Annotated in this window: 55 protein-coding genes (2 of these 55 cut by a window edge); 21 read left to right on the top strand and 34 right to left on the bottom strand. The window is 69.6% G+C overall.

Annotated elements, in window-relative coordinates; translation table 11 throughout:
• Nucleotides 1–227, bottom strand: partial view of a glutaredoxin family protein gene (locus ACFVBH_RS18015; protein ID WP_354991693.1) — the 5' portion only. Its footprint begins 34 nt before the window's first position; only the first 227 of its 261 coding nucleotides appear in the window; its start codon is at nt 225–227; its stop codon lies beyond the left edge, outside the window.
• A 146-nt stretch (nt 228–373) separates the two neighbouring features.
• Between ACFVBH_RS18015 and ACFVBH_RS18020 the strand changes: the two genes are divergently transcribed.
• Nucleotides 374–1,411 carry an HAD family hydrolase gene (locus ACFVBH_RS18020; RefSeq protein ID WP_379002583.1) on the top strand — a complete coding sequence of 346 codons (1,038 nt, stop codon included), beginning with the start codon at nt 374–376 and terminating at the stop codon, nt 1,409–1,411.
• A 71-nt stretch (nt 1,412–1,482) separates the two neighbouring features.
• Here the strand turns inward: ACFVBH_RS18020 and ACFVBH_RS18025 are convergent, their stop codons facing one another.
• The 9 genes from ACFVBH_RS18025 to ACFVBH_RS18065 all read right to left on the bottom strand — a co-directional run bounded on the left by ACFVBH_RS18025 (nt 1,483) and on the right by ACFVBH_RS18065 (nt 10,617).
• Nucleotides 1,483–2,496: a lysophospholipid acyltransferase family protein gene (locus ACFVBH_RS18025; protein WP_354989846.1), complete on the bottom strand. Its 1,014-nt coding sequence runs from the start codon at nt 2,494–2,496 to the stop codon at nt 1,483–1,485.
• Nucleotides 2,493–3,578, bottom strand: a complete 1,086-nt coding sequence (locus tag ACFVBH_RS18030; RefSeq protein ID WP_379002586.1) for an NAD-dependent epimerase/dehydratase family protein — start codon at nt 3,576–3,578, stop codon at nt 2,493–2,495. The genes ACFVBH_RS18025 and ACFVBH_RS18030 overlap by 4 nt, the downstream gene beginning before the upstream one ends.
• Nucleotides 3,579–3,737: 159 nt before the next feature.
• Nucleotides 3,738–3,839, bottom strand: coding sequence for a 30S ribosomal protein bS22 (locus ACFVBH_RS18035; protein ID WP_003402602.1), 102 nt, complete (start codon nt 3,837–3,839; stop codon nt 3,738–3,740).
• A 328-nt stretch (nt 3,840–4,167) separates the two neighbouring features.
• On the bottom strand, nt 4,168–4,410 hold the full coding sequence (locus tag ACFVBH_RS18040; protein ID WP_354989848.1) for a helix-turn-helix domain-containing protein: 243 nt from the start codon (nt 4,408–4,410) through the stop codon (nt 4,168–4,170).
• A 178-nt stretch (nt 4,411–4,588) separates the two neighbouring features.
• Nucleotides 4,589–5,410, bottom strand: coding sequence for a pyrroline-5-carboxylate reductase (gene proC, locus ACFVBH_RS18045; protein WP_354989844.1), 822 nt, complete (start codon nt 5,408–5,410; stop codon nt 4,589–4,591).
• Nucleotides 5,411–5,686: 276 nt separating this feature from the next.
• A complete protein-coding gene (locus ACFVBH_RS18050; protein ID WP_354989843.1) occupies nt 5,687–6,586 on the bottom strand; it encodes a thioesterase family protein in 900 nt (299 codons plus the stop codon).
• Nucleotides 6,587–6,720: 134 nt separating this feature from the next.
• The gene (locus ACFVBH_RS18055) at nt 6,721–7,590 is read right to left on the bottom strand and encodes a sugar phosphate isomerase/epimerase family protein (protein WP_379002829.1); all 870 of its coding nucleotides are present in this window, start codon (nt 7,588–7,590) and stop codon (nt 6,721–6,723) included.
• A 73-nt stretch (nt 7,591–7,663) separates the two neighbouring features.
• Nucleotides 7,664–9,220, bottom strand: coding sequence for a hypothetical protein (locus tag ACFVBH_RS18060; protein WP_379002589.1), 1,557 nt, complete (start codon nt 9,218–9,220; stop codon nt 7,664–7,666).
• Nucleotides 9,221–9,624: 404 nt separating this feature from the next.
• Nucleotides 9,625–10,617, bottom strand: coding sequence for a hypothetical protein (locus ACFVBH_RS18065; protein ID WP_379002591.1), 993 nt, complete (start codon nt 10,615–10,617; stop codon nt 9,625–9,627).
• Nucleotides 10,618–10,682: 65 nt separating this feature from the next.
• Here ACFVBH_RS18065 and ACFVBH_RS18070 point away from each other — a divergent pair, with 65 nt between their 5' ends.
• The 5 genes from ACFVBH_RS18070 (at nt 10,683) to ACFVBH_RS18090 (ending at nt 14,364) form a co-directional block, all read left to right on the top strand.
• A complete protein-coding gene (locus ACFVBH_RS18070; protein WP_354989841.1) occupies nt 10,683–11,642 on the top strand; it encodes a hypothetical protein in 960 nt (319 codons plus the stop codon).
• Nucleotides 11,643–11,745: 103 nt separating this feature from the next.
• Nucleotides 11,746–12,432, top strand: coding sequence for a hypothetical protein (locus tag ACFVBH_RS18075; RefSeq protein WP_379002593.1), 687 nt, complete (start codon nt 11,746–11,748; stop codon nt 12,430–12,432).
• A 296-nt stretch (nt 12,433–12,728) separates the two neighbouring features.
• Entirely contained in the window at nt 12,729–13,184 is a 456-nt protein-coding gene (locus ACFVBH_RS18080) for a hypothetical protein (RefSeq protein ID WP_354989839.1), read from the top strand.
• A 34-nt stretch (nt 13,185–13,218) separates the two neighbouring features.
• On the top strand, nt 13,219–13,683 hold the full coding sequence (locus tag ACFVBH_RS18085; protein ID WP_379002596.1) for a hypothetical protein: 465 nt from the start codon (nt 13,219–13,221) through the stop codon (nt 13,681–13,683).
• A 330-nt stretch (nt 13,684–14,013) separates the two neighbouring features.
• Complete coding sequence (locus ACFVBH_RS18090; RefSeq protein ID WP_354989837.1) at nt 14,014–14,364, top strand: hypothetical protein; 351 nt, start codon at nt 14,014–14,016, stop codon at nt 14,362–14,364.
• A 198-nt stretch (nt 14,365–14,562) separates the two neighbouring features.
• On the opposite strand, the gene ACFVBH_RS18095 is transcribed toward ACFVBH_RS18090, so the two are convergent.
• From ACFVBH_RS18095 to ACFVBH_RS18105, 3 genes are all read right to left on the bottom strand, one after another.
• Nucleotides 14,563–15,252: a response regulator transcription factor gene (locus ACFVBH_RS18095; protein ID WP_354989836.1), complete on the bottom strand. Its 690-nt coding sequence runs from the start codon at nt 15,250–15,252 to the stop codon at nt 14,563–14,565.
• Nucleotides 15,249–16,496 (bottom strand): ATP-binding protein, encoded by a 1,248-nt coding sequence (locus tag ACFVBH_RS18100; RefSeq protein ID WP_354989835.1) that lies wholly within the window; start codon nt 16,494–16,496, stop codon nt 15,249–15,251. The genes ACFVBH_RS18095 and ACFVBH_RS18100 overlap by 4 nt, the downstream gene beginning before the upstream one ends.
• Nucleotides 16,497–16,676: 180 nt before the next feature.
• On the bottom strand, nt 16,677–17,111 hold the full coding sequence (locus ACFVBH_RS18105; protein WP_379002599.1) for a winged helix-turn-helix transcriptional regulator: 435 nt from the start codon (nt 17,109–17,111) through the stop codon (nt 16,677–16,679).
• Between the two features lie 337 nt (nt 17,112–17,448).
• Between ACFVBH_RS18105 and ACFVBH_RS18110 the strand changes: the two genes are divergently transcribed.
• Nucleotides 17,449–18,093, top strand: a complete 645-nt coding sequence (locus tag ACFVBH_RS18110) for an NADPH-dependent F420 reductase (protein ID WP_379002601.1) — start codon at nt 17,449–17,451, stop codon at nt 18,091–18,093.
• A gap of 307 nt (nt 18,094–18,400) precedes the next feature.
• On the opposite strand, the gene ACFVBH_RS18115 is transcribed toward ACFVBH_RS18110, so the two are convergent.
• The 8 genes from ACFVBH_RS18115 to ACFVBH_RS18150 all read right to left on the bottom strand — a co-directional run bounded on the left by ACFVBH_RS18115 (nt 18,401) and on the right by ACFVBH_RS18150 (nt 28,010).
• On the bottom strand, nt 18,401–20,467 hold the full coding sequence (locus tag ACFVBH_RS18115; protein ID WP_379002603.1) for a CocE/NonD family hydrolase: 2,067 nt from the start codon (nt 20,465–20,467) through the stop codon (nt 18,401–18,403).
• Nucleotides 20,468–20,655: 188 nt separating this feature from the next.
• Complete coding sequence (locus ACFVBH_RS18120) at nt 20,656–22,710, bottom strand: CocE/NonD family hydrolase (protein WP_379002605.1); 2,055 nt, start codon at nt 22,708–22,710, stop codon at nt 20,656–20,658.
• Between the two features lie 295 nt (nt 22,711–23,005).
• On the bottom strand, nt 23,006–23,743 hold the full coding sequence (locus ACFVBH_RS18125) for a phosphoglyceromutase (protein WP_354989830.1): 738 nt from the start codon (nt 23,741–23,743) through the stop codon (nt 23,006–23,008).
• A gap of 55 nt (nt 23,744–23,798) precedes the next feature.
• On the bottom strand, nt 23,799–23,978 hold the full coding sequence (locus ACFVBH_RS18130; RefSeq protein ID WP_379002607.1) for a hypothetical protein: 180 nt from the start codon (nt 23,976–23,978) through the stop codon (nt 23,799–23,801).
• A gap of 102 nt (nt 23,979–24,080) precedes the next feature.
• Entirely contained in the window at nt 24,081–24,965 is an 885-nt protein-coding gene (locus tag ACFVBH_RS18135; protein WP_379002609.1) for an ROK family protein, read from the bottom strand.
• A gap of 146 nt (nt 24,966–25,111) precedes the next feature.
• Nucleotides 25,112–25,648, bottom strand: a complete 537-nt coding sequence (locus ACFVBH_RS18140; RefSeq protein WP_354989827.1) for a YbjN domain-containing protein — start codon at nt 25,646–25,648, stop codon at nt 25,112–25,114.
• Nucleotides 25,645–27,012, bottom strand: coding sequence for a D-inositol-3-phosphate glycosyltransferase (gene mshA / locus ACFVBH_RS18145; RefSeq protein ID WP_379002612.1), 1,368 nt, complete (start codon nt 27,010–27,012; stop codon nt 25,645–25,647). Before mshA ends, ACFVBH_RS18140 begins: the two co-directional genes overlap by 4 nt.
• A gap of 173 nt (nt 27,013–27,185) precedes the next feature.
• The gene (locus tag ACFVBH_RS18150; protein WP_379002614.1) at nt 27,186–28,010 is read right to left on the bottom strand and encodes an alpha/beta fold hydrolase; all 825 of its coding nucleotides are present in this window, start codon (nt 28,008–28,010) and stop codon (nt 27,186–27,188) included.
• Between the two features lie 146 nt (nt 28,011–28,156).
• Here ACFVBH_RS18150 and ACFVBH_RS18155 point away from each other — a divergent pair, with 146 nt between their 5' ends.
• Nucleotides 28,157–28,891 carry an SDR family NAD(P)-dependent oxidoreductase gene (locus tag ACFVBH_RS18155; RefSeq protein ID WP_354989824.1) on the top strand — a complete coding sequence of 245 codons (735 nt, stop codon included), beginning with the start codon at nt 28,157–28,159 and terminating at the stop codon, nt 28,889–28,891.
• On the opposite strand, the gene ACFVBH_RS18160 is transcribed toward ACFVBH_RS18155, so the two are convergent.
• Nucleotides 28,892–30,115, bottom strand: coding sequence for a cytochrome P450 (locus ACFVBH_RS18160; protein ID WP_379002616.1), 1,224 nt, complete (start codon nt 30,113–30,115; stop codon nt 28,892–28,894).
• 192 nt (nt 30,116–30,307) lie between these two features.
• Here ACFVBH_RS18160 and ACFVBH_RS18165 point away from each other — a divergent pair, with 192 nt between their 5' ends.
• The 4 genes from ACFVBH_RS18165 to ACFVBH_RS18180 are packed head-to-tail and all read left to right on the top strand — an operon-like array spanning nt 30,308 to nt 34,790.
• Complete coding sequence (locus tag ACFVBH_RS18165; RefSeq protein ID WP_354989822.1) at nt 30,308–31,366, top strand: 3-oxoacyl-[acyl-carrier-protein] synthase III C-terminal domain-containing protein; 1,059 nt, start codon at nt 30,308–30,310, stop codon at nt 31,364–31,366.
• Nucleotides 31,363–32,244: a hypothetical protein gene (locus ACFVBH_RS18170; protein WP_379002619.1), complete on the top strand. Its 882-nt coding sequence runs from the start codon at nt 31,363–31,365 to the stop codon at nt 32,242–32,244. The genes ACFVBH_RS18165 and ACFVBH_RS18170 overlap by 4 nt, the downstream gene beginning before the upstream one ends.
• Nucleotides 32,245–32,265: 21 nt before the next feature.
• Nucleotides 32,266–33,018 carry a glycosyltransferase family 2 protein gene (locus ACFVBH_RS18175; RefSeq protein WP_354989820.1) on the top strand — a complete coding sequence of 251 codons (753 nt, stop codon included), beginning with the start codon at nt 32,266–32,268 and terminating at the stop codon, nt 33,016–33,018.
• Complete coding sequence (locus ACFVBH_RS18180) at nt 33,015–34,790, top strand: class I adenylate-forming enzyme family protein (protein WP_379002621.1); 1,776 nt, start codon at nt 33,015–33,017, stop codon at nt 34,788–34,790. The genes ACFVBH_RS18175 and ACFVBH_RS18180 overlap by 4 nt, the downstream gene beginning before the upstream one ends.
• A 253-nt stretch (nt 34,791–35,043) precedes the next feature.
• Here ACFVBH_RS18180 and ACFVBH_RS18185 read toward each other — a convergent pair whose 3' ends face one another.
• The 3 genes from ACFVBH_RS18185 to ACFVBH_RS18195 all read right to left on the bottom strand — a co-directional run bounded on the left by ACFVBH_RS18185 (nt 35,044) and on the right by ACFVBH_RS18195 (nt 39,448).
• Complete coding sequence (locus ACFVBH_RS18185) at nt 35,044–36,477, bottom strand: hypothetical protein (RefSeq protein ID WP_379002624.1); 1,434 nt, start codon at nt 36,475–36,477, stop codon at nt 35,044–35,046.
• Between the two features lie 628 nt (nt 36,478–37,105).
• Nucleotides 37,106–38,269 carry an Ig-like domain-containing protein gene (locus ACFVBH_RS18190; RefSeq protein ID WP_379002832.1) on the bottom strand — a complete coding sequence of 388 codons (1,164 nt, stop codon included), beginning with the start codon at nt 38,267–38,269 and terminating at the stop codon, nt 37,106–37,108.
• Between the two features lie 135 nt (nt 38,270–38,404).
• Entirely contained in the window at nt 38,405–39,448 is a 1,044-nt protein-coding gene (locus tag ACFVBH_RS18195) for a UDP-N-acetylmuramate dehydrogenase (protein ID WP_379002834.1), read from the bottom strand.
• A 92-nt stretch (nt 39,449–39,540) separates the two neighbouring features.
• Here ACFVBH_RS18195 and ACFVBH_RS18200 point away from each other — a divergent pair, with 92 nt between their 5' ends.
• The 3 genes from ACFVBH_RS18200 (at nt 39,541) to ACFVBH_RS18210 (ending at nt 41,340) form a co-directional block, all read left to right on the top strand.
• Nucleotides 39,541–40,026: a DUF2505 domain-containing protein gene (locus tag ACFVBH_RS18200; RefSeq protein ID WP_354990018.1), complete on the top strand. Its 486-nt coding sequence runs from the start codon at nt 39,541–39,543 to the stop codon at nt 40,024–40,026.
• 31 nt (nt 40,027–40,057) lie between these two features.
• Nucleotides 40,058–40,573 (top strand): DUF2505 domain-containing protein, encoded by a 516-nt coding sequence (locus ACFVBH_RS18205; RefSeq protein WP_354990019.1) that lies wholly within the window; start codon nt 40,058–40,060, stop codon nt 40,571–40,573.
• Between the two features lie 65 nt (nt 40,574–40,638).
• Complete coding sequence (locus ACFVBH_RS18210) at nt 40,639–41,340, top strand: class I SAM-dependent methyltransferase (protein WP_379002627.1); 702 nt, start codon at nt 40,639–40,641, stop codon at nt 41,338–41,340.
• A 322-nt stretch (nt 41,341–41,662) separates the two neighbouring features.
• Here ACFVBH_RS18210 and ACFVBH_RS18215 read toward each other — a convergent pair whose 3' ends face one another.
• A complete protein-coding gene (locus ACFVBH_RS18215; protein WP_379002629.1) occupies nt 41,663–43,153 on the bottom strand; it encodes a hypothetical protein in 1,491 nt (496 codons plus the stop codon).
• A gap of 64 nt (nt 43,154–43,217) precedes the next feature.
• Nucleotides 43,218–43,820 carry a type IV toxin-antitoxin system AbiEi family antitoxin domain-containing protein gene (locus ACFVBH_RS18220; RefSeq protein WP_354990022.1) on the bottom strand — a complete coding sequence of 201 codons (603 nt, stop codon included), beginning with the start codon at nt 43,818–43,820 and terminating at the stop codon, nt 43,218–43,220.
• A 111-nt stretch (nt 43,821–43,931) separates the two neighbouring features.
• Between ACFVBH_RS18220 and ACFVBH_RS18225 the strand changes: the two genes are divergently transcribed.
• On the top strand, nt 43,932–45,209 hold the full coding sequence (locus ACFVBH_RS18225) for an LmeA family phospholipid-binding protein (RefSeq protein ID WP_379002631.1): 1,278 nt from the start codon (nt 43,932–43,934) through the stop codon (nt 45,207–45,209).
• A 95-nt stretch (nt 45,210–45,304) separates the two neighbouring features.
• Here ACFVBH_RS18225 and deoC read toward each other — a convergent pair whose 3' ends face one another.
• Nucleotides 45,305–45,964 (bottom strand): deoxyribose-phosphate aldolase, encoded by a 660-nt coding sequence (gene deoC, locus ACFVBH_RS18230; RefSeq protein ID WP_354990024.1) that lies wholly within the window; start codon nt 45,962–45,964, stop codon nt 45,305–45,307.
• 89 nt (nt 45,965–46,053) lie between these two features.
• Here deoC and ACFVBH_RS18235 point away from each other — a divergent pair, with 89 nt between their 5' ends.
• The gene (locus ACFVBH_RS18235) at nt 46,054–46,599 is read left to right on the top strand and encodes an N-acetyltransferase (RefSeq protein WP_354990025.1); all 546 of its coding nucleotides are present in this window, start codon (nt 46,054–46,056) and stop codon (nt 46,597–46,599) included.
• 84 nt (nt 46,600–46,683) lie between these two features.
• A complete protein-coding gene (gene purU / locus ACFVBH_RS18240) occupies nt 46,684–47,574 on the top strand; it encodes a formyltetrahydrofolate deformylase (RefSeq protein ID WP_379002635.1) in 891 nt (296 codons plus the stop codon).
• A gap of 514 nt (nt 47,575–48,088) precedes the next feature.
• Here the strand turns inward: purU and ACFVBH_RS18245 are convergent.
• The 6 genes from ACFVBH_RS18245 to ACFVBH_RS18270 form a co-directional block, all read right to left on the bottom strand.
• Complete coding sequence (locus tag ACFVBH_RS18245) at nt 48,089–49,096, bottom strand: alpha/beta fold hydrolase (protein WP_379002637.1); 1,008 nt, start codon at nt 49,094–49,096, stop codon at nt 48,089–48,091.
• Nucleotides 49,097–49,349: 253 nt separating this feature from the next.
• The gene (locus ACFVBH_RS18250; RefSeq protein ID WP_379002639.1) at nt 49,350–50,375 is read right to left on the bottom strand and encodes an alpha/beta fold hydrolase; all 1,026 of its coding nucleotides are present in this window, start codon (nt 50,373–50,375) and stop codon (nt 49,350–49,352) included.
• 142 nt (nt 50,376–50,517) lie between these two features.
• Complete coding sequence (locus tag ACFVBH_RS18255) at nt 50,518–50,805, bottom strand: DUF2516 family protein (protein WP_379002836.1); 288 nt, start codon at nt 50,803–50,805, stop codon at nt 50,518–50,520.
• 182 nt (nt 50,806–50,987) lie between these two features.
• Nucleotides 50,988–51,650 carry a heparin-binding hemagglutinin gene (locus ACFVBH_RS18260; RefSeq protein WP_379002641.1) on the bottom strand — a complete coding sequence of 221 codons (663 nt, stop codon included), beginning with the start codon at nt 51,648–51,650 and terminating at the stop codon, nt 50,988–50,990.
• Nucleotides 51,643–52,200, bottom strand: coding sequence for a helix-turn-helix transcriptional regulator (locus tag ACFVBH_RS18265; protein ID WP_354990031.1), 558 nt, complete (start codon nt 52,198–52,200; stop codon nt 51,643–51,645). Before ACFVBH_RS18265 ends, ACFVBH_RS18260 begins: the two co-directional genes overlap by 8 nt.
• 102 nt (nt 52,201–52,302) lie before the next feature.
• Nucleotides 52,303–53,646: a DUF445 domain-containing protein gene (locus ACFVBH_RS18270; RefSeq protein ID WP_379002644.1), complete on the bottom strand. Its 1,344-nt coding sequence runs from the start codon at nt 53,644–53,646 to the stop codon at nt 52,303–52,305.
• A 127-nt stretch (nt 53,647–53,773) separates the two neighbouring features.
• Here ACFVBH_RS18270 and ACFVBH_RS18275 point away from each other — a divergent pair, with 127 nt between their 5' ends.
• From ACFVBH_RS18275 to ACFVBH_RS18285, 3 genes are all read left to right on the top strand, one after another.
• The gene (locus ACFVBH_RS18275) at nt 53,774–54,526 is read left to right on the top strand and encodes a TetR/AcrR family transcriptional regulator (protein WP_379002838.1); all 753 of its coding nucleotides are present in this window, start codon (nt 53,774–53,776) and stop codon (nt 54,524–54,526) included.
• A 186-nt stretch (nt 54,527–54,712) separates the two neighbouring features.
• Nucleotides 54,713–56,146, top strand: coding sequence for an AarF/ABC1/UbiB kinase family protein (locus ACFVBH_RS18280; protein ID WP_354990032.1), 1,434 nt, complete (start codon nt 54,713–54,715; stop codon nt 56,144–56,146).
• Between the two features lie 21 nt (nt 56,147–56,167).
• Nucleotides 56,168–56,512, top strand: partial view of a saccharopine dehydrogenase family protein gene (locus ACFVBH_RS18285; protein WP_379002646.1) — the beginning only. 897 nt of this gene lie beyond the right edge of the window; only the first 345 of its 1,242 coding nucleotides appear in the window; its start codon is at nt 56,168–56,170; the stop codon falls past the right edge of the window.

Here is a 56,512-nt window from a genome sequence, read left to right on the forward strand (position 1 = left end):
TCGACGTCGAAATAACTGTGCTCACGACCATCGAGCAGCACCACCGGAAGCCGGTCGCCGTACTCCGCGCGCAACCCCGGATCGTGCGCGGCGGCCTCGTCCACATCGACGATCGCGACCTCGATTCCGAACTCGGCGCAGACGGGTCGCAATTGTTCCAGCGCCACCGTGCAGAGGCCGCAACCATTGCGGGTCAGCAGGGTGACCGTACGTGTGGGATCGCTCATAACTCCATTCAACTACCCGTTATGTCGTTCAGCGTCTACGTCCCGGTCACCGGTGAGCGTTACTGTGGACTGTGCCGGTTCATGCGCGACCCGTATTGGTCTCGGGCTCCCTGGTGTACCGGCCAAAAACACAGGCGGAGGTACTGGTGCCGGAACGATCGAAAGAGGCCGGAACGGGTTCGAAGGACTCGCGGCCGGGATTGATCGCGGGGCGATTCGGGGAGTTCCCGGCCCGCTGGGGACAGGGTCTGCAGGACCAGTTCACCCGGATCGCACGCAGTCCGTTCGGTCCGAGCGAGGAAGAGGTCAGAGCGAACCTGGCCGGCGAGGCGAGCGCCGACGCGGCCATCGCGCTGCACGACGCCGAACTCGCGCTGCACGACGAGCCGCTGCGCGCGGTTCCCCGGGACCTGACCGCGGCCGCGTTCTTCGACGTCGACAACACCATGGTGCAGGGCGCGTCCATCGTGCACTTCGCCCGCGGACTGGCCGCCCGCAAATACTTCAAGACCTCGGACCTGGTCGACATGGCCTGGAAGCAGGTCAAATTCCGGGTCACCGGCAAGGAGAACATCGCCGACGTGGCCAGCGGCAAGGAGCGCGCGCTCGAGTTCATCGCCGGTCGCCCCACCGCCGAACTCGCCGCCCTGGGCGAGGAGATCTACGACGAGATCATCGCCGACAAGATCTGGCCCGGCACCCGCGCGCTCGCGCAGATGCACCTCGACGCCGGGCAGCAGGTCTGGCTGGTGACGGCGACCCCGGTCGAATTGGCGCAGGTCATCGCCAAGCGCCTGGGCCTGACCGGCGCGCTGGGCACCGTCGCCGAATCCGAGGACGGGGTGTTCACCGGCCGCCTGGTCGGCGACATCCTGCACGGGCTCGGCAAGGCGCACGCGGTGCGCACCCTGGCGATTCGCGAGGGCCTGAACCTCAAGCGCTGCGCCGCGTACTCCGACAGCCACAACGACGTGCCCATGCTCTCGCTGGTGGGCACCGCCGTGGCCATCAATCCGGACGCGGACCTGCGCGAGGTCGCCAAGAACCGGGGCTGGGAGATCCGCGACTTCCGCACCGGCCGCAAGGCCGCCAAGGTGGGCGTGCCCACGGCGCTCGCGCTCGGCGCGGCGGGCGGCGCGGCCGCGGCGGTGCTGAGCCGCAAGCGCGAAGCCCGCGTCGGCTGAGTCTTCGAACGAGAAACGGTGTGGCCCGGTCCGATTCGGACCGGGCCACACCGATGATCAGCCGCCGCAACCTATCCCGTGAAGGGATTGCGGCGCTTGGTGAGATTCCGGTACAGCGTGCCCTGGATCGTCTCCCGGACCTGGTCGGTGATCTCGAACATGGTCATCGGATCGTCGGCCGCCTCGGGCTCGTAGCCGCTGGTGGAGATCGGCTCGCCGAATTCGATGTGCCACTTGGACGGCAGCGGGATCGCGCCCAGCGGGCCCAGGTGCGGAAAGGTCGGCGTCACCGGGAAATACGGCATGCCGAGCAAGCGGGCCAGCGGCTTGAGATCGGCCAGCTTCGGGTAGATCTCCTCGGAGCCGACGATCGAGCACGGAATGATCGGCACGCCGGTGCGCACCGCCGCCGCCACGAATCCGCCGCGCCCGAACCGCTGCAGCTTGTAGCGATCGCCGAACGGTTTGCCGATCCCTTTGTAGCCCTCGGGGAAGACCCCGGCCACCTCGCCCGCGCGCAGCAGGCGCTCGGCGTCGGCGGGGCAGGCCAGGGTGTGCCCGGCCTTGCGGGCCAGGCCGCCGATGAGCGGGGTCTCGAAGATCAGGTCGGCGGCCAGCAGGCGCAGCGCGCGCTGCTTGGCGTGCCGGTCGTGGATCGCCAGCTGCAGCATCAGGCCGTCGATCGGCACGGTGCCGGCGTGATTGGCGACCACCAGCGCGCCGCCCACCTCGGGAATGTTCTCGATCCCGCTGGTCTCGACCCGGAACCACAGCTCGGAGATCGGCCGCAGGATCGGCAGGATCACCGTCTCCAGCAGATGTTCGTCGAGGCCGAATTCGTCGACCTGATAGTCGCCGGTGAGCCGGCGGCGCGCGAAGTCGGCGGTGCGGCCCACGCCCTCGGCGACCGCGCCGCGCAGCATCTCGCCCAGCGACTTCGGCTGCCGCGATTCGACTTCGGCGAGCCGATCGGTCAGCGAGGTCACCGGCTTCAGGGCCGGTTCGCCCGGCCAGACGCGCGACGGCCGATGTCGCGCCTCGATATCCACGTCGTGAAGACGAATCACCTTCGCTACGTCACTCATTGGTGCGCTCCCGTCCCGGCCCCGATCAGGCCGAGAAGTTTGTTCTCTGCGGCATCGATCCAGCGGGGATCGATCACGGGCCGCAACGCTGCGCCCCCTATGAAGTCGTCGAATGCCTGAACCGTCGTCCAGCGCGGCTGGAATCCGAGCTCGGTGCGCATTCTGGTCGTGTCCAGGCCACAACCGAAATGGAAATAGTCGATCTGTTCGGCGGTGAACTCCCGCATGACCGGTCCCATCAGGGTACGGCCAACGGTACGGAAAACGCTGTACGGAACCGGCATTTCGATACGACCCGCGCGCCGGATGGCCTGCGACAAAGCCATCGCGCCGTCACCGGCCACATTGAAAGTGCCGCCCGGCGCGCCCAAGGCGGCATGGGTGAGCGCGGCGATGGCGTCTTCCTCGTGCAACAGTTGCATTCTCGGATCACGGCCCAGGATCGTGGGTGTTACCGGCGAATGAAAATACTGCACACCGCGATCGGCCAACCGCGGGCCGACAATCGGCGGAAAACGCAGAATGGCCGTACAGATATCGGGACGACGGCGGGCCAGCCCGCGCACGAAACCCTCCACCTCGACCATATCGCGGGCGAACCAGCCCCGCGGCGGCGTGCGCGCGCTCATTTCCTCGGTGAATTTCACCGGGTCCTTGGCACTGCATCCGTATACCGCCGAGGACGAGCGCACCACCACGCGCCGCACGCTGGAGGCCTTGCGGCACACCGCGAACAACTGCATGGCCCCCAGCACGTTCATGTCCTTCATGGCGGGCCGGCCACCACCGGCGGGCGGGCGCGACAACGCCGCGGGATGCACCACCGTGTCGACCGAGTTCCCGTCGATCACCTTGCGTATCAACGGATTACGAATATCGGCCCGGACGAATTCGGCGCGCCCCATGCGCCGCAACAGCTCCCGGCTCGGCTGTTTGGCATCGACCGCGATCACGCGTTCGATACTCGGATCAGCCGCCAGCCTGACCACCACGTTACCGCCGAAGAACCGGCTGGCGCCGGTCACCATCACGATCTTCGGCGCCGAACCGTCCCTGGTGCCGCCCACCGCACCGGATCCCATTGTCGAGCCCCCATTTCTGTTTTCCCGCGTCCCAAGGGTAACCGCCGGACCTGGGCTCTCCGAAGGGTATTAACCAGGATCTAACGATGAGTTCTGTCACCCGTGATAAACGGAAAGCCCGCCACCGAAGGTGACGGGCTTCCAGCTACGACGCAGCGCTTACTTGCCGAGTTTCCTGCGCTGGACGCGCGTACGACGAAGCAGCTTGCGGTGCTTCTTCTTCGACATGCGCTTACGGCGCTTCTTGATCACAGAACCCATAGGGTTGTTCCTCGCGTTCTCTCGGGTCACCCCCACCTTCGCGGGGAGCACACTTTCAACCCTGCACAGTCCTACCCGTAACGGACCGACATGGGCCCGACGGCACCACCGGCACGTACAGGATGCCGGTCCATGTTACCGGGCCACTCTCCGGCGAACGAAACCGGTAGGCACAGTCCCGCCACCGGGGCCGGTGGATCCGGCTCGGCGCCGCCGACCGTGCGATACGCGTGGGAGCGGTGGGGTGCGACGACGATTCCGGCGGTACCGGGCACGTGGCCCGGACCGCCCGGAATCGATCGTCAGCTCTGGAGCTCTCGCGGGGGTGTCACCCCGCGTCGAAGTAGGACGTCTCCAGGTAATCGTGCACCGCTTTCGCGTGCACCCGGAAGGATCGACCCACCCGCACCGCGGGCAGCTCTCCCGAATGCACCAGCCGGTACACCGTCATCTTGGATACCCGCATCAGATTCGCCACCTCGGCGACGGTGAGGAACTGGGTTCCTCCGCCGAGAACATTGGCTGCACTGATCGGTGTGTTCGCGGACCTCGCTTGACTGTTTCCAGACATCATTGCGCCACTGACCTCCGGCACGTCCGCGCCGCCGGCTTCCCCACCGGCGGAACAGACACGCACGTGCTCCTTGAAGCTTAGCGGGACCAGTGGTGTTGCTGCGACGGGTGTGAGAAATCAGCCTTTGCTGTGGCGAGTCGGGGCCCGGCAGCAAACGAGCTACTGGCCAGTCAGGCTAGTCGGAACTGGCGCCCTGTTCGGCGGAACGACGCTTCGCGGCATGCAGCGCCTCATGGAACGCCGATCGCACCGCGCCGCGCTCGAGTTCCCGCAGGGCGGCCGCGGTGGTCCCCGCGGGCGAGGTGACGGCCGCGCGCAACTCCACCGCACTCTGCCCGGATTCCTCCAGCAGCGCGGCCGAGCCGAGCATGGTCTGCACCACGAGCTGGGTGGCCACGTCGCGGGTCAGGCCGAGCCCGACCGCGGCGTCGATCATGGCCTCCACCACCAGGAAGAAGTACGCCGGACCGGAACCGGACACTGCGGTGACCGCGTCCATCTGCGATTCGGCGACGGTCACCACCTTGCCGACCGACTCCAGCATCTCCGAGACCAGCGCCAACTGCTCCTTACGGGCGTACCGCCCCGGCGCGATCGCGCTCATACCCTGCCCGACCAGCATCGGGGTGTTCGGCATGACCCGGACCACCGGGAAACCGGCGGGCAGCTTGTTCTCGAAACGCACGGTCGGCACGCCCGCCGCGAGCGACACCACGACCGCCTCGCGGTCGGACTCGCCCAGCTCGGCCTTGGCCAGCTCGGTCAGCACACCGTCCACGTCCTGCGGCTTCACCGCGATCACGATCAGATCCGCGCCGATCACGGCGTCGCCGACCGAATCGGTAACTCGGATCCCGAACCGCTGCGCCAGCAACTCGGCCCGCGGCTTCACCGGCTCGACGACCACCAGATCCTTGCTCGCCCGCCCGGATTCGAGCAGACCGGCCAGCAATGCCTCACCGATCCGGCCGCCGCCGATCACCGCAATCCTCGTCATGGTTTTCAGGCTAGCTGGCCCGCCTCTCCGGGACTTCAGCGCACGGCCTGGGAGCCGTTCGCCGTTGGGGACGCGTGGTGCGGTTGGGAGCAATCCTGATTTTGGGGGTGCCCCGGGAGTTACCCCGGCCGGAACCAATGCCGTTGTCGCGTTGAGCAACGGGACAGCACACCTGCGCGGCTTGACAAGGGTGGCGGGGGCATTTCTGGGGGTGGGGTTTTTTTCTTGCGAATGTGTTTGCATTCGTGAGAATTGTTGGGGGGAAAGTGATCTCGGTTAGCGGGGTTGGGGGATCAAGGCCAGTTGACGGCTTTGGGCGACTATCGCGCCGGTCGAGTCGATGACCAATTGGTCCTCGTCGAACATGCGGGCGCCCACCTCGCGGGCGTGGGCGATCACGCGGAGCCAGCCGGGGGCGGGGCGGCGGCGGAGGTAGGTCGTCATCTGAACCGTTGGGGCCCAGCCGAAGTGGCCGAGGTTCATCGGGACCGGGGGGCTCATGTCGGCGGCCATCATGGCGAAGAAGGCGGCCACGTCGGGGAGTTGCTCGTCACCCTCGCGGGGGCGAATCCACAGGCGCAGGCGGGGTTCGGCGGTTTCGCCGGACAGGAAGCGGGCCCACTTCGTGTCGATGGCGACCGAAGAGCCCTGTGCCACATGGACGATCTTGCCCATCGGGCTGTCGCCGTCGTAGCCCATCGCGCCGGCGTCGGGCTCGGCGGGCATGTCGCCGGCGTGGTCGGCGGCGAAGGCCGGGGCGGCGCCGTCGTCCAGGTGGCTGAAGGTGAAGGCGGTGTGCACCAGGGTGCGGCCGTTCTGGATCAGACTCGCGTCGAGCAGGCAGATCTGACGGCCGAGTTTGCGGGTGCGGACCTCGTACTCGACCGCGCCCGGATCCGGGGCGCCCAGGAAGTCGGTGCTGGCGGAGATGGGGAACATGGCCGCCTGCTCGGGCGCGGTGCGGCGCAGCCACGCGGTCGCGGCGGCCGCGCTGCCCGCGACCATGGTGCCGCCGTGCAGTTTCTTGCCGATGGTCCAGATGTCCTCGATGACGCCGGCGTAGCGCCCGGCGCCCGGATCGGCCGACGGCAGCTCGGTGACCGCGCAGACGCGGCTGAAGGGCGCGGTCTGCTCCACGAGGGCCTGTTCGAGGTCGACGGTCAACTCCGTTGTCATCCGCTGCGTTCCTTCCGCTGATCGGTTTGTACAGCGTACAAGCGCCGGGTACACCAATCGGTATTCCCGTGGCGGGAATCACTGGCGCGGCAGGACGGCGCGGCCACACTCCCCCGCGGCCGGTTCCGGGCCCCTCAGCGGCGGCTGGCGGCCGTCGGCTCCGGTTCCGGGACCGGAGTGGGGGTGACGCCGTTCAGGTGCTTACGAGCGAAGGTGAGCGCCCGGTTGAGCATGGCCGCCCGATCCATCGTGGTGCGGGCCATCTGGGTGTTGACCTCGATCACGGCCTGGCCGTCGAAGCCGCCGGCGGTGAGCATCGCGCACAGCTCGGCCACCGGCTGGGTGCCCTCGCCCGGAATCAGGTGTTCGTCGGTCGCCGCCCCGCGACCGTCCGCCAGGTGCAGATGCGTCAGGCCCGCGCCCATGCGGCGGGCGAGCTCCAGCGGATCCACCCCGGCGGTCGCGGTGTGCGAGCTGTCCAGGGTGTAGTGCCGGTACCCGGTGTCGGTCGGATCGTAGGAGGGGCTGAACGTCGTGAACGAGGGCCCGGGACCGCCGCGGCGTTCCAGGCGGCGAATCGAGCTGCCGCGGAACAGCGTGTCGGCGCGCATGGGGAACATGTTCTCCACCGCCACCGCGATCGGGCTCTCGTTCTCCAGGTCGGCCACCTGCTGCGCGAACCCCTCCGCGTAGCGGCGCTGCCAGCGGAACGGCGGATGCACCACCACCGTGGCCGCGCCCAGCGCCTCGGCCGTATGCACGCTGCGCCGCAGTTTCGCCACCGGGTCCGACCCCCAGACCCGTTGCGAGATGAGCAGACACGGCGCGTGCACGGCCAGCACCGGCACGTCGTACTTGTGCATGAACGACTGCACGGTGGAGATGCTCTGACTGGCCGGTTCCGCCCACACCATGAGTTCGACTCCGTCGTAACCCAATTCGGCCGCGTAGCGGAACGCGGCCTCGGTGTTCTCCGGATAGACCGACGCCGTGGAAAGCCCGATCCGGACTTCCGCCCGCCCCGCTCGGTCCTCGATGTTCGCCCCCTGCACGATATTCCCCACTGCTGCTCCCTGCTCAGTTCGTACTGAGTAGAAAGGCTAGCGGTCCCAGCGTCACGAAGACGCCCACGACGACCGCAATCACAGTGCTGAAAATATCGTCGGTCCGGCGCAGCACCCGCACGAGCGCGACCAGACCGAGGATGACGATCATCGACAGGGCCAGGGCAACCCACGGGAGCATTTCCCACAGCCGCTCGAAACCCTTGAACAGCAACATGCCCGCGACCGCCGCGCCCGTGCTCTGCCCGGCCAGCACCAGCCACTGCCGGCGATGCTCCTCGTCGTCGGAGAGGTCGGCCCGGGCCCGCGAAGGCGCCGGGCGCGCCCGCCGCGCGGCCCGCGAGGCGACCGCCGACAGCCGCCCGACCACCGAGGTGCCGGGCTCGTCGTCGTAGTCGTCGTCCTCGTCGTCGTCGAGCGGCTCGTAGACGTCCGTCAGATGCTCGTCGAGATCCCGCTCCCGGACCGCGGCGCCGCCGCGGCGCCGGGTACCGGCCCCGCGACGTTTGCCACCGCGTCGCGAATCATGTTCCGCGCGTTGCTCATCGCGTTCGAGTCGATCCCGGAGCATCTCCCCGGCAACCGTCTCGCCCGACATGAGCATCTGATCCTGATCCGCGGCGGACCAGCTCGGGTTCGCGTCGGCCCGGTCCCGCGGCCCGTCGGCCCGGTTGCGCGGCAGCAGTTCGGTCCGGTCGTGCGGGGCGGCCTCGGGCACGGCGCCGGCGGCGGGTCGCCTGCGCGCAGACCAGGACGGCAGCCCGGCCCGCTCCTCGTGCTCGACGCGGGCGTTGTGCTCGGCACGGCCGTCGCGCAGCTGCTCGTCGTGCCGCCGGCCGCCGGGTAGCCGCTGAATCTCCGGCTGCCGCGGCGGTTCGGGATCCCGCTGGGATTCGCCCTGCCACGGCGGCACCTCGGCCTGGCGCTGCTCGCCCTGCCACGACTGTTCGCCCTGCCACGGCTGCTCGGCCGGGCGCTGCTCCCCCGGCCACGGCTGCTCGGAATGCCACTGCTGCGGCTGGCGCGGCGGTTCGGGCGGGCGCTGGGGCTCGGGCCGGCGCGGCGGTTCGGGCTGCCACGGCTGCTCGGCCGGGCGCTCGGCCACGTTCTGCCGCTGCGCTTCCGCGTGCCTGCGCGCGGACCGCGACATGGGCGGGGCGGCGATGGGTGCGGCCGGTGCGGCCGCCTGCGGCGGTTCGAAGCCGCGCGACGGCGGGCTCGATAGCGGGTCGGGCGACCAGGCCGGTGCCGGGTCCCAGCTGCGGGCGGCGTCGTCGTTGCGGCTGAGCGAGCTGTTCAGGGCACCCATCGCGCTGTCCGCGCGGCCGGGATCCTGCCCGCGGAAGGGCTGGACGTCCTCGGTGTTCTCGTCGTCCGGATCGAAGCGCCGCCGGCGGCCGCCCTCGGCCGGCGCGGGCGGGGCGCTGCGGTCCAGTTCGTTCAGCGGCACCTCGGCCGAGAGCGGATCGGGCTTGCGGCGGCGGCCGCTGCGCGGCGCTTCCGCGGCCGGCCCCGGTAGCGGGGGCGCGGCGGGGGCCAGCGGATCGTAGAACGAGATCGGTCCCGACAACGGGGAGTACTCGGGCGTCGGATCGGGTACCGAGTAGGAGGGATAGTCCGCCTGCGGGGCGGACGAATACGACGAGGCGCCCCCGAAGTCACCGGAATCTCCGGAATAGTTCGGGTATTCCGCATAATTTGTGTTCGATTGGTCCGAATAATTCGAAAAGTTTGAATAGTCCGATTCGCCCGAATCAGCCGGGGGCGAGGGATCAGCCGCGCCCTGTTCCAGCGCGTCGTCCGGCGCGGCGTGCGACGAGGATCCGTTCCGGACCGTCGGTATATCGCCGGTCAGATCGGCGACCGATAGGCCGCGCCCGCTCCTTCGCCTGCGCCCGCCACCAGCGGCGGGCGGTGCACCCTGTCCGTTTCGCGCCAAAAGTTCGGCAACGGACAGTTGACTAATATCCTCGGTCATCGAGACACCGTTTCGATCGTGCCCGGCTGGCCGCCGTTGGGACCACCAGTTATCGGCTCATTATCCAGGTCGGTATCAAGTTTTCGCAGGATCAAACCTTCCCGCAGTGCCCAGGGGCAAATTTCTAGCGTATCCAATGACAATGCCCGCATACTCGCCTCCGCGACCAGCGCGCCGGCCACCAATTGCTGTGACCGATCGGAACTTACGCCTTCCAATTCTGCCCGGTCCGCGGCTGTCATTCTCGATATGAACGCAATCAGCTGTCGCAGGCTGGAACTCGTGAGGGTACGCCGCACCCGCGGACCCGCCGAGGAGGGGGCCGAACCGGTCAAACGGGCCAGCGAGCGGAAAGTCTTGGACGTGCCCACCGCCAGATCCGGGCGGCCGGCCTCGAGCAGCTGCTTGGACGGCAGCACCAGCTCGGCGTCGAGCCAATCCCGCAGCACCGCGACCCGGCGCTTGCCGGGCGGATCGTGATGCAGCCAGTCCCGCGTGAGCCTGCCCGCGCCCAGTTGCAGCGACAGCGCCGTGTCGGGCACCTCGTCGGCGCCGTTGCTCATTTCGAGCGACCCGCCGCCGATGTCGAGGTTCAGGACCCGCCCCGCGCTCCAGCCGTACCAGCGCCGCACCGCCAGGAAGGTGTGCCGGGCCTCGTCGGCGCCGCTGAGCACCTTGAGCTTGACCCCGGTCTCGGCGCGCACCCGCGCCAAGACCTCCTCGGAATTCGTCGCCTCGCGCACCGCCGAGGTGGCGAAGGCCATGAGCTCCACGCACCCGGAAGTCTTTGCGATACTGGCGAATTCGGCGACCGTGGCAATGAGCCGCGCCGATCCGCCGGGCGTGATCCGGCCCTGGTCGTCCATGCTCTCCGACAGGCGCAACGTCGCCTTCGTAGAGCTCATTGGCATCGGGTGGCCACCGCGATGCGCGTCCACCACGAGCAGGTGGACGGTATTGCTTCCCACATCCAGTACACCGAGCCGCACATGAACACGGTACTGGGTGCGTCACGGCTTCAGGCCAGGCGACTGAGCTGTTAGCGTTCCACGGCGTGACGGCAGGTGCATCCGCGAGTGGCCCGACCGGGCTGCGACCAGCGGCGAAGATCGACCCGGCTCCCGAAGTAGAGCTCGACTTCCCGCGCGAGTGGATCGAGTTCGTCGACCCAGCAAATGACGAGCATTTGATCGCGGCGGACATGACCTGGCTGTTGTCGCGCTGGACGTGCGTTTTCGGCACTCCGGCATGCCAGGGCATCATCGCCGGGCGCGAGGACGACGGCTGCTGTTCGCACGGCGCTTTCCTGTCCGACGAGGAGGACGGCAAGAAGCTGCACCGGGCTGTGAAAATGCTCACACCCGACGATTGGCAGCTCATGGGCGAGGCGGTCGACGACAAGGGCCGGGTCCGCAAGAAGCTGTATCTGGAAGAGGACGACCTCGACGACGAACCCGCGTTGCGCACCCGGCGTTTCGACGGCGCGTGCATCTTCCTGAACCGCGCCGGCTTCGACAAGGGCCTGGGCTGCGCGTTGCACACCATGGCCCTGCGCGAGGGCCTGGAACCGCTCACCGTCAAGCCCGAGGTGTGCTGGCAGCTGCCGATCCGGCGCACCCAGGACTGGGTGGAGCGGCCGGACGGGGTGGAGATCCTCAAGACCGTCATCGGCGAATACGACCGGCGCGGCTGGGGTTCGGGCGGACTCGACCTGAACTGGTACTGCACCGGCTCCCCGGACGCGCACGTCGGCACCCGCCCGGTGTGGGAGGCGTACGCGCCGGAATTGATCGAACTGCTCGGGCAGGTCGCCTACGACGAGCTGGCAGCACACTGCCGGCGACGCCAGGGTCTCGGCATCGTCGCGGTGCACCCGGCCACGGCGATCGCCCAGCAGAAGGCGGCCGCGGAGCAGGCGGCGGCGAAACAGGAAGCGGCGCACACCAAGAAGTCCGCGGCCGCCGCGGCGAAGATTCCCGGGGTCAAGAAGGCCGCGGCCGCCAAGCGCGGTTGACAACCCACCGGTAACTTTCTGAAAGCACGTATTTTCACTTCGCTGCTCACCTACTGTGCGAGCGACCCCTCCCCCTCACGGGGTCGCAGTACAGGAGAGATACATGAGCAACACTTCAGCCTTCCGGCGACCGCTCGGTCTGGGCCTGGCCGGGCTGGCCGTGGCCACCGGCGTCGCCGTCGTGCTGGCGAACCCCGCAACCCCGGAAGCCACCGCCGCGGTGGACCGGATCACCGTCTCCGGCTCGGACCACAAGGTCAACCAGACCTACAACCTGCACGCCGATCTCAGCGGCGCGTCCTTCGGCCTGCTGGTCTACTGGAAGGACAACGGCCAGGCCATCACCAGCCCGGCCGCCCAGGTGCCGTGGCCCGCGTACAACACCAGCACCGACTGGACCCCGCGCACGGCCGGGGTACACACCATCACCCTCACCCAGGGCAGCAGCACCAAATCGCTCGTGGTGAACGTGAGCGACGGTTCGGTGCCGACCACCACGCCGCCGGTCACCACGACCCCGCCCGTCACCACCGAGCCCCCGGTCACGACGACGCCCCCGGTCACCACCGAGCCCCCGGTCACCACCACCCCGCCGGTCACCACCACGCCGCCGGTCACGACGACCCCGCCGGTGACGACCGAGCCGCCCGTCACCACCACCCCGCCCGTCACGACCGAGCCCCCGGTGACCACCACCCCGCCCGTCACGACCGAGCCGCCGGTGACCACCACCCCGCCGACGACGACCAAGCCGGCCGGCAGCGGCAGCTCCGATCTGCTGCCGTTCTGATACCGGTTCCGGCCGGTCACGCGGTGGCCCGCTAGCTCCTGGTTCATCGACAGCAAGATCGCGGGCAGTGCGGGATTGCCGACGATGAACAACCGCGCGAGCTCGATATCGAGCCCCCGGCAGTAGGAGACGTGGTGGATGTGGCGAAAAACCCCTGGTCAAGCCATATCCATCACAACCAAGCGGACGCTTGTTTGATAGATTTCCCGAAACGCCTGCATTTCACACACCGTCTCCCTTAGGGTGCACAGGCCCGCACACCCCCGCGGGCAGCAACATCCCAGGAGACGACACACATGCGCATCACACCCTCGAGGACCGCGCGCCGGGCGGGTGCCGGAATCACCGGTTTCGCCGCCCTGGCGGCGACAGCCGTGCTCGCGGCCCCGCAGGCCGTCGCGGCGGTCGACAGCGTGACCGTCGACGGCTCGGATCACCGGGTGGGCACCGAGTACACGATCTCGGCCACGCACAGCGGCGCCGCGGCCGGACTGCTCGTGTACTTCAGCGACAACGGCGAATTCATCGGCGGTCCCAAGGTGCCGTGGCCCGTCGGGCAATCCAGCATCGCCTGGACCCCCGCGACGACCGGCAAGCACATCATCACCGTCGAACAGGGCGGGTACACCCGCTCGGTCGTGGTCGAGGTCCGGGACGCGCCCCTGGGATCGGGCAGCTCCACCTCCGGCAGCGGCTTCGGACCGGCCGGGCCGCTCGGCAGCGGATCCAGCGGCACCACCGGCAACAAGTAACCGCGGCCGAGACCACCGAGAACAGGACACCCCCATGAGCATTCTTTCCCGCCGCCTCGGCGCGGGCGTGGCGAGCCTCGCCGCCGCCGCGTCCATCGCGGTCTTCGCCGCGCCCAACGCCGCCGCCACCGTGGACAGCATCACCGTCTCGGGCAGCAACCACGAGATCAACAAGGAGTACACCCTCAGCGCGAAGCTCAGCGGCGCCGGCATCGGCCTGCTCGTCTACTGGAGCGTCGACGGCGAGGACCTGAGCGGGCCCAAGGTGCCCATGCCGATCGGCCAGTCCAGCTACCCGTGGAAGCCGACCAAGGCGGGCAAGCACCTCATCACCTGTTCGCAGGGCGGCAGCACCAAGACCATCGAGGTGACCGTCGTCGACCCGTCGAACCCGGGCCCGGTCGATCCCGGCACCCCCGGCGGCGACAACGGCGGCACCGGCAGCGCGGGCGGACTCGGCGGTCTGCTGGGCGGATTGACCGGCAGCGCGGGCAAATAGCGGCGCGAGGGCACCGGGCGAGTAGCCGGCACACCGAGCCCGCCGCCACCGACGCGGCGGGCTCGACCCGAGCTGTCCGGCGACCGGCGTGCGCGAGGTAGCCGGGCGCACAGCGCTACTCGATCCATAGCGAACAGGTGTGATTCATTCGACACCGGTGAACAGCCGGTGAACAACGCCACCGCACCCCCGCGGCATTCGAATCACTGTGCGCGCAAACCTGTTTCGCGCGACCTTCCGAGCGTTGACCTCGGGTTGTGAGCGCCCGGCAGCGCGCGCGACATCGGCAGGCCATTGCGCATTCACCGGGGCGTGTTAGACATTCGCCTCATGATCAAGAAGTCGTTCGCCGTCGCCGCGCTGGCCGCCGGCGCCGTGCTCGCCCTCGCGCCCATCGCCGGCGCCGACAACGTCGACCCCGCCCGGTTCTCCGACCGCACCGCCGATTTCGTGCCCTACAACGATCTCGACGTGCTCAACGCCAAGGCGAACGGCAAGCTGGTCATCGTCAGCCCCTACGGCACCAGCCAGACCATCGCCTGCCGCGGCAACGGCCAGGACGTGGCATGGTACGACTGCAAGCAGCAGGACGCCCTGGGCTGGATCAACCTCCAGCAGCAGGAGCTCCCGGTCCTGGGCACCGCCTGGGTCTACACCCTGCAGAACGACCCGAACGCCTAGGGTTCGAGCACCGAAAAAGCGCCCACCTTCGAATTCGAAGGCGGGCGCTGTTCTATTTCTGCGCGATAACCGATTTCGTGAGGGAGGGGGCGACTTCCCGGCCACCTCGACATCGGTTCGACGCCTGACCGCGGGCACGCGGCCGAAAGCCCGGACGGCTCACGGCCGCGCGCTGAAGTCGCGGAGCGGCGGTCGAGCTCAGGCTTCCAGCTTGTACCCGAGGCCGCGGACCGTCACCAGGTGCTCGGGCTTGGCCGGATCGGCTTCGATCTTCGAGCGCAGGCGCTTGACGTGCACGTCGAGGGTCTTGGTGTCGCCCACGTAGTCGGCGCCCCAGACGCGGTCGATCAGCTGCCCGCGGGTCAGGACGCGACCGGAATTGCGGAGCAGGTACTCCAGCAGGTCGAACTCCTTGAGCGGCAGGGTGACGGGACGGCCGTTGACCTGCACGGTGTGGCGGTCCACGTCCATGCGGACCGGGCCCGCCTCGAGCACGCTGGTCTCGCTGCCGCCCTCGGGCTCGTCGCCGACGCCGCGGCGCAGCACCGCGCGGATGCGGGCGATGAGTTCGCGTGAGGAGTAGGGCTTGGTGACGTAGTCGTCGGCGCCCAGCTCCAGGCCGACCACCTTGTCGATCTCGCTGTCGCGCGCGGTCACCATGATGACGGGCACGCTGCTGCGCACGCGCAGCTGCTTGCACACGTCGGTGCCGCTCATGCCGGGCAGCATGAGATCGAGCAGGACGATGTCCGCACCGGAACGATCGAACTCCGACAGCGCGGAGGGGCCGTCACCGACCACGGTGACCTCGAACCCCTCCTTGCGCAGGAGGAATGCGAGCGGATCGGCCAGCGACTCCTCGTCCTCGACGATCAGGACACTCGTCATCGGGTTGCCTCCACACCGTTGGTTCTGGCCCGCCCGAGGGGGCGCGGGCCGGTTTCCTTCTTCACCACCGGAATCCCGGCGGCAAGCTTGTTGTCCACACCGTGCTCGTCGCCGGGGTGGGCCGGGACGCGCAGGGTGAACGTCGACCCCGTGCCCAGCTTGCTCCACAGCGTGATCTCACCGTTGTGGTTGGCGGCCACGTGCTTGACGATAGCCAGCCCGAGCCCGGTACCGCCGGTGGCGCGCGAGCGCGCCTTGTCGGCCCGGAAGAATCGTTCGAAGACCCGTTCCTGATCTTCCTTGGCGATGCCGATGCCGCGATCGGTGACCGCGATGTTGACGTAGCCGCCGCGCAGCGCCCGGCTCACCGACACATGCGCGCCGCGCGAGGAGTACGCGATGGCGTTCTCCACGAGATTGGACAGCGCCGTGACCAGCAGGGTCTGATCGCCGAGCACCTCGAGGCCGCTGTTGGCGTCGGTGCTGACGGTGATGCCCGCGACGTCGGCGGTGTTGCGGGAGCGCTCGATGGCCTGGGCGACGACCGAGTCGACGTCGACGGCGTCGAGTTCGGGCAGCTTCTCCGCGCCCTGCAGGCGGGACAGCGCGATCAGCTCGGTGACCATCTTGCCCATGCGCCGGGCCTCGCCGTGCAGGCGCTCGCCGAAGTGCCGGACCGAGTCCGGATCGTCCGCGGACTCCAGCAACGCTTCGGCCAATAGCGACATGGCGCCGACCGGGGTCTTGAGTTCGTGGCTGACGTTGGCGACGAAATCGCGGCGGGTGGCTTCCATGCGGGCCTGCTCGGAATCGTCGTCGGCGAAGAGCACCACGAAGTTGGGGTTCTCCTGCGACAGCGGGCGGGCGACGCCGCGCACGGCCAGCCGGGCCCGGCCGGGCATGGGGATCTTGGCGGTCAGCTCGAACTCGACGTCCGAGCCACCGGCCAGCACCTGCTGCACGGCGGCCCACGCGCGTTCGTCCAGCAACCGGTCGTGCACCACGCCCAGCTCCTCGGCACGCGGGTTGACCAGCACGACATCGCGATACTTGTCGACCACCGCGATGCCGCTCTCGGAGGCGAGCACGATGAGATCGAGGACCTGGGACATGGTCAGCCCCGAATCGGAGGCCACCCGGCGCTGCTCCTGACGCGCGGTGACATAGGGAATGAGCAATCCACCGACAGCCAGTCCAACGACGGCCGCCAGGACTGCCAACAGCACGGCCTGTGGAACGCTCACACTGTGAATCGTACGGTCGCCGACCGGGGGGCAAACCCCGGGTGGGGCAAGTTTCACGCAGGTCACAGGGGCTTACGCGGGTGTTGGCCCGGCGTTCACGCAATGTTCGAATTACGCGGGGTCTGTTTCTGGCGGATTCTCGGCAAACCTCGGGCGAGATGACTTGCGCGACCGGCCAGTTCAGTCCGTTTCGTCCCCGTAGAGCGAATTGCGCACCAGCTCACCGTGCTCGTCCACCCACTCTCCCAGCGCGAAAATCGGTACGAGCAGGTCGATTCCGGCACGCGTGAGCCCGTACTCCACCCGCGGCGGCGCCTCGGCGTACCGCCGCCGCTCGACCAATCCCATCGTTTCCATGCGCCGCAGGGTCTGCGTCAGCATCTTCTGGCTGATGGTCCCGATCTCCCGCCGCAGGTCCACCGGCCGCATGGGCCCGTCCCGCAGCGTGTAGACGATGACCGTCAGCCACGAGTTCCCGAACAGATCCACCGCGAGCCGCGCCGGGCAGTCCGCCTCGCGCCCCCCGTATTCCGCGAACTCGACCCGGGTCGGCTCGCCCTCTCCCGCTGCCGCTTCATCGGCCTCCGCAAGCGTCGGCACGGTACTGCCCGGCATCTCGACCCGCCTTCCGGATGACTCGCCGCTCGATTCCGCCACCGCACCCCCGGTCTCGCCGCTCCCGAGCCTTCTCGCCGGACGCTGCGCGGCAGCCGCACGCCCGGGCGCCCGCATCGCGAGGGGGATCGGCTGCGAGTCGGATTGTTTCGCGTAGTCCACGACGGTGTGCGCCCCCGGCTCGACCGTCATCCTCCGCGGCTCGGGCGCGGGTTCGGGCTGCGGTGACGAGTTCGGTGCGGCGGTCACGGGTTTCAGCGTGCCACCTCGATACGCACCTCGAGGTGCTCATCGCGGTTTCTACCGTCGAATTCGCAAGGACGAGTGAGGAGTTCACATGCGAATCGGAATCATCGGGGCGGGCGCCATGGCCCGCGCACTCGGCGGCGGGTGGGCCGCGGCCGGGCACGAGATCGTGGTCGGGGCACGCGACGCGGAGCGGGCGGCCGGGGCGGCGGCGGAGATCGGGGGCGGCGCGCGGGGCGGGACCATCGCGGACGGGGTGCGGTTCGGGGAGGCGGTGCTGCTGGCGGTGCCGGTCTCGGCGTTGGGTGAGGTGCTCGCCGCGGGTGACTACGCCGGGCGGACGATCGTGGACTGCACCAACGCCTTCGCCCCGGACAGCGGGAAGTTCGTGCTCGCCGAGGACGCGGTGGCCGAGCGGATCGCGGCGACCGCCGCCGGGGCGCACGTGGTGAAGGCGTTCAACCTGTGCGCTGCCGAGGTGTGGGCCGGGACGGCCCGCGAGTTCGACGGGCAGCCGCTTCTGGTCCCGCTGTGCGGGGACGACGCGGCCGCCGTGGCCCGGGTGACGGCGCTCGCCCGGGATCTGAAGCTGGAGCCCTTCCACGCCGGCGGCCTGGCCCAGGCGCGCTACCTCGAAGCCACCTCGGCCTTCGTGGTGGGGCAGTGGTTCGGCGGGCACGACGCCCGGGCGATGTTCCCGCCGCTGGCGGCCACTTTCGCCGAGGTCGACGGGTAGGCAGTCGGCGGACAGACCCACCTGCGCGCCGTCGTCGAGCCGGTGGCCGCGCGCGGCGGTGGCCCGGGAAACGATGCGCCCCCGATCGAGCCGCGACCAGGGGCGCATCGTCCGGCGTCCGCAGCGGCTCCGGCGGACGTGGCCATCGTTCAGCGTTCGCGGCACCACGACGGCTCCGACCGACGTGGCCATCGTCCGGCGTTCACGGCTCCGCCGGGCGTGACCATCGTTCAGCGTTCGCGACGCAGCAGCGGCCCCGCGGACGTAACCATCGTTCAGCGGAGCGCACCGCGGCCGCCGCCGGCGATCACCAGCCCGGGTTGCCCCGGACCGGGATGTTCACGAAGCTCGGCGCGGCCGGGTCCAGCAGCAGGTGCTGGGGGCGCAGGCCCGAGTCGATCATCATGGCGGTGATGGGCAGGCCCTTGGGGAAGTTGCCCGCGTAGACGTCGACGCGCAGGCGGTGGCCCGGTTGCAGGATCGCCTCGACGGCCGCGACCGAGATGTCCAGGGGCACCGGCACTCCCGGTTCGGTGCGCTGCCGGGTATCGAGGGACAGGTCGGGCACCGGGTCGATGTAGTCGCCGTTCGGCAGGCGGGTGCTGCGGGCCTCGTCGATGGTGCGCAGCGAGGCGACCAGCTGTCCCGTGGACAGGGTGACCGAGCGACCGTCGGGTGCGACGTCGTTGACGGTCACGGACCAGTAGCCGTCGGCGGCGTCGTGAACGGTGTTGAGGCGCACCGCGATCGGGCCGGAGATGACGGTCGGTTCGGCCACGGGCGCGCTGGTGAAGGTGAGCCCGTTGGACTCGTGGATGCGCGAGTCCTTCCCGCAGGCGTCGATGATCGAGACGATGCCGATGGTCTCCTGGGCGGCGTCCCGCGAGCACAGTCCGGTCAATCCCGGTGCGACGGTGAGCAGGTCGGGGCCGGCCGGTTCGGTGAACAGCGACCCGTCGTGCACGCTGTGCCCGCCGGTGCCGCTCGGCGCGGCGGCCAGGTACATGCGCCGGTACTCCGCACTCGCTCCGGGGATCACCGCGGCGTCGGAACCGCCGGCGTCCGTGGCGAGTTCCCCGAAACCGGGCGCGGTGATCCAGCCGCCGCCCTGCTGTTTCATGGTGACCGGCCCGAACTGGTCGATACCGTTGTCGATTCCCTTGAGCCACCTGTCGAACCACGCGCGCTGGAGCACGTCCATGCGCGGCGGCAGCCCCGGCCGCCCGGATTCGTTGCCGTTGGAGATGTGGTAGCCGTCGCCGACGAGCATCTGTTTCTGCCCGGCGGGCAACGGGATTCGGCGGTACACGTCGGCCTGGGAGGCGACGAACACGTCGTGCCAGCCGCCGGTGATGAAGGTGGGCACGGTGATCCGCTCGGGCGCGGTCTCCCAGGACAGCCGCGCGGGGCTGTCCGAGTCGAGCAGTTGGCGCACCTTGGGACTCAACGCGTCGATGTCCGGCTGCAGGAACACCTCGAGGAACGCGTCCACGAACGTGAACGGATCCTGCATTCGACTGGCCAGCCAGTTCATGTCGAAGCGCCCCTGTATCAACGAGGCGACATCGGGCACCAGCTTGCCGCCGTTCACCGCCGCCAGCCACATGGGCATGAACGTCACGCCGATGGCCCCGCCGGGTGCGACGAGATCGCGAAAGGGGTTGCGGCTGGGCACGACCGGGAAGATGGCCTTGAGCGCCGGCGGATTCTTCGCCGCCGCCTGCAACTGGTTCAGCCCCGAATAGGAGATGCCCGCCATTCCCACGTCACCGGTGGACCAGTGCTGCCGCGACGCCCAGTCGATCACCTCGAGGGTGTCCTGCTGTTCGCGCGCACCGAGCAGATCCCAGATGCCCTGGGAGAAGCCGGTTCCCCGCACATCCACCACGACCTGCGTGTACCCCGACCTGATGAGCTGCCGGTCCACGGTGAACGTGCGCAGCAGTCCCCCGCCCAGCGCCCTGGTCAGGTCGGTGATGCCGGAGAACGGCGTCCCGGTCAGGTCCAGATCCCGGAAAGCCCGCACCAGCGCGTCCGACAGCCCCGGCACCGACAGCGCCGAATCCGCGATCATGGAGCCGAGTTTCGTGTACGGCGTCATGTTCACGATGGTCGGCGTCGGGGTGTCGATCGGCCGCCCGGAGGCGTCGGCGGGCCGGTAGACATTCGCCTTCAGCACGGTGCCGTCACCCATGGTGATCGGCACGTCCCATTCGATGTTCACATGTGGGTAAACCTGTGGATCATCGTGCGTCGCGGCCCATTGCGCGCCCGCCGCGCCACCGTCCGGTCCGACCGGAGTGACTGCCGCGGCGGGCGTGAGGAATTGCGCGGCGGCCGTGACCGCGGTCGCCACGACCACGGCCTTCGCCACCAGGGATCTGAATCGGAATCGCACTGTGCCCCAACCACTTCTTCGTCCGACGGGTGGTCGTGACACTAGGTCGCGCACAGGGTGTCTGGGCCAGTTCGGCCGAAGTCTGTCAGGGTGCACAAAAGAAAAGACCCCGGTTGTGCACGCCGTTGTGCACAACCGGGGAGTTCATATCCGGGCCGCGTCGATCACCAACCGGTGTTGCCGCGCACCGGAATGTTCACGAAGCTCGGACGATTCGGGTCGAGCTGCACGTGCTGCGGCCGCAGTCCGGTGTCCAGGAGCATCGGGAGGATGGGCAGTCCCTTGGGGAAGTTGCCCGCGAACACGTCCACCCGCAGGCGATGTCCCGGCTGCAGCACGGCTTCGGTGCCGCTGAGCGGGATATCGAGGGTGGTCGCCTCACCCGGCACGACCGGCAGCTGCTTGTCGAGCGAGGTGAACAGGCGCGGATCGGTGTAGTCGCCGTTCTCGGACCGGGCGCTGTTGGCGTCGTCGACCTCACGCAGCGAGGCCATGACCTGCCCCGAGGTCAGCACCGTGGAGGTGCCGTCCGGCGCGACGTCGTTGACCGTGACGGTCCAGTACCCGTCCTCGGCGTCCTGAACGGTGTTGAGCCGCACCGCGATCGGACCCGAGACGGTGGTGGCCTCCAGCACCGGCGCGCTGGTGAAGGTCAGGGCGTTGGTCTCGGAGATGCGAGAGTCCTTGGCGCACATGTCGATCAGCGAGAGCACACCCGCGGTGGCCTGCGCGGCGTCGTTGGAGCACAGGGTGGTGAGCCCGGGGGCGACGCTCAGGCGCGCGAGGTCACCGTTGGCCTCGGCGGTCAGCGAGCCGTCGTACAGCCCGTTGGAGGTGCCGCTGGCCTGCGCCGAGAGGTACATGCGCCGGTAGCGAGCCGCCTCGGAAACCGGTGCGGAGGAACCGAATCCGTTCTGGGTGATCCAGCCGCCGCCCTGCTGGCGCAGCGTGACCGGGCCGTAGGAGTCGATGCCGTTGTCGATGCCCTTGAGGTGCTTGTCGAACCAGGCGCGCTGGAGCACGTCCAGGCGCGGCGGCAGGCCGGGCCGACCGGCTTCGGCGCCCGAGGTGGCGTGGTAGCCGTTGCCCATGAGCAGCTGCTTCTGCGTGCCCGGCGCGAGCGGCAGCTCGTTGTAGATCTTGGTCTCGGAGTAGGTGAACAGGTCGTGCCAGCCGCCGACGACGAAGGTCGCGGCCCGGATCTGCGAGGGATCGCCCAGCCAGCCCTGCCGGGCGACCGAGAGATCGTTGAGCATGTCCCGCACCCGCGGATCGAGGTTGGCCATGTCGGTGGTGGTGTACGCCGACATGAGCACGTCGAGGTAGGTGTACGGGTCCGCCGCGCGGTCCTGCAGCCAGTTGAAGTCGAACTTGCCCTGCGCGATGGCGGCCAGGTCCGGCAGCCACTTGAGGCCGTTGATGGCGCTGAGCCACAGCGGGATGAAGTTGAAGCCGAAGCCGCCGCCGGGCGCGAGCACGTCGTTGACCAGATCACTGCCGGGCACCACCGGGAAGATGGCCTTGAGCGCCGCGGGCCGCTTCTCCGCCGCCTGCACCTGGTTGATGGCCGAGTAGGACAGCCCGCTCATGCCGACGTTGCCGGTGGACCAGGGCTGGGCCGCGGCCCAGTCGATGACCTCGACGGTGTCCTGCTGTTCGCGCTGGCGCAGCATGTCCCACGCGCCCTGCGAGAAGCCGGTGCCGCGCACATCGACGACGATCTGCGTGTAGCCGGACTTGATGAGCGAGCGGTCGACGCTGAAGTTGCGCAGCTGGCCGTTGCCGACGGAGTTGAGCAGTTCGCCGAAGCCGGTGATGGGGGTTCCGGTCAGATTGATCGACCGGAAGAGGTTGACCAGTGCGTCACCGAGGCCCGGGATCGCGAAGGCGCTGTCGGCGACGTTCGAGACCAGCTTGGTGTACGGCGTCATGTTGACGACGGTCGGCGTCGAGACGTCCACGGCCCGGCCGGACGCGTCCGCGGGGCGGTACACGTTGCCCTTGAGGACGGTGCCGTCGCTCATCGTGATGGGGACGTCCCATTCGATGGCGACATTCGGAAATTCCTGCGCCCCATCCTGCGCCGCGGTCCAGGCCGCGCCGGCAACGCCGCCGTCGGGGCCGAAGGACTGCGGGGTGGCATCGGCTGTGATGCCGGTCAAGGGAACGAGTAGAGCTGCCGCGGCAGCCGCCACAGTGGCCCGTAGCGCGTGCTTCATCGAACGTGATCTACCTCTCGCATCTGGTCGAACGACCGGAAGCTTAACTACCGAGAAGTAAGTTGCAAAGCGCGGTTACAGGTATTCATTTTTAATGGGCAATACTTCGGCAAATTGCATTGCAGGTCAGCGCGAATACCCTACGGTGCCGTACTGAGATCTGTGTCACCATTTCTCCATCGACGCTGGTAGATCCGCCGATCAGAGCGCTATTCGCCGCTCCGAATGCCCCGGAAACACAAAAACGCGCCGTGCCCGAATTTCTCGGTCACAGCGCGTTCGCGTGAACTACGGCTTACTTAGCGCCCTGGTTCGCCACCGCGGCGGCGCCGGCGGCCGCGGCCTCCGGATCGAGGTAGACGCCCGGGCCCAGCGGGCGCAGGTTCTCGTCGAGCTCGTACTTGAGCGGGATGCCGGTGGGGATGTTCAGCCCGGCGATGTCGTCGTCCGAGATGCCCTCCAGGTGCTTCACCAGCGCGCGCAGCGAATTGCCGTGCGCGGCAATGAGAACCGTCTTGCCCGCGGTCACGTCCTGGGCGATGGTGTCCTCCCAGTACGGCACCATGCGGGCGACGACGTCCTTGAGGCACTCGGTCTGCGGCACGTCGATGCCGGCGTAGCGCGGGTCGTCGTTCTGGCTGTACTCGTTGTCGGCCTCGATGACCGGCGGCGGGGTGTCATAGCTGCGGCGCCACAGCATGAACTGCTCGTCGCCGTACTTTTCCTTGACCTGCGCCTTGTCCTTGCCCTGCAGCGCGCCGTAGTGGCGCTCGTTCAGGCGCCAATCGCGCACGACCGGAATCCAATGGCGATCGCAGGCGTCGAGCGCGTTGTTCGCGGTGCTGATGGCGCGGCGCAGCAGGGAGGTGTAGACGATATCGGGCAGAATCCCGGCCTCGGCCAGCAATTCGCCGGCGCGCTTGCCTTCGGCGACACCCTTGTCCGTGAGCCGGACGTCCACCCAGCCGGTGAACAGGTTGAGGGCATTCCATTCGCTCTCGCCGTGGCGCAGCAGCACGAGGGTGTACGTCATGGGGTCATCCTCCCACGGGCCGGATCACCCGCGGTGAGTCACCCTCGCCGGTGGTCTAGGCCCACTCCACCTCGTCGAACGTCACGGTCAGTCCGTGTCTGCGCGTACTGAACGCGACTTCGACCCGGAGTTCGGAGCGTGCCATGTTCACTTCGCGGACCACCCCGCAGACTCCCGTGAACGGCCCCTGGGGCACGTAGATGACATCACCCGGCGCGAATTTCGGAGACCCCACACCGCCACCGTAATGGGCGCACGAGCGGCTTTCGAGGAAAAGATTCCCGACACGCCCGGACCGCAACGGCACCGTGACGCGCCGTAGCGGAGCCGCCGGCCGCTATCCCCCGAGCGCGAGCAGCCCGGCCCCCGCGAGGGTCGCCTGATCGGTCAATTCGGAAGGCACGACGCGCAACTCGTCGAGGAATCGCAGCCGCGCGTGCACGGCGACCGTGGCCCGCAACGGCTCCCACAGCGCCTCGCCCGACTGCGCGAACCCACCGCCGATCACGACCAGATCGGTGTCGAGCAGCGCGGCGGCCGAGGCCACGGCCGTGCCGAGCGCGGAGCCCGCCCGGTGCAGGGCGGCAAGCGCGATCCCGTCCCCGGCCCGGGCGGCCTCGGCGAGTTCGACCCCGCTCTCCCCCGTCCAGCCCTGCCGCCGCGCCCAGCGCACCGACGACGGCCCGCTCGCCACCGCTTCCACACAGCCGAATCCGCCGCAGGCGCACGGTTCCTCGTTGCCCGGCACCACGATGTGGCCCAGGTGCCCGGCATTTCCGGTGCGGCCCACGACGACTCGCCCGTCGGCGACGATGCCCCCGCCGATCCCGGTGGAGACGGTCAGCGCCAGGAAGTCCCGCACCCCGCGTGCCGCGCCCCAGCGCTGTTCGGCCAGCGCCAGGCAGTCCCCGTCGATGGTGAAGCGAATCATGGCCCCGGGGAACAACTCCCCGACCGCGGCCACCACGTCGAACCCGCCGGCCCACTCCGGAATATTGATCGGCCCGGTGGTCCCGGTGCGCACGTCGACCGGCCCCGCCGACCCGATGCCCACGGCGGTGACCTCGTCCCCCGCCGCGACGTCCAGCAGCAGTTCCCGGCACGCGTCCCACACCCCGCTCGCGGGCACGGCGATCCGCCGCGCACCCCGCACCGTGCCATCCGAATCAACGGTCCCCGCAGCGAATTTCGTCGCGCCGATATCCAGCGCCAATGCCACCATCGCCGTTACCCCTTCCGCAGCCCTGCGCCGCACCACGGCGGCCCGCGGCGATTGTGCCAGGCGCGAGTGCCCGCGCGGACCGGGCGATCCGCGAGCCTCCCCGGCAACGGCGATCCCCTGACGCGGCGGCACCGCGGCGGCGGGTCCTACGGCTTGTCGGCCGAGTCCACCAGGTGTTCGAAGGCGCGCAGGTTCTTCAGCGACTCCCCGCGGGAGACGCGCCATTTCCATTCCCGGCGAATGGATTCCGCGAAACCGAGTTCGAGAATGGTGTTGAAGTCGGCGTCCACGGCCTCGAGGATCTGACCGAACCAGCGGTCGAGTTCGTCGGCGGTGACCGCGTGCGTGGCCAGCCGACCGACCAGGTAGATGTCGCCCACGTTGTCGAGGGTGTAGGCCACCCCGTACAGCCGGCGATTGCGCCGCAGCAGGAACTTGTAGACGCCCTCGAAGTTCTCGTCGGGCTTGCGGCACACGAACGATTCCATGCGCACGCCGTGCTTGCCGACCTTGACCCCGATGGCCGTCTTGAGCTTGCGCTCACCGGGCAGGATGACGACGAACGTGCCGTCCGATTCCCGCGAGAACTCGATCTCGCGGTCTCGTAGCGTGTCGTCTATGAGCCGAGTGGTCACGTCGATCGATCCCGCGTCGTGCGCGGCAGCGTCGGTGTGTTCACTCATCGGCGCACGGCTCCCGTCCGGCGCCTCCAGAGCGCCAGTGATCTGGCTTGATTGCTGTCACCATGCACGCTACCGCTGCGCACGCGCCCGGCCCGCGATGGGGACAGCGCGGCGCTGTAGCTGTCGAGCAGCCCGTCCGCGGTGTGCGCCCACGAGAAATTGGCCGCGTGCTCGACCGCTGCCAGGCCCATGCGGTCCAGCCGCGCCGGATTCGCCAGCAGCGAGCGCAGCGCGTCCGCCCAGTCCTGGGTGCGGTGGCCGGGGACCAGCAGACCCGAAACACCGTCGCGCACAGCGGTTCCGAGCCCGCCGACGTCGGCGGCGAGCACCGGGGTCCCGCTGGCCTGCGCCTCGATGGCGACCAGGCCGAAGGATTCGTTGTAGCTGGGGACCGCCACCAGATCCGCGGCCCGGTACACCTGCACCAAACGGTGCGGCGGTTGCGGCGGCAGGAAGGTGACGCGATCGGAAATGCCCAGGGCGGCGGCCAATTCGATGAGCGCGTCCGGTCGCTGCAGACCCGAGCCCGACGGTCCGCCCACGATCAGCACGCGCAACGGGCGTTCGGGGCGATGGCCGAGCGCTGCCTCGTCGGCGAGCATCCGGGCCGCCGCGCGCACCAGCACGTCGGGCGCCTTGAGCGGCTGGATGCGGCCGATGAAGGCCACGATGCGATCCCCGGCGGGCAGGCCGAGTTCGGCGCGCGCCGCGGCCTTGTCACCGGGGTTGTACCGGGACAGGTCCGCGCCCGGCAGCACCACGTCGATGCGATCGGGATCCGCGCCGTACAGCTCGACGAGCTGGCGGGCCTCCTCGCCGGTATTGGCGACGAGGCGGTCGGCCTCGGCGACGATCTGCTTCTCGCCGATGACGCGGGCGGCGGGTTCGGGGGTGTCGCCCTCGGCCAGATAGGCGTTCTTGACCGCGGCCAGGGTGTGCGCGGTGTGCACCATGGGCGTGCGCCAGCGATCGCGGGCCAGCCAGCCCACCTGGCCTGAGAGCCAGTAGTGCGAGTGAATGAGGTCGTAGTGGCCGGGCAGATTGCGCGCCTCGGTCCGCAGCACCTCGGCCGAGAACGGGCACAGCTGCGTGGGCAGATCGTGTTTGTCCAGGCCTTCGAAGGGACCGGCGACGACGTTGCGCACCAGCACGCCGGGCGCGGCCTCGACGAGCGGTTCGTCCTTGGAGGAGGTGGCGCGGGTGAAGATCTCGACCTGGGTGCCGCGCTTGGCCAGCTCGATGGCGGTCTGCAGCACGTAGACGTTCATGCCGCCGGCATCACCGGTGCCCGGCTGCGCGAGTGGAGAAGTGTGAACCGAGAGGACGGCGATGCGATGGGGCCGTAACTCGGTGCGTTGACTCACCTCTCCAGTGTGCACGTGTCCCGCCACCGGACCTACGTGGGTTACCTAACCAAGTGACCTGGCTCACAAGGCGTTTCGCAGTATACGCCCCTCGACGAATAGCTGCCCGGACAAAGCTCCAGGTCCGAGCATCACGCGGGACCTTCGCCCGGGTGAACGGGTGCCGCGCGGGTTCAGTTCAGGGTGCCCGCGAACGCGGTGACCTCGGCCACGAAACGCGCGGGATCCTCGATGAACAGCCCGTGCAGCGACTCCTCCCAATAGGAGGTCCGGGCCCCGGGCACGGTGTCGGCGATGTGGCGGCCGCTCTCGATCGGCACCACCGGGTCGGCGGTGCCGTGCAGGACCAGCACCGGGACGTCGAGGGCGCGCAGGGTCTCGGTGTTGTCCACGGTCCGGTAGAACAGCGCCTTGCGGACCCGCGGCGGGGTGGCGACGCTGCCGCCGAACAGGCGCTGGGCGTCCACGCCCTTGTCCGTGCCGCGACCCACGTTGGCGTTGCCGAAAGCGGCGAAACCGCGCATGGCCCGGGCCGCGGTCTCGGCGAAGACGTCGGGGATGGCCTGCAGCATGACCGGGCCGGGTTCGGCGCCCGCGATGCCCCGGCCGATGCTGACCTGCGCGCCGGTGTAGATCACGCCCGCGACCGCGCCGGTGCCGTGCGCGGCGAGGTAGTCGGTGAGCACGATGCCGCCGTACGACCAGCCCAGCAGCAGCGCGCCGGCCGTGACGCCTTCCCCCGCGAGGACCGCCGCGACGTCGGCGGCCCAGTTCTTCGGATCGTCGTAGCCGTCCGCGGGCGCGCCGGAGTAGCCATGCCCGCGCAGATCGACCGCGATCACCCGGAAGTGTTCGGCGAGCAGGTCCCCGGCCGCGCCCCAGCAGCGCAGGTTTCCGGCCCAGCCGTGCAGCAGCACCAGCGGGCGCGCGGCTTCCGGCCCGCTCACCCGGTACACGATGGTGGTTCCGTCCGCACTGACCACTTCCCGAATCGCCATACCGGCCAGGCTAACCCGCAGCGACACGCCGGCTTCCGCTCGGGACGATCGCCGACTTCCGCTCGCGCTGATTCGTGCCCGGTGACCGGCTACCCGCTGCACCTCGGCGCGCCGAGCCGGACACACCGTGCCTAAGCTCTGCTGACATGAGCATTCGCACCGCTGTCGTGACCGGGGCCAGTTCGGGGATCGGGGAGGCCACCGCCCGCGAACTCGCCAAGCAGGGCTACCACGTCATCGTGGGCGCGCGGCGGGTCGATCGGCTCGAGCGGCTGGCGGCGGAGATCGGCGGCACGGCCCTCGCGCTGGACGTCACCGACGAGGCATCGGTGGACGCGTTCGCCGCAGCCGTCGAATCGGCCGAGGTGCTGGTCAACAATGCCGGTGGCGCAAAGGGTTTGGCGACGGTGGCCGACGCCGACCTCGAGGACTGGCGGTGGATGTGGGAGACCAACGTGCTGGGCACGCTGCGGGTCACCAAGGCCCTGCTGCCCAAGCTCATCGCCTCCGGTGACGGCCTGATCGTCACCATCACCTCGGTCGCGGCGTTCCACGCCTACGACAACGGGTCGGGCTACACCACGGCCAAGCACGCCCAGGCGGTGCTGCATCGCACGCTGCGCGGGGAACTGCTCGGACAGCCCGTGCGCCTCACCGAAATCGCCCCGGGCGCAGTCGAAACCGAGTTCTCGCTGGTGCGTTTCAACGGCGACGCCGAGCGCGCGGCCAAGGTGTACGACGGCATCGATCCGCTGGTGGCGCAGGACATCGCGGAGATCGTCGGGTTCGTGGCGTCGCGCCCGCCGCACGTCAACCTGGACACGATCATCGTCAAGCCGCGCGATCAGGCCGATCCGGGCCGCTTCGCGCGCCGTTCCTGATCACCCGGCCAGACGGATTTTCAGCGTCGAGTAGGTCGGGATGAAGACGTTGCGCTTGTACTTGCGCTCGACGATCTCCCACTCCCTGCCGTCCGCGGTGATCGCTTCCAGCAGCGCACCCAGTTCCGAATGGACCAGCTGCGCGCCGAGGCACAGGTGCCTGCCGCCACCGAACCACAGCTGCCGGGTCTCTGGCACGTAGTCCCGCGCGACCCGGAAGTCCCCGACCGCGTTGTTGATGGACCAGGTCAGGATCTTCACGTGCTCGCCGGCCTTCAGCTCCCGCCCGGCGACCTCCACGTCGGCGGTCACCGAACGGCCCACCAGGTAGGCCGGGCTGGTGACGCGCAGCGTTTCGCGCACGGCGTCCGGGGTGCGCTCGGGCGCGGCCAGCAGCGCCCGCTGCTCGCCGCTGTCGTGCAGCAGCGCGACCATCCGGGTCATGGCGCTGGCCAGGGTGTCGGTCCCCGCGACGGCCATGAGAATGGCCAGGCCCGAGGCGTGTTCGAGTTCCAGGCCGAGTTCGCGGCAGCGGCCCAGGGTGGTCGTGCCGTCGGCGCGCTCGTAGGCGGCGGGCACGGAGGTGGCGAGCTTGCCGGCCAGGGTCCGGGCCCGTTCCACGGCCACCGGGTCGAGGGTGGTGGAGGCCATGGTGCCCATGGCCAGATTCACCAGTTCCTCCACGTGGGTGAACAGGACGCGGAACGGCTCGTCGGGATCCTCGAACGCGCTCGGGTCCGCCGAGTCGGCGAAGATGGCCGCGATGTCGGCGGGTTCCATGCCCACCAGATCGGACACGCTGCGCCCGACCAGCACGCGGGAGCGTTCGGCGATGTCGACGGTCCGGCCCGCGGCCAGATCGACCGATATCTGCTTCAGCGCGGGCCCGATGGTGTCCGCGACCAGGGCGTCCGTATGCGTGGCGGTGAACAGGTCGCGCACCTTGTTGCGCAGCGCGGTGTGCCCGGGGCCCTCGAACAGGTCCTCGACCCACTCCCCGACGACCTGCGCCCACCAGTGCCCGGCCGCGCCCTCGGACACGATGCTGAAGTGCGCGGAGTCGTTGTAGATCTGCCGGGCCACCAGCGGGTCGGCGACGAACCAGCCGAGCCCGGGCACCTTGCGCATCGGCTTGACCAGCCTGCCCGCCAGCAACAGCGCGGGCAGCCACGGTTGCCCGGCGGCCAGCAGGGTGAGTTCGTGGCGGGTGGCGGTCTTCAACATGGCACTCCAGACTCTCGCCGGTGACGTCTCCCGGCCTCCCCCGGCACGGGCGCTCGTTCAGCCTGCCTACGCGTATGCGGGGTTGCACGGCAATGTAGCCCACCTCACAATATGTGAATCAGAGATTCTTCATAATGGAAATGTGTGCGCTGCTAGCGTCCCCGGCATCTGTGGCTGTTTGGAGTGGATCGCATGGTGAGAGCACGAATCGAGGCGGTGGGCTCCTATTTGCCCGCCCAGGAGGTTTCGACCGCTGAGTTGCTCGCGCAACTATCCGTCGAATCTCCCATCGACCTGGAGAAAGTCAGCGGGGTCCGGCACCGCAGGCGCTGTGGCGTCGACGCGGACGGGCAGCGTGAGGACTCCTTCACCGTGGCCCTGGCCGCCGCCCGCAGCGCACTGGACAACTCCGGTTACGCCGCAAGCGATCTGGACGTGATCATCTCCTGCTCGATCACCCGCATCCACGGGGACGACTTCTGGGTGGAGCCCTCCTTCGCCCTGCTGCTGCGCAACGAACTCGGCGCGGCGGGCGCGATCCACTTCGACGTATCCAACGCCTGCGCGGGCATGCTGACCGGAGTTCTGGTGTTGGAGCGCATGATTCGCACCGGCATCGTGAAGCGCGGACTGGTGGTGTCCGGCGAGTACATCACCCCGATCTCCGATACCGCGGTGCGCGAGATGTCGGAGAAATACGATCCGCAATTCGCCTCGCTCACCGTCGGTGACGGCGCGGCCGCCGTGGTGCTCGACGACCGCGGCACCGCGGACGAGGGCATCGACTACATCGAACTCAACACCAGCGCCGCCTTCGCACAACTGTGCCTGGGCATGCCGAGCGACCGCAGCGCGGGAATCGCGCTCTATACCGATAATCGCGCCATGCACAACGAGTCCCGCTATTTGCTGTGGACGAATCGGCAGCGCGATTTCCTCGCCGAACGAAACAGCACCTTCGAGGCCGAGGGCTACGACCACGTCATTCATCACCAATTCAGCGGTCCCGCCGTGGAATTGATCAACAAGATCGCCGAACGGGAATTCGACGCCGCCGTGCCGCCCGGGCTCGCGGTCCTGGATCGCTACGGAAACACCGCGTCCACTTCGCATTTCGTGGTGCTGCACGACGCGCTGAAACAGCGGCGGATAGCGGCCGGGGACAAACTGCTGCTGGTCCCCGCGGCCTCCGGCGTCGTCGCCGGATTCCTCTCGGTCACCCTCGGCGAACTGCAGGTGTGCGACGCATGAAAATCGTAATCTCTTCCGTCGCTGTCGAAATCGGCGGCGGCAGCTCCATCGAACAGGCCGCCGCGGCCGCGCGCCGGGCGGTGAGCGAGGCCGGCGCCACCCCCGAGACGATCGACGCGCTCATCAACACCGGCGTGTACCGCGACTCGAACATGGTGGAACCGGCCATGTCCGCGCTCATCCAGCAGCAGGCGGGCATCGGGCTGGAATACCGGCGCGGTGACGTGCCGTGCCTGTCGTTCGACCTGATGAACGGGGCCACCGGGGTTCTCAACGCCATCCAGGTGAGCCAGGCGCTGCTGGCCTCGCCGACCGTGCACCGGGTACTCGTGGTGTCCGGGGACGCGCACCCCGCCAAGTCGCCCGCACCGGTGCCCGGCTTCCCGATCGATCCGGTGGGCGCGGCCATGGTGCTGGAGAAGTCCACGGGCGCCGACGGATTCGGCCAGCTGCACATCAGCGCCACCGACGCCCGGCCCGAACCCGTCGGCTACGTGCGGCTGCCGGACATGGGCGCCACCGGGCGCGGGGCCATCACCGTCGATCGCACCGTGAATTCGGTGGAAGATCTGCTGCACCATGCCGTTTCGGCCGCGACCGAAGCGCTGGAGGTGGCCGGAGCCGATCCGGCGCGGACCCTGCTCGTCACCAATCGCCCCACCGGCGACTTCCCGGACCTGCTGGCCGAGCGGCTCGGGCTCCCCGCCGGCGCGGCGCACGCGGGTGACGCCCACGGCGACGCACACACCTCGGCCCTGCCCGCCGCCTACCTGAGCGCACGCGAGAGCGGCCGCCTGGACGGGTTTGAAGTAGCGTTGTTCGTGGCAGCGGGCGCGGGACCGTCCGCGGCGGCCATCGTCTATCGGCTGCCCGCCTAGCGTCCCCGGGAGGAGGTCCCCGTGACCAAACTGTGGGTGATCGTGCCCGCCTACAACGAGGAACGCGGCATCACCGCCACGCTCGAGGCGCTCGCCGCCCAGCGCGACGGGGACTTCACCCTGGTCGTGGTGGACAACAACTCCACCGACGGCACCGCCGAGGTGGTGCGCGGCTTCGCCGGCGCACACCCGGAGGTGCGGATCCACCTCATCGGCGAGACGCAGAAGGGCACCGGCGCGGCCTCGGACACCGGGATGCGGTACGCCATCGCGGCCGGTGCGCTGCGCCTGGCCCGGACCGACGCCGACTGCCTGCCCGCCCGCGACTGGATCGAGCGGGTGAACGCCGGGTTCGACGCCGGGCTGCAGCTGGTCAGCGGGCAGCTGATACCGCGCACCGACGAGGACGTGCGGTGGATCGATCGCACGATCATCCGCGTGGTGCTGGAGGTGGCCTCCACCTTCGGCAAGTTCCGGCCGGGCAACCAGGATCCCCGCTACCTGGGGCCGTACGTCATGACGCCCGGCTGCAACATGGCGATCACCGCCGAGCTGTACGAGGCCGCGGGCGGGTTCCCGCGCACGGCCATCGAGGATCTGCACGAGGATCGCGCCCTGGTGAACGCGGTCCGCATGCTCACCACCGACTACGGCCTGCGCCGCGACGTGCGCGTGTACGCCTCCAATCGCCGCGTGCGCGCCTGGGGCGTGCGCCGGACGCTGGCCTGGTACGCCGACCACCGGTACAAGCCGGAGCTGGTGGACATTCGTTGAACCGGGAGGACGCGGGTGGCGCGCGGCGGTGCGACGCGCGGCGGTCCGAGGATGCGACCGGCGCCGACGGCGATCCGGACGGCCTGGGGAACGACGCCGTAGCCGAGATCGTCGGGGACACAAGCGGCGAGGGCCGGCGGCACGACGCAACTGCGGACATCCGTGGTGGCACCGCCGCTGCGGGCCACCGGGGCGATTCGAAGGCGGGGACCGCGCCCCGGTCCGCCACCGGGCCTACGCCGCACGACGCTCCCGCCGATTTCCTGGCACTGCTCGCCGAACAGGTTCGGCTGCATCCGGACGCGCCGGCGCTGGGAATGGTCGGGGACGCTCCGCTGAGTTTCGCCGAGCTGGAGGCCCGGATCGCCGGGGTGGCGCAGCGGTTGCGGGACAACGGTTTCCAGCGTGGGGACCGGATGCTGTTCTCCATCCGGCCGTGTGCGGACGCGGTGACGCTGATCTTCGGGACCATCGCCGCGGGGGGCACGATCGTGTTCGTCGACCCGGGTGTGGGGCCCGAGCTGTTCGCGCGGCGCATCGGTCTGGTTGAACCGGCCTGGGCGGCAACGGAATCGCTGCTGTACCTGCTGAGCGGCCCGCTCCACCGGCTCGGGCGCGCGCGGGGGCTGGCGCTGCCCGCGTTCGGCAGGCTGCCGGTCCGGCATATCCACAGCGGGCCGCGGCTGCCGGGCACGCCCGCCCGGTCCGTTCCGCTGCGGCGGCTGCTCGGGAGCGGCGCGACCGCCGCGTTCGCCGCCGCCGATCCGGCCGCCGAGGCGCTGATCGTCTTCACCTCCGGCACCACCGCCGCACCGAAAGCCGTTGTGCACACCCGGGGTTCGCTCGGCGCGGGACTGGCCGCCATGGCGGGGCGCAGCAGCCTCGGACCGGGCGCGCATCTGCACACCGAGCAGTTGATGATGGGGTTGCCCGCGCTGCTGGCCGGCGCGCGGTGGTCGATGCCGCGCTACCCGCGCTTCGGGACCCATATCGACCCGGTGGGGTTCGCACGCGGGCTCGACGCCGCGACGCACGCGTTCTTCACCCCCGCCGATCTCGCGGTCGTGCTGGCCGCGATCGAGCGCGGCGAACTCGCCGCCCCGCGCGCGCTCCGCGAGATATCGCTCGGCGGTGCGCCGGTCACCACCGCGCTGCTGCGCCGGGCGCGGAAGTCCCTGCCGGACTGCGAGTTTCTCGCCATCTACGGCATGACCGAGATCCTTCCCGTCGCGATCACCTCCGGCACCGCCAAACTCGATTTCGACGGCGCGGGCGATCCGCTCGGCGCACCGGTGCGGGGCGTCACCGCCCGCATCGCCGCGGACGGCGAACTCGTGCTGTCCGGCCCCAATCTCTGCGCGGGCTACCTGGGCGAACCCCCGCTGCGCGAGATACCCACCGGCGACCTCGCCCGCCTCGACGGCGACACGCTGGTGCTCATGGGCCGCAAGAAGGACATGATGATCCGCGGCAAGACCAACATCTACCCCGGCCTCTACGAGCCCGCCATCGCGAACGTCGCGGGCGTACGCCAGGCGATCATGGTCGGGGTGCCCGACGAGGTCGGCGACGAGCGGATCGTGCTGGCGGTCGTCCCCGATCCCGGCGCGACCGACGTGGTGGCCCGCCTCCGCCGCGAGTTGCCCGCCCTCATGGACACTTCCGCCCTCCCCGACGACATCGTGCTGGTCGACGAGATCCCCGTCAGCGGCCGCACCAGCAAGCCGGACCGCGCTGCCCTGCGCACCCGCCTGGCCGACCTGCTCGACTGATCTGCCGTCCAGCGGATCCGCGTGGCCGACCTGCTCGACTGATCTGCCGTCCGGTGGATCCGCGTGGCATCGGCCTGCACACCCCGCGCCGACGGGAACGAACCGGCCCGCAGGTGGGCAGGCATGTCGGGCGGCCCACACGAGCCCGGGCTGTCGGCAGGAAGCCCGCGGGGCGACCCGCGGGGGCAGCGAGGCCGCGACCGCACTACCGGTTGGGGCGAGATGATCGGTGCCGAGCTAATCCGGTGCCGCGCTAAACCGGCGCCGCGCGGCCGGTCAGCTCCGCCACGACCCGATCGGCGAAGGATTCTGCGGAGGTGGCGTCGAGAATGCCTGTCACGTAACAGAATCCGAGCCGCATGCGGCCGTGTGTGCTGATGATCGACACGGTGAGCGCGCTGACGCACGAGTTCGAGCCCGCCAGTGTCACGTCGGAGATGCGCCGGCCCCCGACCGTTTCCGGGAAGTCGGCCCGCCCGACGTTGGTCACCGACACGTTCCACGGCGCGCGCCGGTCCACCATCTCGACCACGCGCCGGCCGGTCGCCACGGTGCGCGGGGTCCCGAACCGCATGCCCGCCACCACCGACAGGTGCTTGCGCCGCCGAATCCCGCGCTCCAGTTGCCGATTCACCGCCCGCGCCGCCGCCCACAGTGACTCCCGCGGCCCGAACCGCACGAAGTTCGCCAGCACCGGCGCGTAGATCCCCAGCTCCTCGGCGTCGGGCGCGGGTTCGAGCAGCGCCCGGAAATCCACCGGCGACCCGATCCCCGCCACGCCCTTCCCCCCGGGCCGCCCGGTCTCCCCCACCACCCGCGCCACCGCCGCGGCCAGCACCCCGTGCACCGTGACCCCGGCCCGATGACAGTCCGCGGTCAACGCCTCCAGTCCGGCCGCGTCCACGGTGCGATAAACCGCCCGCGTCCGCCGCTCCCCCAGCCCCACCGCGACCGGCGGCACCAGCTTCCGCGGCCGCAACGCCAAAGCCATCACCTGATCCGACAACGTGGTGTAGCAGTACCGCCAAAAACCTCTGGCCCCCAGCGGAATCAGGTCGTCCGCTACCGGAATCGGCTCACGCGTCCCCGGCAGCGGCGCACCGACGGACCCAACCCGACCTTCGCGGCCGGTCCCACCCGCACGACCGCTCCCGCCGACGCCGGCGTGCCGGCCCGCACGGGACTCCGCGCCGAACCGAATCAGCTTGCGCAGCAGGGTGAGCAGCGACCGCCCGTCCATGATGACGTGCGAAACCGTCAGCACCACATCGTGATACTCATCCGGCGTCCCCACCGCGTACCCGATGTCGACAATCCGGGCCAACCCGCGCTCGGGCGTGAACGGCGCCGCAAGCTCGGCGTCCACCTCCCGCCGCCACACCGCGTCGGCGGCGAGGTCCTCGCACCCGACCAGCACCCGCCGGATCGGAATCCCCGGATCCGCGAGCGCGAACAGCCGCGGATCACCGTTCCCGGCGTCCCGAACCCCGGCCCGCAGCAGCGGGTACTCCGCGACCAGCGCGTCCGCCGCCCCGCTCAACTCCTCGGCGGTGAGCCGCCCGTGCACCCGCACCCGCCCGACGCAGTTGGCCGGCGAGATCCGGTCGATGATCCAGAACCACCGCTCCGAGGCCCCCAGCGGACGCCCGAAATCCGTTGCCGCCGTTGCCGCTGTGCTCGCAACCACCGCCGAACCTCTCCGCCGAACCAGTTCGGCGCAGAATAGTCGCCCGCCCGCGCCCCCGCATCCGGAACGAGCTGGTCGTCCCGACGCCCGGCCCCACCGCCGGCCAACCGTCCCCGGCAATCCGCCGGCCGAAGCCCGCACGTCCACCTCACCTCCGCCCACCGGTCGGCCCGGTTCACTCCGGCGGATGCACCGTCGCGGAACCACGGTGGCTCCCGCGGATCCGCGCCACAACGAGTCGTTGTTCCTGGACGTCACCGGCGCATTCGCATATTCGATGCCCGAGGCCACCCGAATCCCTTCGACCGCGCGTACCGGCGTGACGGCGGGGCACGCCGATACCGGTGCTCAGCGGCGTCGGCGTCGCCCGAGAACATCCCATACGTCCGTCGGAACCTGCGCCCGCAACGCTCGCCGCATCCGTCTCGCGATCGGTGCGGCCCGGATACGCGTGCGGACCGTGGAACAGCCCGGTTGGCGGTGGCCGTCGGGCACGACGGCCACCGCAGAGCAGCTTTCACGCCCACGCCGACATGGAGTACCGAGACATGGAACGGCGGCGCGGGCACAGCACCCGCGCCGCCGTTCGGTCGGCGCTGCCGGCGGCGAGAGCCGCGCGATGACGCGGTCAGCGGCCGCCCGCGGCGGGGGCCGTGGAGGCCGCGGCGGAGTCCGAGCCGGCGGGGAGGGCGGACATGCCCTGCCAGGTGGTCCAGTCCAGGGCCCAGTCGTAGATGTCGCCGTCGGCGGCGGAGAGGTCGATCCGGGTGCCGGTCACCTCCACCGGGTCGCCGTAGAGGGCGGTCGGGAAGTAGGACTGGGCATCGCCGGGGCTCAGGTTGATGCAGCCGTTGGTGACGTTCGTATTGCCTTGCGCGGACAGTGATTCGGGGTTCGCGTGGATGAACTCGCCGTTGTTGGAAATTCGCACGGCCCAGCGTTCGCGCACGTTCGTGTAGTACGGCGGGTTGGACATCATGAAGTCCTCGTACTTCTCGGTGACCACGTGCACGCCGGAGCGGGTGACGTTGCGGTCCTCGTTGCCCTCGCCGTAGCTGACCGCGAAATCGAACACGACCTGCCCGTCGCGCACCACCTCCATGCGGTGACTCGGGGCGTTGGCGCGCACGATCTGCGCGCGGCCGATGGTGAAGTCCGAGGTCAGGTCGGTGACGCCGTAATTACCGCCGCCGAAGTCCAGCCCGTAGAGCTTGGCCGACACCTTCACGGTGGTGCCGGGCTGCCAGTACTCGCGCGGACGCCAGTGCACCCGCGACCCCACGTCGGAATCGGGCAGCCACGCCCACGATCCCTCGGTCTTCGGACTCGTGGTGACCGTCAGCGCCTTCTGCACCGTGGCCTTGTCGGTGACGTGCCCGGTGAACTGCAGGATGATCGGCGCCGCGATGCCGACCTCCTGGCCGTCGCCGATATTGATGGTCGCCGGCACCTCGTTCTTGGGTTCGAGGGTGGTGAACTTCGATTCGATCGGCACCGGCTTGCCGTCGGTGCCGACCGCCGTGCCGGACCAGGTGTAGGTGATGCCGTAGCCGAGCGGTTCGGCGATGGTGTATTTGGTTCCGTCCGAACTCAATTCACCGTTGACCTGCTTGCCGTTCGGGTTGCTCAGCGCCACCTGGTCGATGCGGCCGCCGGTCACCGACACCGAGATCGGCGCGGTCGGACTGACATCCGTCGTACCGTCGTCGGGCTCGATCGACACCTTGGCCGCGGGTGCGGCGGGCTCGTCCTTGCCGCCACCGCCCTTGTCCGATGAACATCCGGCCACCATGGCGATGATCGCGAGCAGCGCCGCCAGCACCGTAATAGCCCGCCGTACGGGCACTCGTCCTCGACTGTTCACCGGTTCGACGTTACCCCCGCAAATCGAATGCCCCGGCCACGGCCGGGGTGGCGCCGACCACGCCTACAGGGTCAGACCCACGGTCACGGGCTCCGGCTCCAGGTGCACCCGGAAACGCTCAGCAACTCCCTCGCGAACTTCGCGCGCCAGCGCGGCGATGTCGGCCGCGGTCGCCGCGCCCCGATTGGTCAGCGCCAGCGTGTGTTTGGTGGACAGCCGCGCGGGCGCGTCCGCGCCCGGGAAGCCCTTGGCGAATCCGGCGCGTTCGATCAGCCATCCGGCGGAGAACTTCACGCCGCCGGCAACGGCCCAGGTGGGGACCGCCACATCCGCACCGACATGTGTGGCGATCGCCGCACGCACTTCATCGACCCGACTGTCCGGAATGACCGGATTGGTGAAGAACGAGCCCGCACTCCAGGTGTCGTGATCGCCGGAATCCAGCACCATGCCCTTGCCCGCCCGCAACCGCAGCACCTCCGCGCGCACCAGCGCGGCCGGACGCGACTCGCCCTCGTCCGCCCCCAGCGCGGCGGCCAGCTCGCGATACCCCAGCGGCGCACTGGAACCATCGGCGCGCAGGGCGAATTCGACCTCCAACACCATCGCCGCGTCGCTGTGCTTGAGCACCGAGGTGCGATACCCGAAACCCAGTTCGGCGGGCTCGGCCCAGCGGATCTCCCCGCTCGCCCGATCCAGCAGCCGCACCCGGCGCAGCAGCGCGGCCACCTCGACCCCGTACGCGCCGACGTTCTGCACCGGCGTCGCACCGGCCGAACCCGGGATGCCGGACAGGCATTCGAGCCCGCCGAAACCGGCCTCGACCGTCGCCGCCACCACCGCGTCCCAGTTCGCGCCCGCCTCCGCGACCACGGAGTCCGTGCCGATCCGCACCCCGGTGGTCGCGATCCGCACCGCCACCCCGGCGAAACCGGAATCGGCGATGAGCAGATTCGACCCGCCCGCCACGAGCAGCACCGGAATCCCGGCGGCGTCCAGCGCCCGCACCGTGGCCACCAGCGACTCGGTGCTCGTGCATTCGGCCAGCACCGCGGGCCCGCCCACCCGCAGGGTCGTCAGCTCCGCCAGCGGAACCGCGTCGCGCAGCAGCGCGCCGGTCCCGCCGAGCCGGTCCCGCAGGTCGTCGAAGGACACCACCCCAGAAGTACGCACAGGCACAGACGGTAGCCTGTCCGACCATGGCGACACCTCTGGCCTTCACTGCGCACTCCCCGCATTCCACCGCCGCCGTGCGCGCTGCCTTCTCCAGCGAGCAGTACTGGAAGGACCGCATCGAGAACGTCGGCGGCCCGAACGCCCGCATCGACTCCATCTCGATCAACGGCGATCACGTGCGCGTGGACATGGTGCAGGCCATCCCCGCCGAGGAACTCCCCACCCAGATCACCGCGGTCCGCCCCGGCGACCTGATCATCCCGCGCACCGAGACCTGGGACGGCAGCGGCGGCACCGTGGAGGCCCGCGTCGAGGGCGCGCCCGCCACCGTGCAGGGCACCCTGTCGGTCACCGACGACGGCACCGGTTCGGTCTTCGTGGTGGACGCCAGCATCGAGGTCAAGATCCCGCTCTTCGGCAAGAAGATCGAGGCCGCGGTGCAGCAGCACCTGACCGAACTGCTGGAGCGCGAAGCCGAGTTCACCGCCAATTGGCTGAGTTCACACTGACGGGGCACATCCCGCAGTAACCTGACCGATCGTGCCTCGCCGACTGGACTACTCCGCACGCTATTCGCTGCACACCACGAAAGAGGTGTACGCGGCCCTCGCGAACCGCGAACTGTGGGACGCGCGCATCGAGGAGATGCGGAAGCACTCACCCAACGACCTGGTGAGTCTGGACGCCGGCGACCACGGCATCGAGGTCGAGATGCGGCACGTGCTGCCGCGCGAATCGCTGCCGGACCTGGCGCGCTCGTTCTGGCGCGAGGACATGGTCATCACCCGCCGGGAACGCTGGGGCGCCTTCGGACCCGAGACGACCGGCGAATACACGACCCAACTGCCCGGCGCCCCCGGCACGCTCGGCGGCGACATGCGCCTGTTCCCCACCGACACCGGCTGCACGCTGCGCACCTCGTCCCGTGCGACGGTGCAGATTCCATTCTTCGGACGCAAACTGGAACAGCTCATGCTGGTGAATCTGGTGGACCTGTTCCGAGCCGAGGCAGAGGTGACACAGCGCTGGCTGGATCAGCAGCACCCCGTCGGCTGAAACCGATCGGAACGATCACCCGCGGCACCACCGGCATCAACCGGCTGCGCCGCGGTGATCGCTGGATGGCACACGATGTCCTGATCACCAGGAGATTGCTGGAGGCGGCGGATCCGCTCGTGGTCGACCTCGGCTACGGCGCCAGCCCGGTCACCACCCTGGAAATGGCGGCCCGGCTCCGGGTCGTGCGCCCGGACCTGCGCGTGGTCGGGCTGGAGATCGATCCCGAGCGCGTGGTCCCCGGCCGCGACGGCGTCGTATTCGCCCGGGGCGGTTTCGAATTGGCGGGCCTGCGCCCGAACCTGGTGCGCGCCTTCAACGTCCTGCGCCAGTACCCCGAATCCGCCGTCCCCGCCGCCTGGTCCACGATTCTGTCCGGCCTGGCCCCGGACGGCCTGCTGCTGGACGGCACCTGCGACGAGCTGGGCCGCCGCTGCGCCTGGATCCTGCTGGACCGCGCCGGCCCCCGCTCGCTGACCCTGGCCTGGGATCCGTTCACCGTCGATCAGCCCTCCGACATCGCCGAACGCCTCCCCAAGGCGCTCATCCACCGGAACATCCCCGGCGAACCCATCCACACCCTGCTCACCGCCGCCGACCGCGCCTGGGCCGTCGCCGCGCCGCTGGCCCCCTACGGCCCGCGCGCCCGCTGGCGGCACGCGGCGAATCTCCTACTCGAGCAAGGCTTCCCGCTGCGCCCGCAACGCCGTCGCCTGCGCGACAACCAACTCACCATCCCCTGGTCGGCCGTCGCCCCGCTCCCCTGACCGGACGCGACACACCCCGGCCGGTGGCCTTCGACGACGACGGCCCTCGTGCGCGGTGCCCAGCCCTGGGCCGGGGCGACACACCCCGATAGCTCCGGACGATGACGGGCTCGGCCATCCCCCCGGCCCGGCCATCCCCCCAGCTCGGCCATCCCCCCGGCCTGGCCACACCCTGCCCGACCACACCGCGAGCCCGAGCGGATCGACACCAACCCTGATCGACAGCCCGGATCACGGCAGCCCAACGACGCGACCGCCGACACCCACGGCGACGCGGCGGCGGCCGGCAACACGATCCGGCCCGGCAGTGCCCGAGCGCCGCTCAGACCGGGCGGATCCGATCGCGCAGGGTCTGGATCGAGCCGGTCAGCGCGGCGGGCGCGACCAGCGAGCGCGGGGTGAAGGGCTGCCGCCACAGACCGCCGTGCATCGCGCCGATCGTGAAGAGCGACTCGGGATTCGAGCCGGCCGGCTCCGGGGCGAACAGGTCGGCGACCAGCTTGGCGGCCAGCAGAACCCGGGCGGTGGCGGGGTCGAAGATCTCGATCCCAAAGTGGCCGGCGGCCCGGTGGGCGGCGCTGCGCCACGGCGGTTCGTGTGCGGTCGCGGTCCAGGTCGGCGGGGTGACCGTGTAGGAGACGGCGTGCCCGGACTCCCGGGCCAGGGTGGCGCGCCAGCGCGGAAGCCGCTGGGCCAGCGCGTAATCGGGGCCCGCGAGATACGGCAGATTGTCGAACAGTCCCCACGGCGCGCCGTCCGCGTCGAAGGTGGGGCGGGTGTAGTTGAGGTGGTACAGCGAGCGCGGGGCCAGCCGGTGCAGCAGATCCTGGGCCGAGCCGCGAATCCCCCTGTCGGCCAGATGCTCCCGGGCCCCCAGCACGACCGATTCCGGCACGGCGTAGCAGTCGGCCGACGAACCGTACAGCGCGAGAACGGCATCCGGATGGCGGCGCAGCACGGTCTCGGCCAGCACGTCCGAGGCCGCGGCGATCCGCAGCCCGGCCGCCCCGGGCCGGCTCGCATACGACCCCAGCACCGGACGGGCATCGGAATGCGCGCTGATCCACCGCGCCAACGAGGGAAAGCCGCTGCCGATGTCCACCCCCGGCCCCCGATCGGTGACCGGATACCGCATGACGCCCGCACCGGCCCGCGCCCGCGCCCGCAGGCGATCCCAGCGCCCGCGCCCCGGCAGTTCCACCGCCAGCACCTGCGCACCCCAGGACAGCAGCGGCCGCAGCGGGCTCAGCACGGCCGCGGCCCCGGTGAGGGTCATGCGAAAACCCGGCAGCGACAACCACTCCGGATGTTCGGCGACCACCCGCACGGCGGCCGCGAAACCGGGTTCGACGATGCCCCGGTCCTGCCAGTCCGTCAGCTGCCGCAGCAGTTCCTCGTCCGCCAGTACCCGGCCCTGCCACGGAATTTCGAGCCGCCGCACGGGTTCGGCGGTGCCCTCGACGCTCGCGACACCCAGTTCGGCGCCCGTGGCCGCCGCGTCCACATCGGCCGCGTCCAGCGACGTGACGGTGGCCCCGGACGCGAAGCGCAGCATGGTGCGCATCGAATGCAGCCCGTCGCGCGCGACCCCGTGCGCCGCCCCGGGTGCGCTCACCGCCAGCGCGGTCAGCGCGCGGAAGACGGGGTGATAGCCGTGCCGCCAATCCCGCATGGTCTCCACCGACTGCGCCAGATCCGCGTCGTGGCGGCGCACCGCGTCGGCGACGACCGCCGCCGAGAACATCTCCGCCATCCGCTCGGGCGGCCCGGGCGGAAAGGCCAGATCCCAGACACCGGCGCGGAGGATCCCCATGATCGATCACCCTGCCACGAAATCCGGCCGGGCAAAACTCGAAAATCGGACATTCACCGCGGTATCAAGCCCTGGTGAGCGCCCGATGCAACCGGGCGGCCGTCGGCGGCGGCAGACCCGCGCTGGCGGTGCGTATTTCGGCGGTGTCGCAGCGGTGGATGGCCACCGCGTCGGCGACCACCTCGTCCAGGGCGGACTGCCCGATCCCGGCCTCGGCCAGATCCAGCACCGTGCGCAGCGGCGTGGTCACCAGGAAGGTGCCCGCCGATTCCACGTCGTTGCGGGCGAACGCCCGCCGCAGCACCACCAGCCGGGGCGAGAGCGGGAACCGCCCGACCCGCGCCGACATGTGCACGAAGCGCGGTCGCAACCGGCCCAATCCGTGCAGTTCGGCGGCGCTGTGATGGGAGACCGCGGCCGCGCCGTCGAACCAGGCCGACCACATGGCGTACTCGTCCAGCGGCCCGTCCGGCCACGCGGCCAGCCGCAGCAATCCCACCCCGGCCCGGACCACCGAGCCGTCCCGGAGACCGTCGCGTATGCGGGCCTCGCACCCGGTCTGCAGCACCTGCCGGGTCGTGAAATACCCGGCGTGCCGACCGGCCAACTCCTGCAACGCCAGCCACCCTTTTTCCGGATCGGGCTCCGCTGCCGCACTCCCAGCCATGCGTTCAGGCTACGCGCACCCCTGTGCGTTATGTCACAATCCGCCGCGAGTGAGCCGACACCTCACCGGAAGCACAGAGCACACACAGAAAGCTCGTGAACAATCGGCCGCATGAGTTCGAACCCTCACTCGGACGACGCCGACCGGCCTGCCGCGGAGCACGACGCGGGCGCCACCGGCGCCGACGCACCCGATCAGCAGGCCCAGCCGACCGAAGTAATCCATTCGGGCACAAAGAAATCCGACAAACCGGGCGATCCCGGCGAACTAGCCGGCGCGGACGACGCCACCGTCGCGGCGAAACCCGCCGCGCCCGGCGCGGACGACGGCAAAACAGAGGTCATCCCCGGCCAGGGCACCGCCCAGCCCGCGGAATGGTGGCAGGAAACCGAGCAGTTCGGCGCGGCCGAGGGCTCGCGCGCGCCGGAGACCGAGCGCTACGAACAGGCGACCGTCGCCCTCGGGCAGCAGTCCCCGAACGCGCCCGAGGCCACCGAAGTGCTGCCCGTCCCCGGCGACACCGGCGAACACCCCACCCGGGCATTGCATCCGGGCGACGCGGCCTACGCCGCCGCACCCGGGGCGGCCCCGGTCGCCGCTGGCGCGCAGGTTCCGCCCGGCACGCCCCCGCCGCCCGCGAATACCACCGGCGGACAGGGCGGTTCGCCCCGGAAGGGGCGGAAACGCCGGACCGCGTTGATCATCGGCGTCGTCGTCGCGATGGTCCTGGTCGGCGGCCTGGCCTTCGGTGAGGCGTATGCCCGGCGCACCGTGGAGAACTGCATCGCTTCGCAATTCGAGCAGCAGATGGGCTCCAAGATCGACGTGTCGTTCGGCGCCAAACCCATGCTCGTCACCATGCTCGACAAGAAGGTCGGCTCGGTCACGGTGGACAGCGACGACACCAAGTTCGGCCCGGCGGTCGGGATGAAGGTGCACGCGGTCTTCAACGACCTCGAGATGCAGGACGACGGCCGTCAGGGCGGCAGCGTCGGCAGCTCCGAGGCCGAGGTCAGCTGGAGCAACGACGGCATCGCGAAAACCATGGGCGGCCTGGTATCCGGCGTCACCTCCGATCCCAAGGCCGGCACCCTGAACTTCGCGGTGCTCGCCGGGCTGGCCGAATTGCAGATCAAGCCCAAGGTGGTCGGCGACAAGATCGAGGTCGAGACCGTGTCGGCGGCCCTGCTCGGCATCGGCCTGCCCACCGATCTGGTCTCGGGCATCGTGGAACTCATGACCGAGAGCCTGCAGAGCTACCCGATGGGCCTGCAGCCCACCAAGATCGAGATCACCTCGGACGGCCTGCACGTCTCCCTGCGCGGCGGTCCCACCAAGCTGGAGCCCGTCGAAGGGCAGCAGCAGCAGGTCACCGAATTGCGCTGCTGAACTCGGGAGCGAAAAGCCCGTGCCCGCGCCGGAATTCCGGCGCGGGCACGCGACTGCCGACCGGATTCACCACTCCGGCACCGTGACTCACGGGATCAGGCCGGAAAGCCCGCAAGCACTTCACGAGAACGCGACAGGCCCAGCCGGGTCGCCCCGGCCGCGATCAGTTCCGCCGCCGCCTCCGACGTTCGAATCCCGCCGCTGGCCTTGACGCCCAGCCGCCCGCCCACCGTTTCGGCCATCAGCCGCACCGCGTGGACACTGGCCCCGCCCGCCGGATGGAATCCGGTCGAGGTCTTCACGAAATCCGCGCCCGCCTGCTCGGCCACCCGGCACACCTCGACGATGGCCGCGTCGCTCAGCGCCGCCGACTCGATGATCACCTTCAACAGCGCGCGCTCCCCCACCGCCTCGCGCACGGTGATGATGTCCCCCAGCACCGCGTTGTAGTCACCGGCCACCGCCGCGCCCACGTCGATGACCATGTCCACCTCCGCCGCGCCCTGATCCACCGCGAGCCGCGCCTCCGCGCCCTTGATCAGCGAATGATGTTTGCCGGACGGAAAACCCGCGACCGTGGCCACCACCAGGCCGGGCGCCCGGGTCGGCAGCATGGCCGGAGAGATACAGATCGCGAAGACGCCCAGCTCACGGGCCTCCTCGACGAGCGCTTCCACATCCGGGACGGTCGCCTCCGGCGCGAGCAGGGTGTGATCGATCATCGCCGCCACGTCACGGCGGGAAAGCTCAGCCATGAGCGTCGATTTTGGCATATCGGCAGCGAATCGCATTTACTTCGGACCGATCGTTGCGCCCCGGCGATGCCGTCACGCACACTCGTAAGGTGCTGATTCGTCGTGAACGTCCCGGCGACGCCGCCGCGATCGACGCGGTACACCGCAGCGCCTTCGCAAGTCAGTACGCGAACGCCCCCGGCAGCGGCCTCGCCACCACCCGCACCGACCCACCCGAAGTGGGGCTGGTGCGCCACCTGCGCGACCATTCGGCCTGGATTCCGACCCTGTCCATGGTCGCCGAGATCCACCAGGGCGTCGTGGGGCACATCTGCCTCACCCGGGCCGGCATCGGCCCGTTCCCCGTGCTGGCTCTGGGCCCGATCGGCGTCCTGGCCGAGGCGCAGGCGCACGGGGCCGGCTCGGCCCTCATGCACGCCGCCCTGGGGGCCGCCGAAGCCCTGGACGAGACGCTGGTGGGCCTGCTCGGCAGCCTGGACTGGTACCCGAGGTTCGGCTTCGTCCCCGGCGCCCGGCTCGGCATCGCCCCCGATCAACCCGACTGGGCCACGCACTTCCAGGTCCGCCCGCTCGCCGCCTACGACACCGAGATCATCGGCGACTTCCGCTACCCGGACCCCTTCTACGAGCTCTGAACCCCGGCGCGCCCGGCTCCCCGGCGACACCCGCCGCCCCGGCCGGACGCCGCCCGCCCACCACGGCCGCATAGGGTGACCAGCATGAGTTCCACCCCTGGCAATCCGGACGACCGTCGCTTCGTGCTGACCCTGGGCTGCCCCGACCGTCCCGGCATCATCGCCCGCATCACCTCGTTCATCGCCGACTTCGGCGGGTCGATCGTCGAGGCCGGATACCACTCCGACCTCGAGACCGGCTGGTTCTTCACGCGCCAGGCGATCAAGGCGGCGACCGTTCCGTTCGGACTGGACGAGCTGCGCGACCGGTTCTCCGCCATCGCCGCCGAGCTGGGCCCCGAGACCGAATGGCAGATGCACGACACCGGTGAGCGCCGCCGCGCGGTACTGCTGGTCAGCAAGGACGGGCACTGCCTGCACGATCTGCTCGGCCGCGCGGGCTCCGGTGAGCTGCCCGCCACCATCGAGGCCGTGATCGGCAACCATCCCGACCTCGCGGGCATGACCGAGGCGCACGGCGTGAAATTCCACTACGTGCCGTTCCCCAAGGACCCGGCCGAGCGCGGCCCCGCCTTCGAACAGGTCCGGGACCTGGTCGACGCGCACGACCCGCACGCCGTGGTCCTGGCCCGCTTCATGCAGGTGCTGCCGCCGGAACTGTGCGCCCACTGGGCGGGCAGGGCCCTGAACATCCACCACAGCTTCCTGCCGTCCTTCGTCGGCGCTCGCCCCTACCACCAGGCGTTCGCCCGCGGCGTGAAGCTGATCGGCGCGACCTGCCACTACGTGACCGCCGAACTGGACGCAGGCCCGATCCTGGAACAGGACGTGAGCCGCATCGACCACGCCGACACGGTCCACGACATGGTCCGCCAGGGCCGCGACATAGAACGCGTGGTCCTGGCCCGCGGCCTCCGCTGGCACCTCGAGGGCCGGGTCCTGGTCCACGGCCGCCGCACGGTCGTCTTCAACTAGCACGGGTCGCCCCGCTGTTCGAGCCATGGTGCGGCGGGGCCCACGTCGCCCAGGGCGACAAATGATCACGGCCGGGGCACCGGACCCCGGCCGACAGTCGATCCCGACGGGAGCACTCGGTCCCCAGCCGACAGTCGATCCCGAACCGGATCCCCCAGCCGATGCTCACTCTCGGCCGAGGCATCTCGTAACCCGGGTCGGCACCTGATCTCGTTCCGGCCGGGGTAACTCCTCGGGTACGGGCGAACTCTCCCCGCACGATCCCGCCGGCGGCCGACGCAACCGGCAAACCGCCTGAGCCAGGCAAAAATTCGCGGAGAGGCGGAACCGAAAGCGCCCCTGCCACACGCCATTGTGTGACAGGGGCATTCTCGTCGCCCGAGGCGACAACTGATCTCGCACCGATCGGGGTAACTCACCGGGTACGGGCCAACTCGCCCCCACGATCCCGCAGGCGGCCGACGCAACCGGCAAACCGCCTGAGTCAGGCGAAAATTCGCGGGGAGGCGGTCGATCAGCCTGCCTGGCCCACGGTCGCGCTCATTCCCCGGCGTCCCATCCGGATCAGGCGGTGGAGTTCGTTGTTGAACGCCGTCTCGGCCTCGATGTTCACCAGGTGCCCGGTGGGCAGGATGACGTAGCGGTCGAGATAGCCCGCGTCGGCCAGGGTGTCGGCGATCTCGCGCGAGTGCACCTCGGGCAGCAGGCGGTCGTGCGAACCGGCGATGACCGTGGTCGGCACCGTCAGATTCGCGGCCGCGCCGTGCAGATCGAGGTTGAGCAGGCCGCGCGCGACCGCGGCGCGCACCGACGGCCGGCACGAACGCACCACGGACAGACCGAAACTCGCCTCGTCGTCGGTGGCGGCGGCGGTCAGCAGCCTGCTCTTGGCGACCACGTTCATGGCCCGCCCGCCCGGCAGCGGCAGCGGCGTGCCGAAGAGCACCAGCGTCAGCCAGTCCGGCGCGGGGACAAGGGTGTTGAAGACCGGGAGCACGGTGGCGCGGGTGCGGATCTGCCGCGCGGCGGTGGTGGCCAGCAGCACGGCGGAGGCGCGCTGGGCGACCTGCTCGGGATAGCGCTGGGCCCAGGCCTGAATGGTCATGCCGCCCATGCTGTGCCCGACCAGGGTCGCGCGCTGCCCGGGCCGCAGCACGGCCTCGAGGATCTCGGAGAAGTCGTCGGCGAGCTGATCGGGGCCGAAAGCGACACTGCCGCTCTCGCTTTCCCCGTGGCCGCGCTGATCGAAGGCGATCACGCGGTATTCCCCGGCGAACGCGTTGATCTGCGGGTTCCAGTATTCGAGGGCGCAGGACCAGCCGTGCGCCAGCACGATGGTCTCGCCGTCGGCGGGTCCGTAGGCGTGTACGCGCAGATTCGCACCGTCCCGGGTGGTTACCGGAATGACTTCGGCGGGTCGCGGCGTATTGAAGGACTCGGTCGCATAGGTCCGGTTCCGCAGGGCGGTCCGGAAGGGGGCGGTCAGGAAATCCGCGCCCGTCTCAGGCAGTTTCACCAGCATGAGCACTCCTTTGTGTTCCCGGCCACAGTACCGCGCTAGCTCCGGTGCTTGCTAGAGCAAGCGGCGAATTTTTTCGAATTCGCCCTTCGCGACCCGTGTTTGCCGAATACCCGTTCCGCCGCAATGCCATTCACCTCGGCAGCGACGATCGCGAAGCGGGCCTGTTATCTACAACACATCCTCGGTCGGTTTCATGCCGCCGGTAAGAGTCCCCAGGGGTGGATATCCCCACCCCCGAAAACCCCGGCCGCACTCAGGCTCCGACCACCTGGGCCGGAATCCCGAACGCGGACTTGGCAACCCGCGCGAGTTCGCCGTTGAACTCGCGGTACGCCTCCAGGTTCCCCAGATGCCCGGTGGGCAGAATGCGGTAGCCGTCGAGAGTGCCCGCCTCGGTGAGCATCTCGGCGATGAGATCCGCGTGCACGACCGGGGTCATGTCGTCGTCGGAGCCGGCGATGATGCTGGTCGGCACGGTGAGATTCACCGCGCCGCGACCCACGTCCAGGTGCGAGAGCAGCTCGCCGAACCGGCCGCGCACCTTCGCCGGGCAGGACCGCACGATGTTCTGCCCGAACTCCGCGATGTCGCCCACCGAGTCCAGGCTCATGATCTGCCGGCGGAACAGCCAGCTCACCGGCGCGATCGGCGGGAAGAGCACCGGCAGGCTGAGTCCGAGCAGGCCGACGGCGAACGGCAGCTTCAGCAGCCCGCCGCGATTGCAGAACGGGACCACCGTGGTGTGGTTGATGAGATCGCTCGCGGCGGTGTTGCTCAGCAGCACCGCGACGGCCCGCTGCTGCACGCGCTCGGGGTACCGCCCGGCCCAGCCCTGAATCGTCATGCCGCCCAGGCTGTGTCCCACCAGCACCGCGCGCCGGCCCGGCCGCAGGGTGGCCTCCAGCACCGCGTCCAGGTCGTCGGCCAGCTGATCGGTGGTGAGCGGGGCGGTGCCCTCGTCGCTCTCACCGTGCCCGCGCACGTCGTAGGCGATGACGCGGTAGTCGCCCGCGAAGGCGTTGATCTGCGGATTCCAGTACTCCAGCGCGCAGGTCCAGCCGTGCACCAGCACGATGGTCTCGGCGTCGGCCGGTCCGTACGCGTGCACCCGCAGGTGCGCGCCGTCGGTCGTGGTCACCGGTACAACTTCGTAGGGTCCGGCGGGCGGATTCAGATCCGCGTTGCCGTAGGTGCGAGTGCGCAGGTCGGCGCGGTGCTTACGCAGCAGCTCGCTGATTCTTGCGCCCAGGTCAGCCCGGGAGGGCAGCATTGCCCGCATAGGACACTCCTTTGTGTTACTGCTAATTACAGTAACTCCGCCGGAGCGTGCTAGCTAGTGCAAGCACCCAAAAACTTCGCGATCGGCCGACTACCTGGGACTCAGCCCTCCGCCGACGCCGAACACGGCCGCGACCCGCGGATCACCAGCGCGGACCCCGCTGGATCTCGTCGACCTTGGGCCGCACGTCGGCCAGATACACGCCGGTGGCCACGATCGCCGCGATGCCCAGCAGACCGACCACGGTCCCGCCGAGCAGCAGCCCGCCCAGCGAGGCCGCCAGAATCGCGAGCCAGACCGGTTTCGTCAGTTTGTCCACCGCGGTGAAAGCGTCCGGGCGCTGGCGAATCGCATGCACCAGCGCGAACACCGTCATGCCGAACGCGAGGAACCACAGGACCTGCAGAATCAACCCGGGAATATTGCCCATCACCCCGCCCATCATACGAGTGCGACATCACCGGCCACCCGTTCTCGCCGCCGACACTCACCCGGGCGGCCCCCGCGCAGGTCACCGGACGAAACCGGAGCGGGCGACCGCCCCCGGAAACGACTGCGACCCCCGCACAGTGAATGTGCGAGGGCCACAGCTCGATCGAGCGCGAAGGGCGCTTACTTCTTGGCGGCGGGCGCGGCCTTCTTGGCCGGCGCCTTCTTCGCGGGAGCCTTCTTGGCGACCGGAGCCGGGGTCTCGACGACCGGGGCGGGCTCGGTCACGGTCTCGACCTGCACGACCTCGGCATCGACGGCCTCCTCGACCACCGGCGCGGCCTTGGCGCCCAGCAGCGGCGAGACCTGGTCGGACACCTTGCCGACCACGCCCTGCGCCTGCGAGACCAGGTCGCTGTAGAGGGTCTCGACCTGCGCGAAGCGCTCTTCGAAGGACGGGTTGGTGCGCAGCTTCTCGACGGTCTCCTCGCCGCGGGCGGCGAAGTCGGCGTAGAGGTCCAGCAGCTGGTGGTAGTACTGGTCGACGAGCTTGCGCAGCTCCTCGGCGGTGGCCTTCTCGCGCAGCTCGGCCAGATCCTCGGGCAGCTCGGACGGGAGCGCGGTGATGCGCTGGCGCAGCACCTCGACCTGGCCCTTGGCGTCGGCGGGCAGGTTGGCGAAGCGCTCGCGCGCCTCCTCCACCCGGCCGGACACGTCGGTGGCCGCGGCCTTGCCGCGCAGCTTCTCGATGGTGTCGAGCACGGACGCGTAGATCGCGTCGCCGGCGCCGACGGTGGCGTAGATGGGCTTGGTCACGGTCGCGGTGCGCGTGCTGGTCTCAGTCATGTGTCTCGTTCTCCTGGCGTGACGGAACTTCGGTTGTGCGGTTCGGAACCTCGTTGTCCCTGAGGGCGTTTCGGCCCTCGTTTCCCCCGGGAGCGCCCCCCAATTGGTTCGTCGCGTCCCCTCTGTCCTCGCTCGCCGCGTTTTCCCGGCGGAACGATTCGTAGATGTCCAACAGCACCTGCTTCTGCCGTTCGGAGATTTCCGTGTCGGCGAGCAGGGCGTCGCGGACGGGACCGTGCGGCCTCTGCTCGAGGTACCCGGCCCGCATGTACAAGACCTCCGAGGACACCCGCAGACCCTTCGCGATCTGCGCGAGCACCTCGGCGGACGGGTTGCGCAGTCCGCGCTCGATCTGGCTGAGATACGGGTTGCTCACCCCCGCCAGCAGTGCGAGCTGACGCAGCGAGACCTGAGCGGCCTCACGCTGTGCTCGGATGAAGCCCCCGATGTCGTGAGCCGCGTTGGCTACGCGACCCGTCCGATCGTCGGCGGCGGACGTCTCCGCCTTGTCGCCCTCGATCGGTTCGGAAACCTCGGGATCGTTCGTCATCACGCACCTTCTGGTGGTTGTACGGCCAATTCTAAAACCAGGTGCTAGCTCTTGCAAGCGCTCTGCTAGCAGTGTCTCGGCAAACGAGCGGCGCGAAGCCGGTCAGCCATTGAACAGCAACTGTGAAACGGAATAGATTACGAGTCCGGCGAGCGAGCCGACGACCGTGCCGTTGATGCGGATGAATTGCAGATCCTTGCCCGCCGCCAATTCGATCTTGCGGCTGGCCTCCTCCGCGTCCCAGCGTGCCACGGTGTCGCTCACCAGCGTGGCAACCTCGTCGCCATAGTTGGAAATGAGATAGCGCACACCGCGTTCGAGCCAGTTGTCGACCTTGGCGCGCATCTCCGGATCGGCCGAGAGCCGCTCGCCGAGCTGCTGCACGTTCTCCGAGACCTTGCGCCGCAGGGTCGAGTTCGGATCGTCCACGGACTCCAGAATCATCCGCTTGGCGGCGCGCCACGTGGCGTGCGCCATACCGGTGATCTCCTGCCGGCCCATGAGCTCGGTCTTGATCTTCTCCGCCTTGGCGATCATGGCGTCGTCGAATTGCAGATCGTGCGCGAATTCCTCCAGGAAGCGGTTGGCCGCCAGGCGCACCTCGTGATCGGGCTGCGTCCGCACCTTCCAGGTGAACTCCACCAGCTCGCGATAGATCTTCTCGGCGAGCATGGAATTGACGAACTTGGGCGCCCAGCCGGGCGCGTCCCGGTTGATGATCTTGTCGATGGTGTCCTGGGAGTCCAGCGCCCACTGGTGTGCGCGCTCGGCCAGCAGGTCCAGCAGCGGGCCCTGGCGATTGTCGGCGATGAGCTCGTTGAGCACCTTGCCGATGGGCGGACCCCACTGCGGTTCGGCGATGCGCTTGACGATGGTCTGATCGATGATCTGCTCGACGTCCTCGTCGCGCAGTACGCCGACGACCGCGCGCAGAATGGTGGCGCTCTCCTCTGCCACCCGGGCCGCGTGCTCGGGATCGGCCATCCAGCGGCCCAGCCGGAAGGAGACCTGCGCCGAGTTCACCTTCGCGGCGACCACGTCCGGCGACAGGAAGTTGGTGCGCACGAAATCGCCGAGCCCCGCGCCCAATTGGTCTTTCTTCTTGCGAATGATGGCCGTGTGCGGAATCGGCAGGCCCAGCGGATGACGGAACAGCGCGGTCACCGCGAACCAGTCCGCGAGCGCACCGACCATGCCCGCCTCGGACGCGGCCTTCACGTAGCCGATCCACTCGCCGCCCTGACCGCGGGACTGGAACCAGGCGCAGAGGATGAAGACGAGGGTCGCGGCCCCGAGGAATCCGGTGGCGATGGCCTTCATCCGCCACAGTTCCTTCTGCTTGCCCTCCTCGTCCAAGAGGTCGGCGAAAGCGCCGCCCGGCGGGGCGGTCTTGCTCGCGCGGCTGCTCGATTCGAGTACCCCGGTGCTGCCGGCAGGTTGCTCCATGAGTCCATTCTGCTGCTTGCCGGAAGTGCGGCCGGGCCACCGGGCCGGTCCCGAACGTCGGCGATCTGCCGCATGGGAGGCTTAAGCTGAGTAGATCCAGCACAAAACCGCGAACCAGGGAGTCACGCTGTCCACCCAAAGAGCAGTCGACGCCGGTACCCGAGCCGACGCCGCCTCACCTCGGCCGGGGCGCGAGGACGGCCGGAAGAAGCGCTGGCAGCAACACAAGATCGACCGCCGGGAAGAACTCGTCGACGGCACCCTCGCGGCCATCCGCAAACGCGGCGGCGACGCGGGCATGGACGAGATCGCGGCGGAGATCGGCGTCTCCAAGACCGTCCTGTACCGGTACTTCTCCGACAAGCAGGACCTGACCCGCGCGACCATGGAACGGTTCATCGAGACCACGCTCATGCCGCGCATCTACGGCGCGATCAGCGACGATCTCGACGAGTACCAGCTCGTGCGCAACACCCTGGCCGCCTACGTGCACACGGTCGACGAGGACACCGACGTCTACCGCTTCATCATGGGCAACGGGTCCTCCACCGACACCTCGACCCTGGCAGACTTCGAGAAGCTGTTCGCGCAGGTCGTCTCCGCGGTGATCATCGACAAGGCCTTCGACCGCGGCGTGCAGACCGAAGGCGCGATGCTGTGGGCCTACGTCCTGGTCGGCGGCGTGCAGCTGGCCACCGACTGGTGGATCACCAATCGCACCATGTCGAGCGAGGAGATGCTGGACTACCTGACCATGATGGCGTGGAGCGCCGTCGAGGGCATGGTCCGCTCGGGCGGCGATCGCGAGTGGTTCAACTCCCGCAAGCACGTCTTGCCAGATCCGGAGAACAAGAGTGAGATCGAGGTCGCCGAGAACTGAGGGCATGCGGGCCGGATGACTCCGGTTACGCACGCTACGGTTCGGCACCGAACCGCCGGCACGCGCGCGCCCGGTCACGGCCGGGAGCTGTGGGCCGGATTTTCACACCGGGCGCGACGGTGCGGCGCAACAGTAGGCTGAGCGATGGCACCAATGGGGGCGCCGGGGTCCAATGGAGGGTCACTGATGGCGAAAGAGCTGCCCACATCCAGGCTCGCGCGGGGAACGAAGCTGGGTATGGCCGTCGCCGGTAATGCCATACGCAACCAGCGGACCCGCAGGTCGATGCGCGGGCGCTCGGAGGCCGTGCGCGAGCGGATGGCCGAGGAGTCCATGATCCGGGCCACCGAGCAGATGGTCATGGTGCTGGGCACCATGAAGGGCGTGGCCATGAAGCTCGGTCAGATGCTGTCCGTGCTCGATCTGGATCTGGTGCCGCCGGAGCATCGCGAACGTTTCCAGCGCAGGCTCGCGGTGCTGCGCGACAGCGCGCCCTCGGTGTCGTTCGAGGTGATGCGCGCGGTCATCGAGGAGGATTTCGGCCGGACCCTGGAAGAGGTGTTCGCCGAGTTCGAGCCCGAGCCCATCGCGGCCGCCTCGATCGGTCAGGTGTACCGCGCGAAGTTGCACGACGGCCGCACGGTCGCGGTGAAGGTGCAGTACCCCGGCATCGACGCCGCGGTGCGCGCGGATCTGAAGAACCTGGCCATGTTCCGGCGCATCCTGCAGTCGGCGATGCCGTGGGTGACCCCGGCCGTGCTGGACGAGCTGCGCCTGAATCTGGAGAGCGAACTCGACTACGTGGCCGAGGCGAACACGCAGCAGCAGATCGCCGCGCTGTACGCCGGGCATCCGTTCATCGTGGTGCCGGACACCATGCCCGAGCTGTCCACGCAGCGGGTGCTGGTGAGCGAGTACTTCCCGGGCCGCGGCTTCGAGGAGATCCGGGCGCTGCCCGACGCCGAGCGCGACCGGATCGGTGAGATCATCTACCGCTTCTACGTGGGCTCGCTGTTCACCTTCAACGAGTTCTGCGGCGATCCGCACCCGGGCAACCTGCTGCTGGGCGCGGACGGCAAGGTGGCGTTCCTGGATTTCGGGCTCTACAACCGGATGGACCCCGAGCACGTGGAGTTCGAGGCCACCTGCATTCGGGCCGCGGCCGAGGATCGCGCGGAAGACCTGCGCGAGTTGATGATTCAGCGCGGGGTGATCGACTCTCCGGAGGAGATCACCGCGGAGGAGTGCCTGGAGTACGTGCTGGCCGCGTGCGAATGGGGTCTGGTGGACGAGGACATCACCATCACCCCGGAGCTGGCGTCGGGCGCGTTCGTGCTGGCGGTGGATCCGCGCGCGAGCGAGTTCTCCGGGATGAAGCAGCAGAATCTGCCGCCGGAGCACCTGTTCTCGCGGCGCGCGGACTTCCTGACCTTCGGCATGCTGGGCCAACTGGGCGCGACCGGCAACTGGCATCGCGTGTCCTGCGAATGGATCTACGGCGAGGAGCCGGTCACCGAACTCGGTAGGGCGCACCGGCAGTGGCTGGCGAACCGCCCCGCGCCCGCCCCGACCACCGCACCCAAGAAGAAGACCACCCGCAAACGCGCCGCCAAGGCGTAAACCCTTCAGGACGGCAGACACATGGCAGACAGAGAATTCGACCTGGTCCTGTTCGGCGCGACCGGCTTCGTCGGCAAGCTGACCGCGGAGTACCTGATCGGGGCCGCGCCCGCCGGTGCGCGCATCGCGCTGGCCGGGCGCTCGACGGCCAAGCTCGAGGCGGTGCGCGCCGAACTCGGCCCGCTGGCGGCGAATTGGCCGCTGGTACAGGCGGATTCGACCGATCAGGCCAGCCTGGACGCCCTCGCCGCGCGGACGAAGGTCGTGGTGACCACGGTCGGCCCGTACCTGCGCTACGGCATGCCGCTGGTGCAGGCGTGCGCCGAGAACGGCACCCACTACGCCGATCTCACCGGTGAGCCGCTG

The organism is Nocardia sp. NPDC057668 (assembly GCF_042799795.1).
In the GTDB taxonomy this organism is placed as follows: Bacteria; Actinomycetota; Actinomycetes; order Mycobacteriales; family Mycobacteriaceae; genus Nocardia.

Excerpts from the sequence above, each read along its gene's own strand:
- ACFVBH_RS18040 (WP_354989848.1), bottom strand. The coding sequence starts at position 4,410 with ATGTCTGGAAACAGTCAAGCGAGGTCCGCGAACACACCGATCAGTGCA.
- ACFVBH_RS18245 (WP_379002637.1), bottom strand. The coding sequence starts at position 49,096 with ATGCTGGTGAAACTGCCTGAGACGGGCGCGGATTTCCTGACCGCCCCC.
- ACFVBH_RS18050 (WP_354989843.1), bottom strand. The coding sequence starts at position 6,586 with ATGACAACGGAGTTGACCGTCGACCTCGAACAGGCCCTCGTGGAGCAG.
- ACFVBH_RS18080 (WP_354989839.1), top strand. The coding sequence starts at position 12,729 with ATGCGCATCACACCCTCGAGGACCGCGCGCCGGGCGGGTGCCGGAATC.
- ACFVBH_RS18165 (WP_354989822.1), top strand. The coding sequence starts at position 30,308 with ATGGTGAGAGCACGAATCGAGGCGGTGGGCTCCTATTTGCCCGCCCAG.
- deoC (WP_354990024.1), bottom strand. The coding sequence starts at position 45,964 with ATGGCTGAGCTTTCCCGCCGTGACGTGGCGGCGATGATCGATCACACC.
- ACFVBH_RS18150 (WP_379002614.1), bottom strand. The coding sequence starts at position 28,010 with ATGGCGATTCGGGAAGTGGTCAGTGCGGACGGAACCACCATCGTGTAC.
- ACFVBH_RS18190 (WP_379002832.1), bottom strand. The coding sequence starts at position 38,269 with ATGGTGGCCGGATGTTCATCGGACAAGGGCGGTGGCGGCAAGGACGAG.
- ACFVBH_RS18265 (WP_354990031.1), bottom strand. The coding sequence starts at position 52,200 with ATGACGAACGATCCCGAGGTTTCCGAACCGATCGAGGGCGACAAGGCG.
- ACFVBH_RS18220 (WP_354990022.1), bottom strand. The coding sequence starts at position 43,820 with ATGGCTGGGAGTGCGGCAGCGGAGCCCGATCCGGAAAAAGGGTGGCTG.
- ACFVBH_RS18095 (WP_354989836.1), bottom strand. The coding sequence starts at position 15,252 with ATGACGAGTGTCCTGATCGTCGAGGACGAGGAGTCGCTGGCCGATCCG.
- ACFVBH_RS18200 (WP_354990018.1), top strand. The coding sequence starts at position 39,541 with ATGGCGACACCTCTGGCCTTCACTGCGCACTCCCCGCATTCCACCGCC.
- ACFVBH_RS18260 (WP_379002641.1), bottom strand. The coding sequence starts at position 51,650 with ATGACTGAGACCAGCACGCGCACCGCGACCGTGACCAAGCCCATCTAC.
- ACFVBH_RS18160 (WP_379002616.1), bottom strand. The coding sequence starts at position 30,115 with ATGTTGAAGACCGCCACCCGCCACGAACTCACCCTGCTGGCCGCCGGG.
- ACFVBH_RS18120 (WP_379002605.1), bottom strand. The coding sequence starts at position 22,710 with ATGAAGCACGCGCTACGGGCCACTGTGGCGGCTGCCGCGGCAGCTCTA.
- ACFVBH_RS18085 (WP_379002596.1), top strand. The coding sequence starts at position 13,219 with ATGAGCATTCTTTCCCGCCGCCTCGGCGCGGGCGTGGCGAGCCTCGCC.
- ACFVBH_RS18170 (WP_379002619.1), top strand. The coding sequence starts at position 31,363 with ATGAAAATCGTAATCTCTTCCGTCGCTGTCGAAATCGGCGGCGGCAGC.
- ACFVBH_RS18090 (WP_354989837.1), top strand. The coding sequence starts at position 14,014 with ATGATCAAGAAGTCGTTCGCCGTCGCCGCGCTGGCCGCCGGCGCCGTG.
- ACFVBH_RS18210 (WP_379002627.1), top strand. The coding sequence starts at position 40,639 with ATGGCACACGATGTCCTGATCACCAGGAGATTGCTGGAGGCGGCGGAT.
- ACFVBH_RS18135 (WP_379002609.1), bottom strand. The coding sequence starts at position 24,965 with ATGGTGGCATTGGCGCTGGATATCGGCGCGACGAAATTCGCTGCGGGG.
- purU (WP_379002635.1), top strand. The coding sequence starts at position 46,684 with ATGAGTTCCACCCCTGGCAATCCGGACGACCGTCGCTTCGTGCTGACC.
- proC (WP_354989844.1), bottom strand. The coding sequence starts at position 5,410 with ATGACGAGGATTGCGGTGATCGGCGGCGGCCGGATCGGTGAGGCATTG.
- ACFVBH_RS18280 (WP_354990032.1), top strand. The coding sequence starts at position 54,713 with ATGGCGAAAGAGCTGCCCACATCCAGGCTCGCGCGGGGAACGAAGCTG.
- ACFVBH_RS18110 (WP_379002601.1), top strand. The coding sequence starts at position 17,449 with ATGCGAATCGGAATCATCGGGGCGGGCGCCATGGCCCGCGCACTCGGC.
- ACFVBH_RS18125 (WP_354989830.1), bottom strand. The coding sequence starts at position 23,743 with ATGACGTACACCCTCGTGCTGCTGCGCCACGGCGAGAGCGAATGGAAT.
- ACFVBH_RS18270 (WP_379002644.1), bottom strand. The coding sequence starts at position 53,646 with ATGGAGCAACCTGCCGGCAGCACCGGGGTACTCGAATCGAGCAGCCGC.
- ACFVBH_RS18075 (WP_379002593.1), top strand. The coding sequence starts at position 11,746 with ATGAGCAACACTTCAGCCTTCCGGCGACCGCTCGGTCTGGGCCTGGCC.
- ACFVBH_RS18225 (WP_379002631.1), top strand. The coding sequence starts at position 43,932 with ATGAGTTCGAACCCTCACTCGGACGACGCCGACCGGCCTGCCGCGGAG.
- ACFVBH_RS18155 (WP_354989824.1), top strand. The coding sequence starts at position 28,157 with ATGAGCATTCGCACCGCTGTCGTGACCGGGGCCAGTTCGGGGATCGGG.
- ACFVBH_RS18250 (WP_379002639.1), bottom strand. The coding sequence starts at position 50,375 with ATGCGGGCAATGCTGCCCTCCCGGGCTGACCTGGGCGCAAGAATCAGC.
- ACFVBH_RS18035 (WP_003402602.1), bottom strand. The coding sequence starts at position 3,839 with ATGGGTTCTGTGATCAAGAAGCGCCGTAAGCGCATGTCGAAGAAGAAG.
- ACFVBH_RS18105 (WP_379002599.1), bottom strand. The coding sequence starts at position 17,111 with ATGCCGGGCAGTACCGTGCCGACGCTTGCGGAGGCCGATGAAGCGGCA.
- ACFVBH_RS18025 (WP_354989846.1), bottom strand. The coding sequence starts at position 2,496 with ATGAGTGACGTAGCGAAGGTGATTCGTCTTCACGACGTGGATATCGAG.
- ACFVBH_RS18255 (WP_379002836.1), bottom strand. The coding sequence starts at position 50,805 with ATGGGCAATATTCCCGGGTTGATTCTGCAGGTCCTGTGGTTCCTCGCG.
- ACFVBH_RS18215 (WP_379002629.1), bottom strand. The coding sequence starts at position 43,153 with ATGGGGATCCTCCGCGCCGGTGTCTGGGATCTGGCCTTTCCGCCCGGG.
- ACFVBH_RS18140 (WP_354989827.1), bottom strand. The coding sequence starts at position 25,648 with ATGAGTGAACACACCGACGCTGCCGCGCACGACGCGGGATCGATCGAC.
- ACFVBH_RS18030 (WP_379002586.1), bottom strand. The coding sequence starts at position 3,578 with ATGGGATCCGGTGCGGTGGGCGGCACCAGGGACGGTTCGGCGCCGAAG.